Annotated in this window: 49 protein-coding genes, 1 tRNA gene and 2 pseudogenes (1 of these 52 running past the window's edge); 26 read left to right on the top strand and 26 right to left on the bottom strand. The window is 67.2% G+C overall.

All coding sequences use genetic code 11. From position 1 onward, the window contains the following. The 5 genes from ABIE00_RS02865 to ABIE00_RS02845 all read left to right on the top strand — a co-directional run. Window positions 1–1355 carry the 3' portion of a transglycosylase domain-containing protein gene (locus ABIE00_RS02865; RefSeq protein ID WP_354256472.1) on the top strand. 997 nt of this gene lie to the left of the window's left edge, so 1355 of the gene's 2352 nt are visible here — the last part of the coding sequence; its start codon lies off the left edge, out of view; its stop codon occupies window positions 1353–1355. A 2-nt stretch (window positions 1356–1357) separates the two neighbouring features. After that, window positions 1358–2305 carry a metallophosphoesterase gene (locus ABIE00_RS02860; protein ID WP_502914189.1) on the top strand — a complete coding sequence of 316 codons (948 nt, stop codon included), beginning with the start codon at window positions 1358–1360 and terminating at the stop codon, window positions 2303–2305. A gap of 127 nt (window positions 2306–2432) precedes the next feature. Continuing rightward, complete coding sequence (locus tag ABIE00_RS02855) at window positions 2433–4250, top strand: ABC transporter ATP-binding protein (RefSeq protein ID WP_354256469.1); 1818 nt, start codon at window positions 2433–2435, stop codon at window positions 4248–4250. Continuing rightward, the gene (locus tag ABIE00_RS02850) at window positions 4247–6091 is read left to right on the top strand and encodes an ABC transporter ATP-binding protein (protein WP_354256467.1); all 1845 of its coding nucleotides are present in this window, start codon (window positions 4247–4249) and stop codon (window positions 6089–6091) included. Before ABIE00_RS02855 ends, ABIE00_RS02850 begins: the two co-directional genes overlap by 4 nt. A gap of 94 nt (window positions 6092–6185) precedes the next feature. Next, a tRNA-Pro gene (locus ABIE00_RS02845) sits at window positions 6186–6262 on the top strand. Window positions 6263–6366: 104 nt separating this feature from the next. Here ABIE00_RS02845 and ABIE00_RS02840 read toward each other — a convergent pair. Both ABIE00_RS02840 and ABIE00_RS02835 read right to left on the bottom strand, forming a co-directional pair. Then, window positions 6367–6729, bottom strand: coding sequence for a hypothetical protein (locus tag ABIE00_RS02840; protein WP_354256465.1), 363 nt, complete (start codon window positions 6727–6729; stop codon window positions 6367–6369). Window positions 6730–6829: 100 nt separating this feature from the next. After that, entirely contained in the window at window positions 6830–7063 is a 234-nt protein-coding gene (locus ABIE00_RS02835; RefSeq protein ID WP_331572037.1) for a hypothetical protein, read from the bottom strand. Between the two features lie 133 nt (window positions 7064–7196). Between ABIE00_RS02835 and ABIE00_RS02830 the strand changes: the two genes are divergently transcribed. After that, window positions 7197–8459 carry a helix-turn-helix domain-containing protein gene (locus ABIE00_RS02830; protein WP_003797893.1) on the top strand — a complete coding sequence of 421 codons (1263 nt, stop codon included), beginning with the start codon at window positions 7197–7199 and terminating at the stop codon, window positions 8457–8459. 75 nt (window positions 8460–8534) lie between these two features. Here the strand turns inward: ABIE00_RS02830 and ABIE00_RS02825 are convergent, their stop codons facing one another. Both ABIE00_RS02825 and purD read right to left on the bottom strand, forming a co-directional pair. Continuing rightward, window positions 8535–9473: a phosphoribosylaminoimidazolesuccinocarboxamide synthase gene (locus tag ABIE00_RS02825; protein ID WP_354256462.1), complete on the bottom strand. Its 939-nt coding sequence runs from the start codon at window positions 9471–9473 to the stop codon at window positions 8535–8537. A 2-nt stretch (window positions 9474–9475) separates the two neighbouring features. Further along, entirely contained in the window at window positions 9476–10807 is a 1332-nt protein-coding gene (purD, locus tag ABIE00_RS02820; protein ID WP_354263248.1) for a phosphoribosylamine--glycine ligase, read from the bottom strand. 140 nt (window positions 10808–10947) lie between these two features. On the opposite strand from purD, the gene ABIE00_RS02815 reads away from it, so the two are divergent. Genes ABIE00_RS02815 through ABIE00_RS02805 form a run of 3 tightly spaced genes read left to right on the top strand, consistent with a single transcriptional unit; the run spans window position 10948 to window position 13988 of the window. After that, a complete protein-coding gene (locus ABIE00_RS02815; RefSeq protein ID WP_354256459.1) occupies window positions 10948–12525 on the top strand; it encodes a molybdopterin-dependent oxidoreductase in 1578 nt (525 codons plus the stop codon). Between the two features lie 24 nt (window positions 12526–12549). Next, a complete protein-coding gene (locus ABIE00_RS02810) occupies window positions 12550–13566 on the top strand; it encodes an asparaginase (RefSeq protein ID WP_354256456.1) in 1017 nt (338 codons plus the stop codon). Window positions 13567–13595: 29 nt separating this feature from the next. After that, window positions 13596–13988, top strand: coding sequence for a sterol carrier family protein (locus ABIE00_RS02805; RefSeq protein WP_354256454.1), 393 nt, complete (start codon window positions 13596–13598; stop codon window positions 13986–13988). A 140-nt stretch (window positions 13989–14128) separates the two neighbouring features. Here the strand turns inward: ABIE00_RS02805 and dctA are convergent, their stop codons facing one another. The 4 genes and pseudogenes from dctA to ABIE00_RS02785 all read right to left on the bottom strand — a co-directional run. After that, the gene (gene dctA, locus ABIE00_RS02800; RefSeq protein ID WP_354256451.1) at window positions 14129–15607 is read right to left on the bottom strand and encodes a C4-dicarboxylate transporter DctA; all 1479 of its coding nucleotides are present in this window, start codon (window positions 15605–15607) and stop codon (window positions 14129–14131) included. Window positions 15608–15852: 245 nt separating this feature from the next. Further along, window positions 15853–16614, bottom strand: coding sequence for an SDR family oxidoreductase (locus ABIE00_RS02795; RefSeq protein WP_354256448.1), 762 nt, complete (start codon window positions 16612–16614; stop codon window positions 15853–15855). 27 nt (window positions 16615–16641) lie between these two features. After that, a complete protein-coding gene (locus ABIE00_RS02790; RefSeq protein WP_354256445.1) occupies window positions 16642–17385 on the bottom strand; it encodes an aspartate/glutamate racemase family protein in 744 nt (247 codons plus the stop codon). Window positions 17386–17483: 98 nt separating this feature from the next. Further along, window positions 17484–18287, bottom strand: a pseudogene (locus tag ABIE00_RS02785) (cytosine permease); the annotation flags it as partial. A gap of 332 nt (window positions 18288–18619) precedes the next feature. Between ABIE00_RS02785 and aceE the strand changes: the two are divergent. Further along, window positions 18620–21373 (top strand): pyruvate dehydrogenase (acetyl-transferring), homodimeric type, encoded by a 2754-nt coding sequence (gene aceE, locus ABIE00_RS02780; protein WP_354256442.1) that lies wholly within the window; start codon window positions 18620–18622, stop codon window positions 21371–21373. Between the two features lie 92 nt (window positions 21374–21465). Here the strand turns inward: aceE and ABIE00_RS02775 are convergent, their stop codons facing one another. Continuing rightward, window positions 21466–21651, bottom strand: coding sequence for a YegP family protein (locus tag ABIE00_RS02775; protein ID WP_331575326.1), 186 nt, complete (start codon window positions 21649–21651; stop codon window positions 21466–21468). 142 nt (window positions 21652–21793) lie between these two features. On the opposite strand from ABIE00_RS02775, the gene nboR reads away from it, so the two are divergent. After that, on the top strand, window positions 21794–22414 hold the full coding sequence (nboR, locus tag ABIE00_RS02770) for a nicotine blue oxidoreductase (protein WP_354256439.1): 621 nt from the start codon (window positions 21794–21796) through the stop codon (window positions 22412–22414). Window positions 22415–22433: 19 nt separating this feature from the next. Here the strand turns inward: nboR and ABIE00_RS02765 are convergent, their stop codons facing one another. The 7 genes from ABIE00_RS02765 to ABIE00_RS02735 all read right to left on the bottom strand — a co-directional run bounded on the left by ABIE00_RS02765 (window position 22434) and on the right by ABIE00_RS02735 (window position 31584). Beyond that, window positions 22434–23084, bottom strand: coding sequence for a uracil-DNA glycosylase (locus tag ABIE00_RS02765; protein WP_354256436.1), 651 nt, complete (start codon window positions 23082–23084; stop codon window positions 22434–22436). A gap of 3 nt (window positions 23085–23087) precedes the next feature. Next, complete coding sequence (locus ABIE00_RS02760) at window positions 23088–24068, bottom strand: aldo/keto reductase (RefSeq protein ID WP_354256433.1); 981 nt, start codon at window positions 24066–24068, stop codon at window positions 23088–23090. A gap of 57 nt (window positions 24069–24125) precedes the next feature. Then, on the bottom strand, window positions 24126–26981 hold the full coding sequence (locus ABIE00_RS02755; protein WP_354256431.1) for a molybdopterin-dependent oxidoreductase: 2856 nt from the start codon (window positions 26979–26981) through the stop codon (window positions 24126–24128). Between the two features lie 3 nt (window positions 26982–26984). Continuing rightward, window positions 26985–27914, bottom strand: a complete 930-nt coding sequence (locus ABIE00_RS02750; RefSeq protein WP_354256429.1) for an FAD binding domain-containing protein — start codon at window positions 27912–27914, stop codon at window positions 26985–26987. Continuing rightward, entirely contained in the window at window positions 27905–29329 is a 1425-nt protein-coding gene (locus ABIE00_RS02745; RefSeq protein ID WP_354256427.1) for an XdhC family protein, read from the bottom strand. Before ABIE00_RS02745 ends, ABIE00_RS02750 begins: the two co-directional genes overlap by 10 nt. Before the next feature lie 188 nt (window positions 29330–29517). Continuing rightward, window positions 29518–31083 (bottom strand): NCS2 family permease, encoded by a 1566-nt coding sequence (locus ABIE00_RS02740; protein WP_502914188.1) that lies wholly within the window; start codon window positions 31081–31083, stop codon window positions 29518–29520. Between the two features lie 6 nt (window positions 31084–31089). Further along, the gene (locus ABIE00_RS02735) at window positions 31090–31584 is read right to left on the bottom strand and encodes a nucleoside deaminase (RefSeq protein WP_354256424.1); all 495 of its coding nucleotides are present in this window, start codon (window positions 31582–31584) and stop codon (window positions 31090–31092) included. A gap of 440 nt (window positions 31585–32024) precedes the next feature. Between ABIE00_RS02735 and ABIE00_RS02730 the strand changes: the two are divergent. Together ABIE00_RS02730 and ligD are read left to right on the top strand one after the other, a co-directional pair. Then, window positions 32025–33420: pseudogene (locus ABIE00_RS02730) on the top strand (8-oxoguanine deaminase). Between the two features lie 109 nt (window positions 33421–33529). After that, window positions 33530–34753 (top strand): non-homologous end-joining DNA ligase, encoded by a 1224-nt coding sequence (gene ligD / locus ABIE00_RS02725; RefSeq protein ID WP_354256421.1) that lies wholly within the window; start codon window positions 33530–33532, stop codon window positions 34751–34753. 29 nt (window positions 34754–34782) lie between these two features. Here the strand turns inward: ligD and ABIE00_RS02720 are convergent, their stop codons facing one another. Beyond that, window positions 34783–34953, bottom strand: coding sequence for a hypothetical protein (locus ABIE00_RS02720; RefSeq protein ID WP_354256418.1), 171 nt, complete (start codon window positions 34951–34953; stop codon window positions 34783–34785). A 374-nt stretch (window positions 34954–35327) separates the two neighbouring features. Between ABIE00_RS02720 and pucL the strand changes: the two genes are divergently transcribed. Further along, a complete protein-coding gene (gene pucL / locus ABIE00_RS02715) occupies window positions 35328–36236 on the top strand; it encodes a factor-independent urate hydroxylase (protein ID WP_354256415.1) in 909 nt (302 codons plus the stop codon). A gap of 200 nt (window positions 36237–36436) precedes the next feature. Next, complete coding sequence (locus tag ABIE00_RS02710; RefSeq protein WP_354256412.1) at window positions 36437–37918, top strand: nucleobase:cation symporter-2 family protein; 1482 nt, start codon at window positions 36437–36439, stop codon at window positions 37916–37918. Between the two features lie 98 nt (window positions 37919–38016). Here ABIE00_RS02710 and ABIE00_RS02705 read toward each other — a convergent pair whose 3' ends face one another. Then, on the bottom strand, window positions 38017–38772 hold the full coding sequence (locus tag ABIE00_RS02705) for an IclR family transcriptional regulator (RefSeq protein ID WP_306925776.1): 756 nt from the start codon (window positions 38770–38772) through the stop codon (window positions 38017–38019). A gap of 212 nt (window positions 38773–38984) precedes the next feature. Here ABIE00_RS02705 and ABIE00_RS02700 point away from each other — a divergent pair, with 212 nt between their 5' ends. From ABIE00_RS02700 to ABIE00_RS02675, 6 genes are all read left to right on the top strand, one after another. Beyond that, window positions 38985–40445: an NAD-dependent malic enzyme gene (locus ABIE00_RS02700; RefSeq protein WP_331575356.1), complete on the top strand. Its 1461-nt coding sequence runs from the start codon at window positions 38985–38987 to the stop codon at window positions 40443–40445. A 23-nt stretch (window positions 40446–40468) separates the two neighbouring features. Beyond that, complete coding sequence (aceB, locus tag ABIE00_RS02695; RefSeq protein WP_354256408.1) at window positions 40469–42067, top strand: malate synthase A; 1599 nt, start codon at window positions 40469–40471, stop codon at window positions 42065–42067. Window positions 42068–42070: 3 nt separating this feature from the next. Beyond that, complete coding sequence (locus tag ABIE00_RS02690; protein ID WP_354256405.1) at window positions 42071–43345, top strand: DUF6986 family protein; 1275 nt, start codon at window positions 42071–42073, stop codon at window positions 43343–43345. 10 nt (window positions 43346–43355) lie between these two features. Continuing rightward, window positions 43356–44168 (top strand): bifunctional allantoicase/(S)-ureidoglycine aminohydrolase, encoded by an 813-nt coding sequence (locus tag ABIE00_RS02685; RefSeq protein WP_354263246.1) that lies wholly within the window; start codon window positions 43356–43358, stop codon window positions 44166–44168. A 169-nt stretch (window positions 44169–44337) separates the two neighbouring features. Then, complete coding sequence (locus ABIE00_RS02680) at window positions 44338–44694, top strand: VOC family protein (protein ID WP_354256403.1); 357 nt, start codon at window positions 44338–44340, stop codon at window positions 44692–44694. A gap of 19 nt (window positions 44695–44713) precedes the next feature. Then, entirely contained in the window at window positions 44714–45523 is an 810-nt protein-coding gene (locus ABIE00_RS02675) for an SDR family oxidoreductase (RefSeq protein ID WP_354256400.1), read from the top strand. An 88-nt stretch (window positions 45524–45611) separates the two neighbouring features. On the opposite strand, the gene ABIE00_RS02670 is transcribed toward ABIE00_RS02675, so the two are convergent. Further along, window positions 45612–46787: a zinc-dependent alcohol dehydrogenase gene (locus tag ABIE00_RS02670; protein ID WP_354256397.1), complete on the bottom strand. Its 1176-nt coding sequence runs from the start codon at window positions 46785–46787 to the stop codon at window positions 45612–45614. Window positions 46788–46980: 193 nt separating this feature from the next. Here ABIE00_RS02670 and ABIE00_RS02665 point away from each other — a divergent pair, with 193 nt between their 5' ends. Beyond that, window positions 46981–47253 carry a hypothetical protein gene (locus ABIE00_RS02665; protein ID WP_354256394.1) on the top strand — a complete coding sequence of 91 codons (273 nt, stop codon included), beginning with the start codon at window positions 46981–46983 and terminating at the stop codon, window positions 47251–47253. A 3-nt stretch (window positions 47254–47256) separates the two neighbouring features. On the opposite strand, the gene ABIE00_RS02660 is transcribed toward ABIE00_RS02665, so the two are convergent. From ABIE00_RS02660 to ABIE00_RS02650, 3 genes are all read right to left on the bottom strand, one after another. Next, window positions 47257–47976, bottom strand: a complete 720-nt coding sequence (locus ABIE00_RS02660) for an HAD family hydrolase (RefSeq protein WP_354256391.1) — start codon at window positions 47974–47976, stop codon at window positions 47257–47259. A gap of 11 nt (window positions 47977–47987) precedes the next feature. Beyond that, window positions 47988–48305 (bottom strand): YegP family protein, encoded by a 318-nt coding sequence (locus ABIE00_RS02655; protein ID WP_331575372.1) that lies wholly within the window; start codon window positions 48303–48305, stop codon window positions 47988–47990. A gap of 103 nt (window positions 48306–48408) precedes the next feature. Next, entirely contained in the window at window positions 48409–50214 is a 1806-nt protein-coding gene (locus tag ABIE00_RS02650; protein WP_354256388.1) for a glycoside hydrolase family 15 protein, read from the bottom strand. Between the two features lie 146 nt (window positions 50215–50360). Between ABIE00_RS02650 and ABIE00_RS02645 the strand changes: the two genes are divergently transcribed. From ABIE00_RS02645 to ABIE00_RS02635, 3 genes are read left to right on the top strand one after another with little or no spacing between them, the layout of a single operon-like run. Beyond that, entirely contained in the window at window positions 50361–50549 is a 189-nt protein-coding gene (locus ABIE00_RS02645; RefSeq protein WP_354256385.1) for a hypothetical protein, read from the top strand. Next, window positions 50546–51280, top strand: a complete 735-nt coding sequence (locus tag ABIE00_RS02640; RefSeq protein ID WP_354256382.1) for a DUF72 domain-containing protein — start codon at window positions 50546–50548, stop codon at window positions 51278–51280. Before ABIE00_RS02645 ends, ABIE00_RS02640 begins: the two co-directional genes overlap by 4 nt. Window positions 51281–51332: 52 nt before the next feature. After that, window positions 51333–52406 (top strand): App1 family protein phosphatidate phosphatase, encoded by a 1074-nt coding sequence (locus tag ABIE00_RS02635; protein WP_354256379.1) that lies wholly within the window; start codon window positions 51333–51335, stop codon window positions 52404–52406. A 25-nt stretch (window positions 52407–52431) separates the two neighbouring features. Here the strand turns inward: ABIE00_RS02635 and ABIE00_RS02630 are convergent, their stop codons facing one another. Both ABIE00_RS02630 and ABIE00_RS02625 read right to left on the bottom strand, forming a co-directional pair. Further along, window positions 52432–54000, bottom strand: a complete 1569-nt coding sequence (locus ABIE00_RS02630) for a glycoside hydrolase family 1 protein (protein ID WP_354256377.1) — start codon at window positions 53998–54000, stop codon at window positions 52432–52434. 65 nt (window positions 54001–54065) lie between these two features. Continuing rightward, window positions 54066–54473 (bottom strand): VOC family protein, encoded by a 408-nt coding sequence (locus tag ABIE00_RS02625; protein WP_354256374.1) that lies wholly within the window; start codon window positions 54471–54473, stop codon window positions 54066–54068. 151 nt (window positions 54474–54624) lie between these two features. On the opposite strand from ABIE00_RS02625, the gene ABIE00_RS02620 reads away from it, so the two are divergent. Further along, the gene (locus ABIE00_RS02620) at window positions 54625–56124 is read left to right on the top strand and encodes an AAA family ATPase (RefSeq protein WP_354256371.1); all 1500 of its coding nucleotides are present in this window, start codon (window positions 54625–54627) and stop codon (window positions 56122–56124) included. On the opposite strand, the gene ABIE00_RS02615 is transcribed toward ABIE00_RS02620, so the two are convergent. Next, window positions 56121–56510, bottom strand: coding sequence for a hypothetical protein (locus tag ABIE00_RS02615; RefSeq protein WP_354256368.1), 390 nt, complete (start codon window positions 56508–56510; stop codon window positions 56121–56123). The genes ABIE00_RS02620 and ABIE00_RS02615 overlap by 4 nt on opposite strands. 237 nt (window positions 56511–56747) lie before the next feature. Beyond that, window positions 56748–57170 carry an Hsp20/alpha crystallin family protein gene (locus ABIE00_RS02610; RefSeq protein ID WP_354263245.1) on the bottom strand — a complete coding sequence of 141 codons (423 nt, stop codon included), beginning with the start codon at window positions 57168–57170 and terminating at the stop codon, window positions 56748–56750. Window positions 57171–57289 lie beyond the last annotated feature (119 nt).

Genomic DNA, 57289 nt, shown 5'->3' with positions numbered 1-57289 from the left:
TGACCATCAAGACCACCCTGGACCCGAAGGCGCAGAAGGCCGCGCAGGACCAGGTGAACGCCGCTGCCGGCACGAACCCGGACAAGTGGGGCGCCGCCCTGGTGTCCGTTGAACCGGGCACCGGCAAGATCACCAACATGGCCCAGAACACCTCGTGGTTTGCGGGCAAGGGCAAGTTCGATTCGCAGATCAACTTCAGCGTTGACCAGTACGACGACCAGGGCAATGACCTGAACGGCCTGGGCGGCGCGCAGCCGGGCTCCACCATGAAGCCGTTCACGTTTGCCGAGTGGCTGAACGAGGGCAAGTCGATGAACACCATCGTCAACGCCGCGCAGCGCCGGTACCCTCAGGACTTCCCGTGGCAGAACACCTGCCCCACCCCCACCGTGGGCTGGTATGACAGCACGAACGGCACCGACGACCTCCAGAACGCCGAGGAGGGCTACTACCGCCCCATGACGGTGCTGGACGGCCTGAAGAATTCCATCAACACGGCCACGTTCGCGTCGGCCTCACAGGTTGACCTGTGCGGCATCCAGAAGGTGGTGGACGCCGTCGGACTGCACGGCGGCCTGCCGACCCGCGACAAGGACACCAACGCGATAGTCGATGCGAATCCGAGCATCACCATGACCACCCTTGGCAACCTGCTCGGCTCCACCCAGACCTCACCCCTGACCATGGCAAGCGCCTTTGCCACGTTCGCCAACGACGGCAAGTATTGCGCCCCAATTGCCATCACCTCGGTGACCGACCAGACCGGCGCACAGCTGCCGGCACAGTCCCCGGCCTGCCGGGATGCCCTCAAACCTGAGGTGGCACGCGGCGTGAACTATGCGTTGCAGAAGGTTTTGAACGAGGGGTCGGGATCCCTGATTGAGCCCCGGATCTCCACGCTGACCAACTTCCCCATCGCGGCCAAGACCGGTACGTCCAACAACAACGGCTCCACCTGGGTCGTCGGACACACCATGGGCCTGGCCACCGCGGCCTGGTTCGGTGACGCGCTCGGTTCGCAGGGCCGGGCCGGGCAGAACGTGACAGTCAACGGGAAGTTCTACACCGGCATCGACGGTTACATGATCGCCGGGCCGATGTTCTCGAACTTCATGTCGCAGATTGCCCCGGGCTACGGCACGGAACCCTTCCCGGAACCGCCGTCGAACCTGCTGTACGGCACTCCGCAGTTCGAGCCCACGGTTCCGAACAACCCCTCCACCGGCGGAGACACGGGTGCGGACAACGGTGGCAATACGGGCGGCAACACCGGTGGAAGCACCGGAGGTACCGGCAACAAGGACAACAGCAGCAACGGAAATGGCAACGGCAACAGCACCAAGGGGAACGGCTGACCGTGACTGACCTAACACGCGTGGCAAGCCGCGTCCGCAGCATCGGGCGCGGCTTTGCCGTCACCGCAGGCGCGGGTACCGCGGCAGCCCTCGCCGCCACAGCCTACGGGCTGTGGGAGAAGAACCAGTTCGTCCTCCGCGAGGAGAACGTCCCGGTCCTGCCGGCGGGCCGGGCACCGTTCCGGATTCTGCACTTGAGCGACATCCACTTCGTTCCCGGCCAGAAGGCCAAGGCCGAGTGGCTGCAGTCGCTGGCGGCGCTCAAGCCGGACCTGGTGGTGAACACGGGCGACAACCTTAGCCACCCCAAGGCCGTGGACCCGCTGCTCAATGCGCTGGCACCGCTCATGGAATTCCCCGGCGTGTTTGTTCCGGGCTCCAACGACTACTACGCACCCAAACTGAAGAACCCCGCCGCCTATCTGATGGGGCCCTCCAAGGCCGCGCCGGACCGGGAGGAACTCGACTGGCCACGCCTCCGGTCCGGTTTCGGCATGGCCGGCTGGATCGACCTGACCAACCGTCACCAGTCCCTGGTGCTCAATGGCATGCGGTTCGATTTCTCCGGCGTGGATGATCCGCACCTCAACCGCGAACGGTATGCCGGCTGGCCGCGCGGCACAAGGGGCCAGAACGCCAAGGACCACCTGCGCATCGCCGTCATCCATGCCCCGTACCAGCGGGTCCTGGACCACTTCACCGAGGACGGCGCGGACCTGCTCCTGGCCGGCCACACGCATGGCGGCCAGCTGTGCATCCCCGGGTACGGCGCCGTCGTCGCCAACTGCGACATCCCCACCTGGCGGGCCAAGGGCCTCCACGAATGGAGCAGCAACGGAAGTACGACGCCGGTCAACGTCTCGGGCGGGATCGGCACCTCGCGCTTTGCGCCGGTCCGCATCGCCTGCAAGCCCGAGGCCGTCCTGCTGACGCTCACCCCGCGCGCCTGACCGACCGCTGACGCTCTCCATCGTCCGGGCGAGCTGTTGGTCGTCCGGAGACTGATCACCTGTGAAGGGTGCCCGCCATGGCATAGGGTAGTTGCTACGGGAAACTACATCAGTTCGAGAAGCGGGCATGGCCAAGCAGAGTTCATTTTTTCGATCCGTCAGCCGTCTCTACCCGCATGTGAAGCCGGTCCTGCCGCGGCTGATCATGGGCTTGCTGTCCGCACTCCTTGCCAGCGTGGTTGCCCTCGCCATTCCGCAGGTGCTGCGCGGACTCATCAACGATTCCCTGCGCCCCGGGGCTACGGCCGGAGCCGTCTGGAGTTCGGCCGGCCTCATCCTTGCCCTGGGCGTCGCCGAAGCCGTACTGGTTGCGCTGCGCCGCACTTTCGTTATCAACCCGGCCACCACCGTGGAGACCCGGATGCGGGTCTCGCTCTACGGCCACCTGCAGGACCTCCCCGTCGCCTTCCACGACCGCTGGGGCTCGGGCCAGCTGCTCTCCCGCGCCATGACGGACCTCAACTTCATCCGGCGTTGGATGGCGTTCGGGGCCATCATGCTGGTGGTGACTACCCTGACCGTGGTGATCGGCGTCGTCGTCATGTTCACCATGAGCTGGCAGCTGGCCCTGATCTTCCTCGCCGCCGCTGGACCCGTGATGGTCTACGGCTTCCGGTTCCGGACCCGCTTCAGCAAGGTTGCCCGGCGCAGCCAGGACCAGGCCGGCGACCTCGCCACCACCGTTGAGGAGTCTGTCCACGGCATCCGCGTCCTGAAGGCCTTCGGCCGCAGCCGCGAAGCGCTGGAAACCTTCAACGGCCAGGCCGAGGAACTGAGGCAGACAGAGATCGCCAAGGCACGGCACCAGGCGGTCTTCAGCATGGTGGTGACGCTCCTGCCCGAGCTGGCACTGGGCGCAGGCCTGGTTACGGGCATTCTGCTCGCCGCCGGCGGCCAGCTCAGCATCGGATCCCTCGTGGCGTTCTTCGCCACCGCCGCGGTCATGGCGGCCCCCGTGGAGTTCTCGGGCATGCTGCTGGCCATGGCGCTGACGGCCAAGACGGCACTGGACCGGCACTTCGAGGTCATGGATTCGCCGAACACCATCACCAGCGCGGCGGACCCCCGCCGCCCCGCCGACGTCAAGGGCTCCCTGAGCTTCAACAGCGTGACGTTCGCCTTCGACGATGCCCCGGACAAACCGGTCCTGAAGGACATCAGGCTGGATATCTGTCCGGGCGAAACCATGGCGCTGGTGGGCATCACCGGCAGCGGCAAGAGCGCACTGCTGCAGCTCGTGCCGCGGCTCTACGACGTCACGTCCGGTTCCATCGAACTCGACGGCGTGGACCTGCGGGCCTACAGCGTTGAGGAGCTCCGTACCCTCGTGGCCGTGGCCTTCGAGGACACCACCCTCTTTTCCAGCTCGGTGCGCGATAACGTGCTGCTCGGCGTCCAGTCCGGGGACACCGACACCCGGGAAAAGATCCTCGCGGAGGCCCTGGACACGGCGCAGGCGCACTTCGCGTACTCACTGCCGGAAGGGCTGGACACCCTTATCGGCGAGGAGGGCCTCAGCCTGTCCGGCGGGCAGCGCCAGCGCCTCGCCCTGGCCCGGGCCATCGCCGCCCGGCCCTCCGTGCTGGTCCTCGACGATCCGCTGTCTGCCCTGGACGTGAACACCGAGGAGCTCGTGGAAAACCGGCTGCGCGAGGTGCTGGCCGGCACCACCACGCTGATCGTCGCCCACCGGCCGTCCACCGTGGCGCTGGCCGACAGGGTGGCGCTGCTGGAGGATGGCCGCATCGCCGCCGTCGGCACCCACACCGAACTGCTGGCCGGGAACAGCCACTACCGTTACGTGATCGCGAGCCTGGAAACGGAGCCGCGCGACCTGGACTCCGAGCTCTCCGCCCTCGACGACGCAGAGGAGGTCAGCCGATGAGTGCCACAGCCTTCGGCACTGCCAACGAGGACAACGCCCACCTGAGCAAGAGCGACAGCAAGGCAGTACGACGCCGGTCACTCGCCTTGCTGGGGTCGCTGATCCGTCCCGTGCGGCTCAGGTTCTGGCTCACCATCGCCACGGTGGTCCTGTCGCAGGCGGCCCGGGTGGCCGGCCCGGCGCTGATCGCGTTCGGCATCGACCACGCGCTGCCTTCGCTCCGGGCCGGCAACAGCCTCCCGCTGGTGCTGACCGGCTTCGCCTACCTCGCCACAGCACTGGCGGCGGCGGGGCTCACGGCGCTGTACGTGACATCGACGGCGAAACTCAGCCAGGCCATGCTGCTGGACCTGCGGCTGTGGGTGTTCCGCCACACCCAGCGGCTCAGCCTCGAATTCCACGAAAAGTACACGTCGGGACGGATCATCGCCCGGCAGACCTCGGACCTCGAAGCGCTGCGCGAACTTCTGGACTCGGGAGTCAGCTCGCTTACCTCGGGCGCCCTTTTCATGGTGTTCACCGCCGCCACCATCTTCGCCCTCGACTGGCGCAGCGGGCTGGTGGTGCTGGCCGCGGCCGTACCCATGTTCTTCCTGGCCCGCTGGTACCAGAAGCATTCACAGATCGCGTTCCGCCAGTCCCGGGTGGTCTCGGCCCGGCTGATCGTGCACTTCATCGAGACCATGACGGGCATCCGCGCGGTCAAGGCCTTCCGCAAGGAGCGCGAAAACGCCGCACGCTATGGCGAACTCGCCGAGGACTACCGGCAGGCAACGGTCCGTTCCATCAACCTGAACGGCATCTTCCAGCCGGGCCTCGTGCTGATCGGCAACGTCTGCGTGGCGGCCGTGCTGCTGTTCGGCGGCTTCCGGGTGCTGACCGGCGACCTCGCCGTGGGCGTGCTGCTGGCCCTCATGCTCTCCACCAAGCGCTTCTTCCAGCCCGTAGACCAGATGGCCATGTTCTACAACTCCTTCCAAAGCGCGCAGGCCGCGCTGGAGAAGGTCTCGGGCCTGCTTGAAGAAGTGCCCACGGTGCGCCCGCCGCGGAACGCGGTGGAACTGCGCGATGCCCGCGGGGCCGTCGAATTCCGGGACGTCGAATTCCGCTACGGCAGCGGCCCGCTCATCATCCCTGCCCTGAACCTCACCATTCCCGCGGGCCAGACCGTGGCGCTCGTGGGCCAGACCGGGGCCGGCAAGTCCACGCTGGCCAAGCTGATAGCGCGTTTCTATGACGTGTCCGCCGGTTCGGTGATGCTCGACGGCGTGGATGTGCGCCAGCTGGCCACCGCGGACCTGCGGCGGAACATCGTGATGGTCACCCAGGAGGCCTTCCTGTTCAGCGGCTCTGTGGCGGACAACATCGCCCTGGGCAGGCCGGACGCGCCGCGCGAGGAGATCGAGGCGGCCGCGAAGGCCGTGGGCGCGCACGAGTTCATCATGGAGCTCCCCGAGGGCTACGACACCGACGTCAACAAGCGCGGCGGCCGCGTCTCCGCGGGCCAGCGCCAGCTCATCAGCTTCGCGCGCGCGTTCCTCGCCCGGCCTGCGGTGCTGATCCTGGACGAGGCGACGTCCTCGCTGGACATCCCGTCCGAGCGGCTCGTGCAGAGCGGGCTCGCCGGGCTGCTGCGCGGCACGGACGGCAAGGGAACTTCCAGGGAAAGCGCCCGGACGGCGCTGATCATCGCCCACCGGCTGTCCACGGTGGAAACCGCGGACCGGGTCCTCGTGATCCATGACGGACAGGTGGTGGAGGACGGAATCCCGGACGAACTGATCGGCGGCAACGGCCGCTTCGCCCGGCTCCACACCGCTTGGAAGGACTCGCTGGTCTGAGCCTGGCGGTCCGTCTCGGGTCCCTTCCGACCCCGATTTCGCATGTGGCCCCGGTATCGGATATCCTTGTTTAGTTGCTTTCGCAGCAACGGATCGGGATGTAGCGCAGCTTGGTAGCGCGCTTCGTTCGGGACGAAGAGGTCGCAGGTTCAAATCCTGTCATCCCGACCACAAGGAAAGAGGGCCTCCCCCAGGGGAGGCCCTCTTTCTGTTTCTGCTTTCTTTCTGTCGCTTCAGTTACCGCCCGCGGCCAACCCAGTTGAGGCCGTCCGGGCTCAACTGCCGCCAAGGCTCTGGTGGTTGATGTTCGGGGTGGCTTGCCCGTCACCCAGCAATGTGATCCTTGGCCTGCGGGATCCGTCATCCGGCAGGTAACCGCCGCGGCTGTCGTAGCTTTGGACCTGATTCAGGTAGCGATGGCGCAAACGGAGACCGACGGCGAAAAGCACCACCGATTCCAGCAGCGCCGCAATGCCGATCATCCCCCAGACGAAAGTCCCGGCGTCGGCCGTTCCCCGGAACACCTCAACTATGGCGGCACCGGCAGCCGCGGCCACGATCAGCGAGGTGCCGGCGATGGTCCAGAGAAAAAAGGTCCGCTGCAGGCCGTCGGCCGCTCTTCGTGCTGTCCGTGTCATGGTCCCCACTCCTCGGTTACGGCTGCTGTTTCCGGGAAGAAAAACGGCCCCGGAACATGATGTGCGCATGTTCCGGGACCGTTCTCCTCATGGAAGCTGTTTACATGGGATCAGGCCAGTTGCCAATGGTGGTCTCTGACACCATGGGATCAGGCCAATTGCCGATAGTGGTCTTGTTCACGTCCTTGACGCGCATCGGATCCGGCCAGTTGCCAATGGCAACCGAGGTGCCCGCGTTGTCTGCGATCGAGCCTGCAGACAGAACGGCGGGAGCCGCAGCAGAAAATGCGAGGGCCCCCGCCAAAACGGCGGCGGCTGCTATCTTCTTCAACATGTGAGAGTTCCTCAATACGAGTCGGATTCGTTACCAAGTCAGCACAGTCCTTGTTGACATACATTGTAAAATGTTGTCCACAGAGGGTGTCAAGCATTCTGTACAAAGGCTGTCCGGAATAGGAGGAACCCCAGTGGGTAACGGATTCGGGGAGAAGCTCCGCGCTGAGCGGCTGGAGCGCGGACTGACCCAGGCCGAACTGGGCAAGGATCTTTACTCCCCCAGCTACATTTCCTTACTGGAAACCGGCCGGCGGGAACCCACAGCCGACGTCATCGAAGAGCTCGCCCGCAGGCTGGAGCTCGCGCCCAAGGCACTCGAGGCGTGGAGCCAGCCCATCTCGGTCAGCGATGCCGAATACGTGCTGGCCGGACTGTACGCCCGGCAGGCCTGGGACCTGCGCGACTACGCGCTCGCCGCCGAACATGCCGCCAACGCGGCCCGGATCGCCCTCGACGGCAAGAACACCAGCGCCTGGTGGAACATGACCTACATGCAGGCCGAATGCCTCATGAAGCAGGGCCAGCTCAAGGAATGCCAGAAGATCATGGAGCATCTGTCCGAGCATCCGATGGCCACCGAATCCGCCGGCCTCGGGGTCCGGGCGCGCCAGATGCTCGCCGCTTTGTGCCACGGACAGGGCCAGCTGAGCACCGCCGTCGAACACGCCGAGAAGGCGGTGGAGCTGTGCGCGCAGCTGCCCAAGGGCTCCACGCTGATCATCGGCGCGCTCCGGGCCCTGATCGGCGCGCTGGCTGAGAGCGGCCGGCTGGACGAGGCCTGGAAGTACTGCCAGGACATGAACGAGCAGATGGACGAGCACTCGATGTCGCAGCTCGCCGGCGAAGTGGCCTGGGTAATCGGCAACGTCGCGTTCATGCGGCACGACTATCCGGAGGGCATCAAGCACCACGAGCGCGCCGCCAAGCTGCTCTCCCCCGCCAACGACATCGAGCTCTGGGCCCGCTTCAACAAGGCGTCGGCCGCCGTCCGACTGTCCTCCGGCATCGTGGAGCCGGAAACCCTGTCCGCGATTGAACGCGCCGAACTCGCACTGTCCATCGTCGGCGGGAACAAGACGGACCAGTTGGAGGTGGCCTTCATCCGCGCCCGCTGGCTCTACCTCACCGGCGACATTGTGGCCGCCGTGCAGAAGCTCCGCGATATCCACGCCGAACGCGCGGATCTCGCCAGGCACACGGCCGGCGAGGTTTCGCTGCTCCTGGGCAAGTCGCTGAAGGCCGCGGGCGAAGCGGATGAGGCACTGGTGCACCTGGAGGAGGCGCAGAAGGAGTTCAGCGCGGCCGGTGCGCAGGACCGCGTCCAGCAGGCCCTCGATGCCGTGCTGGAGATCCGGCTCGCCCAGCGCCGCGCCGCCGCGGCCGAAGCCAGCTGACAGCAGAGGCCAGCAGAAGCCAAGGCAAAAGGCGCCCTCCGAAGCGGGCGCCTTTTGCCTTGGATTTCGCCGAATCTAGCTGAACGTGCGGCCGGTCAGCTTCTCGTACGCCTCGACGTAACGGGCGCGGGTGCGCTCCACGATGTCGGCGGGCAGGGCCGGCGGCGGCGTGTCGGAGGCTTTGTCCCAGCCCGATTCGGCGGAGGTCAGCCAGTCCCGGACAAACTGCTTGTCGTAGGAGGGCTGCGCCTTGCCGGGCTCGTACGTGGCGGCGTCCCAGAAGCGGGAGGAGTCCGGGGTGAGGACCTCGTCACCAAGCGTGATGGTGCCGTTGACGACGTCGTAGCCGAACTCCACCTTGGTGTCGGCCAGGATGATGCCGCGTTCGCGGGCGATCTCCTCTGCCTTGGTGTAGATGCCCAGGGTCAGCTCGCTCAGTCGGGCGGCGATGTCGTCACCCACCATGGACACGACGGCGTCGTAGGTGATGTTTTCGTCGTGCTCGCCCACCTCGGCCTTGGCGGACGGGGTGAAGATGGCGTGCTCCAGGCGGGAGCCGTCCACCAGTCCTTCCGGCAGCGGGATCTCACAGACGGTGCCGGACTGCCGGTACTCCACGAGGCCGGAGCCGGTGAGGTAGCCGCGGGCGATGCATTCCACCGGGAACATGTCCAGCTTCCTGCAGATCATGGCCCGGCCCTCGACCTCGGCCGGGACGCCGTCCGCCACGGTGGATGCCAGCACGTGGTGTTCCACGTCCAGCTGGTCGAACCACCAGAGGCTCAGCTGGGTCAGGATGCGTCCCTTGTCCGGGATTTCGCTGCTGAGCACGTGGTCGTAGGCACTGATGCGGTCGCTCGCCACCACCAGCACGCATTCCTGCCCGAACTGCTCGTTGATCGAGTCGCTGGCCGGGACGTACAGGTCGCGGACCTTTCCGGAGTAGACGTGCTTCCAGCCGGGCAGCTCGGTGTGCGGTGTGTCCAGGCCGCGGGGGCCTTCCTGTTCAGCCACTGTCACGCCTTCTCGTCCGAAGCGGCGCCGGCCTGGGCAGCCGACGGGGCCCCGACGGGGGCCGACACCTTGATCTCACCGCGTGCGGCCTTGCCCGCGATGTCCGTGCGGAACTGGGCGCCTTCGAGCTGAACCAGCTCCACGCCGTCGTACGCCCGTTCCCGTGCTTCCACGAGGTCGGATCCCAGTGCCACCACAGCCAGCACGCGGCCGCCTGCGGAGACCACCTTGCCCTCGTCGTCGAGCTTGGTTCCGGCGTGGATCACGTGCACGCCGTCCAGTTCATCCACCTTCTTGAGCCCGCGGATGCGGTCACCCGTGCGCGGGGTGTCCGGGTAGTTTTCGGAAGCAACGACGACGGCGACTGCCGTGTCCTTGGACCAGCGAAGCTCTTCTGCCTGGTCCAGTTCGCCCTTGGCGGCTGCCAGGAGCAGGGAACCGAGCGGCGTCTTGAGCCGGGCGAGGACCGCCTGGGTTTCGGGGTCGCCGAAGCGGACGTTGAATTCGATGACGCGGGTGCCCCGCTTGGTCAGCGCGAGGCCGACGAACAGCACGCCGACGAACGGCGTGCCGCGGCGGGCCATCTCGTCCACGGTGGGCTGTGCGATGCGTTCGATGACCTCCTGGACCAGGCCGTCCGGGGCCCAGTCGAGCGGGGTGTACGCGCCCATGCCGCCGGTGTTGGGGCCTTCGTCGTTGTCATAGATGCGCTTGAAGTCCTGCGCCGGGGACAGGGCCACGGTGTTGCGGCCGTCGCACAGGACGAACACGGAGACCTCTGGGCCGTCCAGGAACTCCTCGATGACGACGGTTCCGCCGGCGTCGAAGCAGCTCTGGGCGTGGGCCAGGGCATGGTTACGGTCGTTGGTGACCACCACGCCCTTGCCGGCGGCCAGGCCGTCGTCCTTGACGACGTAGGGGGCGCCGAAGGTGTCCAGCGCCGCGGCTGCCTCGTCCGCGTTGGCGGCCACGAGTGCCATGGCGGTGGGAACGCCTGCCTCGGCCATGATCTGCTTGGCGAAGGCCTTGGAGGCCTCGAGCTGGGCGGCAGCCTTGCTGGGGCCGAACACCGGGATGCCGGCGTCGCGCACGGCGTCGGAAACCCCGGCGGCGAGGGGGGCTTCGGGGCCAACGACCACCAGGTCGACGTCGAGCCGGGTGGCGAGCGCCGCCACTGCGTCCGGATCGTTCCCGTTGATGGCGTGCGTGGGGACGAGCTTGCTGATGCCGGCGTTGCCCGGAGCCGCGTGGACTTCCGAAACGTTGGGGTCGGCAAGGAGGGAGCGGACAATGGCGTGTTCGCGGCCACCGGGGCCAATGACGAGTACCTTCACAGTCTCCAAGGGTACTTTGTGCAGCGTGCTGGCTCCTAAGCTGAGGCCCGGCATTCAGTTGTGATAGGCACTCGGGTGTGATGCGGCCCCAGTTGTGGCCGGCGGACCATCCGGGTGGCCTGCTGCTACGAACCCATGTCATGAAGAAGCTGATGATCTGGCTTAGGGGACCGGCCGCACTGGCGGCCCTCGCCGGGGTGGCCGCTGCCGCCGTTGTCCTTTCCGTTGCGGAACTGGTGGGGGCGTTCTTCACGGCCCGTGCCACTCCCCTGATAGCCCTGGGCTCGACGTTCATTGACTTCACTCCGCCGTGGCTGAAGGACTTCGCGGTTGAGACGTTCGGCACCAACGACAAGGCCGCGCTCTTCGTGGGGATGGGCCTGACGATCTTGGTACTCGCGTGCGTGCTGGGCGTGGTGGCGTACCGTCGTTGGTCGCTTGGGGCAGCGGGGGTGCTGTTCATGGGCGCGGTGATCGTGGCCGGCGTGGTGACCCGCGCGGGCGTCAGGCCGCTGGATGCTGTGCCCACGCTGGTGGGAACCGCGGCCGGGCTGGTTGTCCTCCGGCTGCTGGTCCCGCGGCTGTGGCGGCTCCGGGCTTTTCCTGATTCTCCTGCCGATGTGGCGGCCAAGGAGCCTGAGCGCCCGGCCACGTCCCGGCGCGCCTTCTTCGCGGCGACCGGCCTCACGGCCGCCGCGGCGGGCATCGCCGCCACCGGGGGCCGGCTGCTCAGCGCCGCCCGCAGCAATGTGGCCCAGGCGCGGGAGTCCCTCCGGCTGCCGGCGCCGGCCCGGCCCGCGGCCGCCGTGCCCGCCGGGGTGCAGTCCGCCACACCCGGCGTGACGCCGTGGCTGACGCCCGGGAAGGACTTCTACCGGATCGACACCGCCCTCAGCGTTCCGGAGATCAGGGCCGAGGAATGGGAACTGCGGGTGCACGGGCTCGTGGAGCAGGAAGTCCGGCTCACCTTCCAGGACCTGCTCGGCGCCGACCTGATCGAGTCCCACGTGACCCTCACCTGCGTCTCGAATCCGGTGGGCGGCAACCTTGCCGGCAATGCCAAGTGGCTGGGACTTCCCATCCGCGAGGTGCTCAAGCGGGCCAGGCCCACCGCCGGCGCCGACATGGTCCTCTCCACCTCCATCGACGGCTTCAGCGCCTCCACGCCGCTGGAAGTCCTGCAGGATGACCGCGACGCCATGCTCGCCATCGGCATGAACGGCGAACCGCTGCCTCTGGAACACGGCTACCCGGTGCGCATGGTGGTGCCGGGACTGTACGGCTTCGTGTCCGCCACCAAGTGGGTGGTGGACCTGGAAGTGACCCGCTTCGCCGACAGCAAGGCCTACTGGACCCAGCGCGGCTGGTCGGAGCGCGGCCCCATCAAGACCATGGCCCGGGTGGAGGTGCCCAAATCCTTCGCCACGGTCCCGGCCGGGAAGGTGCCCATAGGCGGCACCGCGTGGGCGCAGACCCGGGGCATCACCAAGGTTGACGTGCAGATCGACGAAGGCGGCTGGACTGCCGCTGTACTCTCGGACGAGGCTTCCGTGGACACCTGGCGGCAGTGGTCCTTCACCTGGGACGCCAAGCCCGGCCCGCACTACATCAAGGTGCGCGCCACGGACGGGAGCGGAGAGGTGCAGACGGAGAAGCGCGCCGATCCCGTGCCCGACGGCGCGTCCGGCTGGCAGTCGGTCATGGTCACGGTTGAGTAGGGGCCCGCACCATAGACTTGGGCCATGGCCCTAAATTCGCACGCCACGTTCACTGTGGATTCCGCCGTCGAACTCGCCGTGGTTGAACGGAGCGGATTCGTGGAGTCCCGCCACATCGGGGCGGCAGTGGTCCTCGCCGCGGACGGCCACGTGGTGACCCAGCTTGGCGACATCTCCACCCCCATCCTGGCCCGGTCCACCCTCAAGCCGCTGCAGGCGCTGGCGGCGATGCAGTCGGGCGTTCCGCTGCGCGGCGCCCAGGTGGCCCTCGCCTGTGCGAGCCATACCGGGTCACTCGACCACATGGACGTCGTCGAAGGCATGCTGAAGGCCGCGGGCGTCAAGGAAGACCAGCTGCAGTGCCCCGCCGCGTGGCCGCAGGATGAGACGGCACGGACGTGGCTGACCCGTTCCGAGCGCGGCAGGTCCCGGCTGGCGTTCAACTGCTCGGGCAAGCACGCGGCGTTCCTGTGGGCCTGCACCGAAAACGGCTGGGACACGCACAGCTACCTGGAACCCAACCACCCGCTGCAGCAGCGCATCCGCACCGTGATCGAGGAGTACTCCGGCGAGAAGATCGCGCACCTGGGCATCGACGGCTGCGGCGCACCGGTTGCGGCCATCTCGCTGACCGGCCTGGCCCGCGCCTACTCCCTGCTTGCGAAGGCCCCTTCCGACAAATCCGCCAACGCCCGCGCCGCCACCATCGCCACCTCGATGCTGGACTACCCCTGGGCTGTCCAGGGCAGGGGCGAGGCCAACACAGTCGTGATGGAGGAGCTGGACGTCATTGCCAAGATCGGGGCCGAGGGCATCCTGGTCATGGCCACGTCCCAGGGTGTCTCCGTGGCCCTCAAGATGCTCGACGGCAACCTGCGGGCCACCTCGCTGGTCGGCCTGACCCTGCTGGCGGCCTGCGGGGCCGTCGACATCCCTGGTGTGTCCAGCGTGCTCGAGAAGGTGGTGGAGCCGGTCCTCGGCGGCGGCCGTCCCGTCGGCAAGATCCGGCTTGGCCATGCCGTCTCGGCCCTGTTGGACTAACGTACCTATCTCTTTTCAAGGAGGAACCGGTGGCTGTTGCGCGCCGCAGAATTGACCCGGCCGAGGGCCGGGCGGCCCTGAACCAGTGGGCGGCAGGTGCCGTCCCGCCGTCGGACGCTGCTCCGTCAACTCCGGCCATCCCCCGTTCGGTGATCGCGACGGCGGTCCGGTACTCCCTGGAGGAGGTCACCGCCCGCGCGCCGGGGAATTCGGTGGAGGTGCGGGTGCCGCCGTTCGGCGTGACCCAGTGTGTGGAAGGCCCGCGGCACACCCGAGGCACACCCCCAAACGTCATCGAGTGCGACGCCGCGACCTGGCTGGCGATGGTCACTGGCCGGCTGAACTGGGCGGACGCAGTGGGTGCCGGACGCGTGGCGGCGTCGGGCCTGCGGGCAGACCTGTCAGCGCTGCTTCCCCTCTGAACACAAAGAGGCAGGACCCCGCCCAAGGCTGAACTGCTCAGCCGAGGACGGGGTCCTGCCGCCTATCCTTTGGAGTTTTGTCCGGATATCGCGACTTCAAGGGCCTTTAGCGGCCAGTATCTGGACAAAATCTCCGTGTGTTATTCGTGGTTGATGGCTGCCGACGGCCTGCTCATCTCGAAGTCGGGCATCTCACCAGGGGTCGGGCCGCCGCGGAACTTGGGCGAAGCCTGCCCGCCCCCGCTGATCCGTTCCAGCTCCTGCTCCTGGAAGTCTTCCTCCACACCGAGCATGACGGCGGAATCGTGGTTGGTGATCTCGCCGCGGAACGCCCGGACCATGACGCTGCGGTCGAACTGGCCCTCCCACTTGGAGACCACGAAGGTTGCCACGCAGTTGCCCAGCAGGTTGACCACCACTCGCATGGAGTCCATGAGCCGGTCGGCCCCAAGGAGCAGGGCAACGCCTGCCACCGGGAAGATTCCGAGCGCGGCCGCCGTGGCGGACAGTGCCAGGAAGGACGAGCCGGGGACGCCGGCCATGCCCTTGGAGGTCAGCAGCAGGACGCCGAGCGCGGCAAGCTGCTGGCCGAGGTCCAGGTGGTGGCCGAAGGCCTGGGCGAGGAACAGCAGGGAGATGGAGAGGTAGATGGCCGCGCCGTCCAGGTTGAACGAGTAGCCGGTGGGAACCACCAGGCCGGTGGTGGCCCGGGAGCATCCAGCATTGGTCAGCTTGGTCATGATGCGCGGCATCACGGCTTCCGTGGACGCGGTGCCCAGGGCCAGCAGGAATTCCTCGCGGGTGTACTTGAGGAACTGCCATAGGGGAACCCGGGCGAAGCTCCAGGCCACGACGAACAGGAGTCCGATGAACACCACGGCGGCGCCATAGCAGGCGGAGATCAGCATGGCGTAGGTGCCCAGGGTGTCCAGCCCGTACTGGCCGATGATGAAGGCCATGGCACCGAAGGCGCCGATCGGTGCCACCTTCATGATCCAGGACATGATCTTGAAAATCAGTTCGAGGACCGTCTCCATAAGGCTGACCACCGGCTGGCAACGCTCGCGGCCGATGACGACGATGGCCGCGCCGAAGAACACGGAGAAGAAGAGGACCTGCAGCAGGCTGTTGTTGGCAAATGCGCCGATGACGCTGGTGGGGATGACATCCAGGATGAAGGCTGCTGCGTCCTTCGGGACGGCGTGGCCGGTCTTGGCGTCGACGGCCTCCTGGGACAGGGTGCTCGGATCGATGTTCAGGCCGGCTCCGGGCTGAACGATGTTGCCGACAATCAGGCCGAAGACCAGTGCGAAAAGTGTGGCCGCTGTGAAGTAGAGAAGAGCCTTGACTCCTACCCTTCCGACCGCCTTGACGTCGCCAACGGCTGAGATTCCCGTGACGATCACGAGGAAGATCAGCGGCGCGATGATCATTTTGATGAGCTGGATGAAGCCGTCACCGAGCGGCCTCAGTTGAGCGCCTAGGTCCGGCCAGAAATGCCCGATGAGGACACCTGCCACGACGGCGATCAGAATTTGGAAGAAGAGCGACCTGTACAGGGGCTTCTTCTTCGACGGCGCCGAACTCGCCTTCAGCGCCGAGGAATCTGGGATCTTCATTGATCTGTACCTATCAATTGGGAACAGCCCCGGATCGGGGTCTGCTTCCAACGTAACCCCGGTCACACTATTCCGCAAGAGGAAATCTAATTTTCACAATGCGGAACTAATACGGCGGTCATAATCGGGTTTTAGGCCACTTGTCCGGACTTTGGCGGCCTCCAGCCAGGACAGCTTCGGGCACGACGAAAGGCCGGCTACTGATTTCCCCGGAGGGAGGGCAGTCGGGGTACGGAGAGCGTGCCTTAGCCGCGGCCTATGAAGGGCATTCCCGCGGCCGTGATGACCACCGAGCCCACGCTGGCCGACGGCGGCATCCCGGCCATCATCAGTACAGCACGGGCCGCGTCCTCCACCGGGAACATGGGTTCCACCTTGCGGCTTCCGTCGGCCTGGAGCGCGCCCGAGCCGACTCCGATGGTGTCCATGATTTCCGTGGCGGTGTTGCCGATGTCGATCTGCCCGCAGGTGATGCCGAACTCCCGGCCGTCCAGCTCGATGCTCTTGGTCAGGCCCGTCATGGCGTGTTTGGTGACGGCGTAGGCCACGGTCCGCGGCCGGGGTGAGTGCGCGGAGATGGAGCCGTTGTTGATGATCCGTCCGCCCCGCGGCGACTGCGCCTTCATCGCACGGACCGCCGCCCCGGCGCACAGCATCGAACCGGTCAGGTTCACCGCGACGGTGGCCTCCCAGTCCGCCAGGCTGATTTCGTCCACCGACGCCGCCGGGCCAAACACGCCGGCGTTGTTGAACAGGACGTCCACCCGGCCCCAGCGCCGGAGGACGGCAGCGAAAAGGCGCTCAACGTCGTCGGGCACGGTGACGTCGCACGGCACCGCAAGCGCCTCCGGGTGCCCGTCCGCCGATTCCAGGAGCTGCTGCTCGCGGCGTCCCGCCAGGGCCACCCGGTACCCGTCCGCGAGCATTTGCCGGGCAACCGCCCGCCCGATGCCCGAGCCGGCGCCGGTCACGACGGCGACGCGGCCGGGAGTGGGTGGAACGGCCATGCTGTTTCTCCTGAAATTGATGGAAACCTAGGCGGTGGCCGGAAGGCTGTTCGCCGCCAGCGGCCAGCCTATGACGGTCTTGGGCCGCGGCGTGGCGTACGTCCGCACCTTGGACGTGGAGAGCTGCATCCGGACCAGGGACTCCGCGATGGTCACGGCGGACGCAACGCCGTCAACGACGGGGACTCCGGCGCGCTGCCGGATCTGTTCGTCCAAGCCCGCCATGCCGCCGCAGCCGAGCACGATCACCTCGGCCTTGTCCTCCCGGACAGCGAGCAGCGCCTGGCTGATGATGGCCTCGACCGCCAGTTCCGGCTCCTCCTCCAGTTCCAGCACGGCCATCCCGCTGGCCCGCACGGACGCGCAGCGGGCGTCGAGGCCGGCCAGCTTCAGCCGGTCCTCGATCAGCGGCACGGTCCGGTCCAGCGTGGTGACCACGGAATACTTGTGGCCCAGGAACATGGCCGTGCTGGCCGCCGCCTCGGTGATGTCGACGACGGGCACGTCCAGCAGCTCCTGCAGCCCCTCCCGTCCGTGCTCGCCGTAGCCGGCCTGGATGACGGCGTCGAACGGCTCGGGATAGTTGACCACCCGGTCCATCACGGCGATCGCGGCCAGGTAGCTCTCGAAGTTGCCTTCGCAGGAGTCGGCGCCGAAGCGCGGCGTGATCCCGACGATCTCGGTGCCGGGCGCGGCGATGCTGCGCGCCTGGGCGGCGATGGAGTCGGTCATGGACTGGGTGGTGTTGACGTTCGCAACGAGTATGCGCATGGTGTCCTCCTGGACTGGGTGGCCCAACTGACTCGCAGTTGTTGTCGTTTTGGAGGCTCAAAACGACGTTAAGTGCGAGTCAGTTGGGTGGGGGGCTCTTAGTGGGTGCTGGCGACGGCGATCGCTTCGCCGTCGGCGTCCTCAAAGCGCTGCCTGCGGTCGGCGATCACGTAGTAGCTCAGCGCACCGACGCCGGCGCCGAAGAACCAGGCAAAAGGAGCGGCCGGCTCGAAGACCGGAAGGAAGGCGACCAGGATGGCCAGGACGGCCGCAGGAACCAGTGCGATGATGGCCCGTGGGTTGACGCCCCGCTTGTAGAAGTAGGCGCCGGCCGGGTCCTCGCTGTACAGCTCGGGGACATTGACCTTTCCGCGGCGGAGCAGCCAGTAGTCGGCCATGACCACGCCAAACAGGGGACCGAGCAGTGCGCCGAGGCCGCCCAGGAAGTAGACGATGACGAGGGGGTTGTTGTAGAGGTTCCACGGCAGGATGACCAGGCCGATGGTGCCGCTCACCCAGGCTGCCCGGCGGAAGTTCAGCCGTTTGGGGAACAGGTTGGTGAGGGCATACACGGGGGCCACGAAGTTGGCCATGAGGTTGACGGCGATGGTCAGGATGAGGATCGCGAGGCAGGCCAGCACCAGGAACAGTGTGTTGGGGATGCTCTGGACGATGTCCGACGGCGTTTCGATAATGGTGCCGTTGATCTTGTACTGCCCGCCTGCCAGGACCACCACGATGGCGCCGAACAGGAGCATGTTGATCGGAATGCCCCAGAAGTTGCCGCGCACGATCGATTTCTTGGAGACGGCGGACCGGGTGAAGTCGCAGAAATTCAGGACGAACGTTCCGTAGATGGACACCCAGAGGGCACCGCCGGCGAAAATAGTCCGCCACATCTGCATCTGGTTCTCCGGTTTCTGGGATTTTCGCGGTGGTGAGCCTTCGATCGGACGATCATCGTCGCCGGATTATCGCTGTTATTCCACATCGCGAAATAAACTTGTTGAATAGTGAAAACTATCGTATGACCTGCATCACCTTCAGGTCAAGGTGCGGCGCCGGTGCGCAATGGTCATAAACCGCACCTTTGGCCAACGGCCCGCCGTCACTGCCAGGAATGAGCAGCAGCGTTTGACCGGGATCCCGTGCTGCCGATAATCTCGAATAGCAAGAATGTTTTCTCACAATACGAAAACATGAGCCCAACATTCAAAGATGAAACGAGGCTGCCGTGGCTGCAGGAGAAGATACCTCCCATATCCTCAGCGGGTTGACTAACCAGCTGCCTGATCGTGATCCGGAAGAGACCGCCGAGTGGGTTGAGTCCCTGGATGCGTTGATCAGGGAACAGGGCACGGAGCGTGCCCAATACATCATGCGCAGTCTCCTGCAGCGTGCCGGCGCGCAGAGCGTCGGGGTTCCGATGGTGACCACCACGGATTATGTGAACACGATCCCGGTGGACCAGGAAGCCCAGTTCCCGGGGAACGAGGAGTTCGAGCGCCGGTACCGGGCGTACATGCGCTGGAACGCCGCGGTGATGGTGCACCGGGCGCAGCGGCCCGAGATCGGGGTGGGCGGGCACATCTCCACCTACGCCGGCGCCGCGACCCTGTACGAGGTCGGCTTCAACCACTTCTTCCGCGGCAAGGACCACCCCGGCGGCGGGGACCAGGTGTTCTTCCAGGGCCACGCGTCCCCGGGCATGTACGCCCGGGCGTTCATGGAAGGACGGCTCAGCGAGGAGGACCTGGACGGGTTCCGGCAGGAAAAGTCCAAGGAAGGCCACGCCCTGTCCTCCTACCCGCACCCGCGGCTGATGCCGAACTTCTGGGAATTCCCGACCGTGTCCATGGGCATCGGCCCGATGAACGCGATCTACCAGGCCCAGTCCAACCGCTACCTGCACAACCGGGGCCTGAAAGACACCTCGGACCAGCAGGTCTGGGCGTTCCTGGGCGACGGCGAAATGGACGAGCCCGAATCCCGCGGCCTGCTCCAGCTCGCCGCGAACGAGAACCTGGACAACCTGAACTTCGTGATCAACTGCAACCTCCAGCGCCTGGACGGGCCGGTGCGCGGCAACGGCAAGATCATGCAGGAACTCGAGGCGTTCTTCCGCGGCGCGGGCTGGAACGTGATCAAGGTCGTCTGGGGCCGGGAATGGGATGACCTGCTCACCCGCGACACCGACGGGTCGCTGGTAAAGATCATGAACGAAACCCCCGACGGGGACTACCAGACCTACAAGGCCGAATCCGGCGGGTTCGTCCGCGAACACTTCTTCGGCAAAACCCCGCAGACCAAGGACCTCGTCGCGGACCTGACCGATGACGAGATCTGGAACCTCAAGCGCGGCGGGCACGACTACCGCAAGGTCTACGCCGCCTACAAGGCCGCGACCGAATTCAAGGGCAAACCCACCGTGATCCTGGCCAAAACGGTCAAGGGCTACGGCCTGGGCCCGCACTTCGAAGGCCGCAACGCCACCCACCAGATGAAAAAACTCACCCTGGATGACCTCAAGGAATTCAGGGATTACCTCCGAATTCCCATCTCAGACGCCCAGCTCGAAGAGGATCCCTACCGGCCGCCGTACTTCCACCCCGGTCACGACGCACCCGAGATCGCCTACCTCCTGGAACGGCGCCGGCAATTGGGCGGGTCCGTCCCCGAACGCCGTTCCGGCCACGGTGCGGTGGAACTGCCGGACGCCAAAACGTTCGAGGTCGCCAAGCGCGGTTCGGGCAAGCAGCAGGCCGCCACCACCATGGCCTTCGTCCGCCTGCTCAAAGACCTCCTCCGCGACAAGAAGTTCGGGCACAGGATTGTCCCCATCGTGCCGGACGAATCGCGGACCTTCGGCATGGACGCGTTCTTCCCGACCGCCAAGATTTATAACCCGGGCGGCCAGAACTACCTGTCGGTGGACCGGGACCTGGTCCTGGCCTACAAGGAATCCGCGCAGGGCCAGCTGATCCACCCCGGCATCAACGAAGCCGGCGCCGTGGCAGCCTTCACCGCCGCCGGCACCGCCTACGCCACCCACGGCGTGCCCCTGGTCCCGGTCTACGTCTTCTACTCCATGTTCGGCTTCCAGCGCACCGGCGACGCCTTCTGGGCCGCCGCCGACCAGATGACCCGCGGCTTCATCATCGGCGCCACCGCAGGACGGACCACCCTCACCGGCGAAGGCCTCCAGCACGCCGACGGACACTCCCCCCTGCTGGCCTCCACCAACCCCGCCGTGGTCACCTACGACCCCGCCTACGGCTACGAAATGGGCCACATCGTCCGCGACGGCCTCGAACGCATGTACGGGCCAGCCTCCGACGGAGATAATGCAGACCGTAACCTGATGTACTACCTCACGGTCTACAACGAGCCCATCGTCCAGCCCGCCGAACCGGAGAACCTCGACGTCGAAGGCGTCATCAAAGGCATCTACAAGCTCGCCGACTCCAGCACCGAAGGCCCCAAGAGCCAGATCCTCGCCTCCGGCGTCTCCGTCCCCTGGGCCCTCGAAGCCCAGCGGATCCTCGCCGAAGACTGGGGCGTCTCCGCCGACGTCTGGTCCGTCACCTCCTGGAACGAACTGCGCCGCGACGGCCTCGCCGCCGAAGAGGAAGCCTTCCTCAACCCCAGCAAGGACGCCCGCCAGCCCTTCGTCACCAAACAGCTCGAAGGCGCCCAGGGCCCCGTCGTCGCCGTCTCGGACTACATGAAAGCCGTCCCGGACCAGATCCGGCAATTCATCCCGAACGAATTCGCCACCCTCGGCGCCGACGGCTTCGGCTTCTCCGACACCCGCGCCGCCGCCCGCCGCTTCTTCAAAAACGACATTCACTCCATCGTCGTCAAAACCCTCCAGCTGCTGGCGGCGAGGGGCGAAGTGCAGGAGGGCGCGCCGTCGTACGCCATGGACCGCTACAAGCTCCTGGACGTGACGGCAGGAACAACAGGAGGGGCCGGCGGCGACTCCTGAGCCCGTCCACCCGGCAGAGATGCTGGAGCACAAAAAACGACGGCGGCCCGCACCTCTCGGTGGGGGCCGCCGTCGTGCTTCTTTGGGCTACGTCAGGGATGCCTGCGGTCGACGACGAAGCCTGTTGCTGCGCTCTCCCGGACTGCCGTGATTCCTGCGGTGACGGCTTTGATGTTTGAGAAGCTGGGCGATACTGCGACCACGGTTCCGTCGTCAGCCGTCAGCCTGAACCGGTACTGCCCTGCGCCTGCCGTCTCAATTACGAATGTGCCTGCCATAGATGCTCCTTCCGCCAGCTGCACCCTTGCAGCTGCCATTACGACCCCCAATTGCCAACACGACATATCCGACGTTAGCCGCCATTCATTGGACGAACCACCCCTACTACCGGGTAGTCTTTGCACCCCTAAGCTGGTGAACATGGCTTCCTCCCTTCCTTCCACCACGGGTGTGCTGCTGGCGGCGGGGGCCGGGACCCGCCTGGGCCGGGGACCGAAGGCCCTGCTTCCGTTCCGGGGACGCACCCTCGTGGAGGTCCTGGCGGACATACTGCTCGACGGCGGCTGCCGCGAGGTTGTGGTGGTGCTGGGCGCCGGTGCCGCGGATGTCCGCGCCCGGGCTGACCTGGCCCGGCACACCGTGGTGGAGAACCCGGGGTGGGCCGGCGGAATGGGCAGTTCCTTCCAGTCAGGGCTGGACCGCGCGCGCCGGGAAGACCACGTGCTGGTGGCGCTCGTGGACCAGCCCGGGCTGAGCGCCGAAACCGTCGCCCGGCTGCTGCGTGCACACCGGCCGGGCCGGGTGACTGCCGCCGCGTACGCCGATGCTTCGGGGAAGCTCCGGCGTGGCCACCCGCTGCTGTTCGACGCCACGCTGCGCGCGGAAGCTGCGGCGTCGGCGGGCGGCGACGCCGGTGCCCGGCGTTTCCTCCAGGCCCACCCGGACCTGATCGACCTGGTGGACTGCACTCTGCCGCCCGGTTCAGGCCAGTCCGGCGGCGAAGACCTCGACACCCCGGACCAGCTGCACCTGCTGGGCTAGTTCGGCGCGCGGCCGGCAGTTACTGGACCATCCCCGCCGCGAGCAGCTCCTGCAGTCCCTGCTTGAAGCGGGCCCTCCCGCCGTGGGCCGGATGCCTGATTTTCGGCACGTCCAGGCCGCTGCGGCGAAGGCTCTGGTGCGCCACGTTCCCCACGGCGAGCACGGTTTCGATGGGAAAAATGCCGATCAGGACCTGCCAGAACGGCGTACCCAGGGTTGCTTCCGCCGGGGTTGGAGTGCGGTTGGACAGCGGCTGACCCGGCACGTGCGTATGCCACGGGCAGGCGCTCCAGAGCAAAGGCAGGAAGTCGAGCTCTGCCAGCACCTCCCACATCACCGTGGCCGTGGGTTCGGCGGCGACGCCGGCAGCCTCCGGCGGCAGCACGTACCCATTGCCGGAACCGAACAGCCCGAAGTGGTTGGCCGGACCCTCGAACATGGTCCGGTTGGTGAAGGGAACGCCGGTGATCCGCATGCCGCGGAAGCCGGGCGCCTCCCCCACCAGCAGCACCTTCGGGGCCCGGTCCAGCATGTCGCTTAGGTAGGCCGCCAGGTTCTGCCGGCGCAGGGCGTTGGCGGGAACCGAGTGGTCGAAGAAGTTGTTGCAGCCGGGACCGGTTTTGGCGGCGGCAAGCCGGGCAATGAAGTCCTCGATCGACGATGAGGTCATGCTCTACCAGCGGGGGTGGATCGCCTCGCGGAAGTAGTGGTCGTAGATCCAGCGGACGCCCTCGTGGAACTCCGGACTTAGCACTGTGGCGGCAGCGGCGGCGTTGGCCCTTGCCTGCTCCACGGAGCGGGCACCGGGGATGACCGAGGTGACGCCGTCCTGCGCGGCGACCCACGCGATGGCAGCCTGCGCGGTGCCCGAACCCTCCGGCACCAGCTGCTCGAACTCGGCCACCGCCTTGAGCCCCAGCTCGAAGTCCACCCCGGAGAAAGTTTCGCCGACGTCGAAGGCGTCGCCGCCGCGGTTGTAATTGCGGTGGTCGTCCGCCGCGAAGACGGTTTCCTTCGTGTACTTGCCGGACAGCAGCCCGGAGGCGAGCGGCACCCGGGCGATGATGCCCACCCCGGCGGCCTTCGCGGCGGGCAGCACCTCGTCCAGCGGCTTGAGCCGGAAGGCGTTCAGGATGATCTGCACAGAGGCCGTCCCCTCGTGGCGCATCGCCTCGAGGGCTTCATCGGTCCGCTCAACGCTGACGCCGTAGTTCCTGATGGCACCCTCGGCGACGAGGGTATCCAGCGCGTCGTACACCTCCGCCCGGCTGTACACGGCGGTGGGCGGGCAGTGCAGCTGGACCAGGTCCAGGGCGTTGGTCCGAAGGTTCCGGCGGGACCGGTCCACCCATTCGCGGAAGTTGGCGAGGTTGTAGTTTTCCGGGCGCTGTTCCAGCCTGCGGCCCATCTTCGTGGCCACCGTGATACCCGTGCCGGGGTTGTCGGCGAGGAATGCTCCGATGGCCTGCTCGCTGCGGCCGTCCCCGTATACGTCCGCGGTGTCGAAGAAGGTCACGCCGGCCTCCGCCGAGGCCGCGAGGATGGCCTGCGCCTGGGCCGGGTCAACGTTGCCCCAGTCCGCGCCGAGCTGCCAGGTTCCCAGCCCAACGGCTGAAACGTTCCGTCCGGTCTTGCCTAAGATGCGCTGTTCCATCCCCCGACTATATGTTGCCAACCCCACGCGGGGTCACTTCGCGCCCTCCGAGGCGCTTTATTGGGCGCAAAGTGACTCCGCGTTGCCTGGACCTGCGGGAACACTGCCCGGAACGAGCCCCGCCTGCTTCAGCCCCAGGTAGATCTTGTCCCGGGCGATCGGCAGCTCCGCGAACCGCACCCCGGTGGCATTCCGGATGGCGTTGGCCAGTGCGGGGGCCACGGGGTTGAAGGGGCTCTCGCTCATCGACTTGGCCCCGAGCGGACCCAGGGAATCGTTGGTGTCGGCGAAGTACACCTCGCTGCGCGGCACGTCCGCGAAGGAGGGGATGTGGTACTGCCGGAGGATGTCTGTGGTGACCCGGCCGGCGTCGTCCACCCGGACCTCCTCGTAGAGGGCGGCACCCAGGGCCTGGGCAATCCCGCCCTCGATCTGCCCCCGGCACTGGCGCGGATTAACCACGACGCCGGCGTCGGCCGCCTGCACGCTCTGCAGGATCCGCAGCTCCCCGGTTCCGGTGTTGACGGCCACGCGGAAACCGTGGACGTTGAAGGCCACCGAGCGGGGCGTTCCGCCCCAGCGCCCCTCGGCCTCGAGTTCGACGCCGGCCTGCCGGGCGGCGTCGAACAGTTCAGTAAGCGGCACCCTGGTTCCCTCACAGACGACGGCATCGCCGTCGAGCACGCATCCGGATGACTGGATCTGCCGGACGCCGGCGGCGAACGCCCGGATCCGGACGGCCAGTTCCTCGGCGGCGGCCAGCGTCGCCTTGCCGGCCACCACAGTGCCGGCCGAGCCGAAGGCGCCGGTGTCGTGTTCGATCAGGTCCGTATCCGACTGCCGGACGGCGACCCGCGTGGCCACGGTGGACAACGCCGTCGCCGCCAGCTGCGCGTGCACCGTGGTGGTGCCGTTGCCGAATTCTGCGGTTCCGACGTCGGCGGCGTACGTTCCGTCGGCCAGGAGCCGGAGCCTGGAATGGGCGAAGTGGCCCCGCGGCGGCACGGTGTCGATCATGGACAGCGCCGTGCCCTCCCCTGTGACCCAGTCCGGCCCCACGTCGTCGAGGCCGGCGGACCGGTAGCGTTCGCGGCCACGGTCCAGTGCGTCCTGCACCAGGCGCGTGCACTGGTCCAGCCCGTAGCTGCCGTAGTGGACGTCCTCCTCCGGATCGGGGTGGGTGGAGAGCATGTCGTCGCCCTCGCGGACCATGTTGCGGCGGCGGAATTCCAGGGGGTCCATGCCGACGCCGGCCGCCAGTTCGTCGATGGCAGATTCGATGGCGAAGATCATCTGGCTGAGGCCGTAGCCGCGGAAGGCGCCGGACGGCACGGTGTTGGTGTAGGCGGCGAGCGCGTCCACCTTCTTGTTGGCGCACTTGTAAACGGCAAGGGATTCGCCGCAGCCGTGGAACATGACGCCCGGGGCGTGGTTGCCATAGGCGCCCGTATTGGTGAGGACGTCGAGCTGCAGGGCCGTGAGCCGGCCGTCCTTGCTGGCGCCGGCCTTGAGCTTGATGGTGAACGGGTGCCGCGTGGTGCTGGCGGTGAACTGCTCGGTCCGGGTGAATTCCAGCTGGACGGGCCGCCGCAGTTTCATCGCCGCGAGCGCAGCAATGTCCTCCGTCAGGACCTCTTGCTTTCCGCCGAAGCCGCCGCCCACCCGGCCGGCCACCACGTGCACCTGGTCCTCCGGCAGCCCGAACACACGGCAGAGCGTGCGGCGCACCAGGAACGGCACCTGGCTGGACGTGCGAACCTGCAGCCGGCCGTCGTCGTCCACCGAGGCGATGGAGGCGTGGGTTTCCAGGGCCACGTGCTGGACCCGCTGGGTGCGGTAGGTCTGCTCGTGGACGAAGTCGGCGGCCGCGAAGCCGTCGCTGACGCTGCCGAGTTCGGAGTGCAGCTCGGCCACGATGTTCCGCTCAGGCCGGGCGATCCGCGCCGTGCCTGCCTCCTTTTCCCCGTGCAGGGCGGGCGCGCCGGGCATGATGGCGTCCTGCGGGGTGAACACCGCGGGCAGTTCCTGGTACTCAACCCGCACCGCGCGGACGCCCGCTTCCGCAGCCCCCACCGATTCGGCGACGACGGCGGCCACCCGCTGCCCGCGGAACCTCACCACAGTGTCCAGGAGCCGGGTGTCGTCGGGGTCATCGGTGTAGAGCTCGTGCTGGGCGCTGGAGTACAGCTGGTCCGGGGCGTCCCCGGCGGTGAGGACGGCCACCACTCCCGGCACCTCCATCGCCGCCGTGATGTCGATGGACAGGACCCGGGCGTGGGCATGCGGCGAGCGCACGAGCTTCATGTGCAGCAGGCCGGGCAGGGCTTCAGGGGGGACGTCCAGCGTGTAGCGGGCCTGCCCCGTGACCACCGCGCGGCTGGCGGGCGCGGGAACGTCGTCACCCAGCCGGCCGGGCTCCGGGGCGGGCTGGTTCTCGCCGGCGACCCCCGAGCCGGGGCCTTCCGGGGCCGGGTGGCGCCCGTGGGCGCAGACGGCGTCCGCGATGGCCCGGTATCCGGTGCAGCGGCACAGGTTGCCCTTGAGGTTGCGCGGCAGGTTTTCCTTCTGCGCGTCGTCGAACGTGGCCGCCGTCATCACCATGCCGGCGGTGCAGAAGCCGCACTGGAAGCCCTGGCGGTCCAGGAACTGCTGCTGCACCGGGTGCAGGTCCGTCCCCTCGCTCGTTGCGGCGAGTCCCTCGATCGTGGTGACCGCACGGCCCTCCGCCCGGACGGCCGGATAGATGCAGCTGTGCACCGGGGTGCCGTCCACGTGCACGGTGCAGGCACCGCAGTCGCCGCCGTCGCAGCCCTTCTTCACACCGAAGTTGCCCTGCTCGCGGAGGAACGTGCGCAGGCACTGGCCGGGCCGCGGCTGCGCCTGTACCGGCGCGCCGTTGATTTCCATGGCCATTGCTCAGGCCCCTCTCGTTGTCTGTTGCGGCGGCCAGAAGTCACCGGACACTGCTGCCGGCGCTCCGGCCGGCGAGCCCAGTTCTGCCCGGATTTCCTCGGCCAGGCGGTGCGTCATGTCGCGGCGCCACTCGGGCAGCCCGTGGATGTCGTCGTGGTACAGGGCCGCCGGGATGGCGGCCTCAAGTTCGCCCGCCAGCTCCGGCGCGTCCGGCAGGGACTCGAACCGGAGCTGCACGGGCCGCTTGGTGGCGGCAGTGACGGTGAGCGCGAACCGGCCGCCGCCGTCGAGCCTTCCGATCAGCAGCGCTCCCGACCTGCCGAGGTTGCTCAGCGAGAGGCGGCGGAACGCCACCCGGTCGGACAGGGCCGACGCCGGCAGGCTGACGCTGCGGAGCAGCTCGCCCGGTGCCAGCGCGTTTTGCCCGTCCCCGGTGATGAGGTCGGCCACCGGCAGTTCGCGGCGGGCGCCTCCGGGGCTGAGGATGGTGGCCGTGCCATCCAGTCCTGCGCACAGCGAGATCATGGGCCCCGCCGGCAGTGACGTGCAGAGGTTGCCGCCCACGGTGGACATGTTCCAGACCTTGAACGAAGCCACGAAGGAGTCGCAGCAGGGCCGGACCAGGTCCAGGCCGGACCAGCCTTGAGCCTTCACTGCCCAGTCCGCCGGACCGCTTTCGTCTGCCAGTTTCCCCGGGAGCGCATACAGTTCGGCGACCGTGCAGGTGGCCGCGAGCTCGATGCCGTCCGCCGTCACGGTGACGGGCTGCCAGCCGGCGGAACCGAGATCGAGCAGGCGCCGCAGCGGCTCGGGGCCGAAGGCCGTGCTGCCGTAGGAAAAGAGGACGGTGCCGCCCGCGAGCCAGGCGTCGCCGTCGCGCCAGTCGGCGGGGTCGGTGGTGCGGACCACCGCCTCGATGGTGTTCATGTCCATGCGATCTCCTGGGATGCCTGTTCTGCAGTGAGTGCCGGTTGGTGGCTTGACGCGGGCTCTGTGCCCCCGGACGCGGGCTCCGTGCCTCCGGCGGGAAGGGAATGGATGGGCCCGGTGCCGTCCCGCAGCGGAGTGCAGGCGGCGCCAGCGGTGCGGGCTGCGATCAGCTCCGCGGTGATGGAGACGGCGACTTCGGCCGGTGTGACGGCGCCGAGATCCAGGCCGATGGGCGAATGCAGCAGGGCCAGTCGCTCCGGTGCGACTCCTGCCTCGAGCAGCCCGTCGATGCGCTGCCGGTGGCTGCGGCGCGAGCCCAGGGCGCCGACGAAGGCAACGTCCAGCTCCAGCGCTTCCTGCAGCAGCGGAATGTCGAACTTGGGGTCGTGGGTGAGGACGCAGATGACCGTGCGGGCATCGATCCTGCCTGCGGCGGCCTCCGCGGCGAGATACCGGTGGGGCCAGCCGGTGGCCACCTCGTCCGCGGCGGCAAAACGCTCCTGCGCCGCGAACGCCGGCCGGGCATCGCACAAGGTGACGCGGTAGCCGAGCAGCTTCGCGGCCGGCACCAGCGCCGCGCCGAAGTCGTTGGCGCCGAACACCAGCAGCCGGGCCCGCGGCAGGCGGCTCTCAACCAGCAGGGTCAACGGTTCATGCGAGGTCTCCGCGCCGCCGCCACCGGCCGGAACGCCGCCGCAGCCGTGTGGCGGCGCCAGCCGGACCAGCCCCGTCCGGCCGCCGCGCAGCAGCGGCTCGAGTTGGGCCGCGGCCGCCAGGAGTGTTTCCCGCCTGGCCCCGGCGTCCAGGTTCGGGGCGTCCAGGTTCAGGGCGTCCAGCTTCAGGGTGTCCAGCCCCAGCATTGCCGCGAGCTCCGCCGATCCCGCAACCTCAAACGTGCCGGGATCGGGAACCACGACGACGGTCGGCGGTTCGGCGGACGCCGTCACCTGAGTTCCGGCCCCCTGGGATCCGGCAGCCCCCAATGCGCTGCCGGGCACGGTCTTGGCGGCCCCGGCGCCGTTGATGCGCCGGATCAGGGCCAGCGGCCGTTCGGGGTCCCCGGCGGCGAACTTCCGGAGCGCGCCGAACCCGGCGGCGCTGCCGTCCAGCGGCTGGATGTGGACCTCCAGCTCACCGCCGCAGGTGAGCCCGACGGCGAACGCATCCTCGCTGCTGAAGCCGAACGCCTCAAGGCGGGTGCCGCCGTCGGCCATCACTTCCAGCGCCGACGCAACCACGGCGCCTTCAACACAGCCGCCGGAGAGGCTGCCGAGTATCTCGCCGGATTCGGACACCAGCATGGAGGTCCCGGGCGGCCGCGGCACGGAGCCGCTGGCGGTGATGATGGTGGCAACGGCGCAGCGTTCCCCGGAGGCCGCCGGGCGCCAGCCGGCCAGAGAAGGCATCAGATCCAGCATGGCAGCACTCCCTCTTCCCGTGCGATGGTGCCCATATTCTCGTTCCTATTCCTGGTAGTTGAAAGCATTCGACGCCGGTCCGGCCCGGCGACGCGCAAACGGTCCGGGGATGCGGGGATTCCCGTGTCCTCCGGCCGCTTGCGCGTCGCCGGGCATTTACCGCGTCGTGGCCGGGCCGTGCCGCTGGCCTACGCCCCGAGCAGCGAGCCGATCGGACCGCGCGCGAAGTAGACAATGAAGCCCACGGTGACCACCCACATCAGCGGGTGGATCTTCTTCGCCTTGCCGGAGGCCGCGCCGATCACTGCCCAGGTCACAAAGCCCACGCCGATGCCGTTGGCGATCGAGTAGCTCAGCGGCATGGTGACGATCGTCAGGAAGGCCGGCAGCGCCACCGCGAACTTGGTGAACTTGATTTCGCGGATCTGCGCCATCATCATCGCGCCCACCACCACCAGGGCGGCGGCTGCCACCTCGAGCGGCACCACGCTGGTGAGCGGGGTGAGGAACATCGAGCCCAGGAACAGCGCGCCGGTGACCACCGAGGCCAGCCCCGTGCGGGCGCCCTCGCCGATGCCCGCGGCGGAGTCGATGTACACAGTGTTGGAGGAACCCGATGTAGCACCGCCCACCACCGCGCCCACACCTTCGACGATGAAGGCGGACTTGAGCCGGGGGAACGTGCCGTCCTTGTGCGCCACGCCGGCGCTCTTCGCGAGGCCGGTCATGGTACCCATGGCGTCGAAGAAGTTGGTGAACACGAGCGTGAACACCAGCATCGTCGCGGCCAGGCCGCCGATCCGGCCGAAGGCACCGAACAGGTCGAACTGACCCACCAGGCCGAGGTCCGGCGCGGAGACCAGGTGGCCGGACAGCACCGGCGTGTTCAGGTGCCAGCCGCCCGGGTTGGTGTCGCTGGCCGGGCCGATGTGCATGAGTGCCTCGACGACGGCGGCGAGTGCCGTGGTGGCCACGATGCCGATGAGCAGCCCGCCCTGGACCTTCCGTGCCACGAGGATGCCCATGACCAGCAGGCCAACGATGAACACCATGGTGGGGATGGACGTGATGGAGCCGTTGTCGCCGAGCTGGACCGGGGGCCCGCCGGCGGTGGCCTTGACGAAGCCCGAGTCCACGAAGCCGATGAAGGCGATGAACAGGCCGATGCCCACCGTGATGGCGGCTTTGAGCTCCTTGGGCACGGCGCGGAAGATCGCGGTCCGCGCGCCGGTGACACCGAAAAGGACAATCAGGATGCCGTTGATGACCACCAGGCCCATGGCCTCGGCCCAGGTGACCTCGTGGATGACTGCCACCGCGAGGAAGGAGTTGATACCCAGTCCCGCGGCCAGGCCGAACGGCAGGTTGGCGATGAGGCCGAACGCGATGGTCATGACGCCGGCTGTCAGCCCGGTGACTGCGCCCACCTGCGCCGCGGAAAGCCAGCCGCCGGCGACGTCCGTGGGGGCGTTGTCCGCACTGAAGCCGCCAAGGATCAGCGGATTCAGGATGACGATGTAGGCCATCGTGAAGAAGGTGACCAGTCCGCCGCGCACCTCGCGGGCAACGGTGGAACCGCGCCGGGTGATGTGGAAGAAGCGGTCCAGGAACGAGTTCGACACCGGGGGCTTGGGGCCGGTGCCCCGCTGTGCTTTCCCGGTTGTCTGGTGCATTTCGAGTGCCGCTGTCTGCCCCGCGCCCTGAAGCGCAGCCTGCTTTTCAGCTGTGTTGTCCAGGATTGTCATGTCAGCCACCGGGCCCTAGTAGTCAATCCTGGAGTCGAGCGTGTTCCAGGTGTTGAACGGTTCCAGGATGGCCGGGGCTTCGGGGTGGCCAAGTTCGAGCTTGGAGACCGGCATCAGGGCGTGCCGGTCCTCGTTGTCGAAGTACTCGTAGAAGACGGCGTCGTCGAAGCCCACGGAGGCGGCGTCGTGCCGGTCGGCGGCGAAGACGACCCGGTCGATGCGGGCCCAGAGCGCCGAGGCCAGGCACATGGGGCATGGCTCGCAGCTGCTGTAGAGGGTGGCTCCGCGGAGGTCGAAGGTGCCAAGACCGCTGCATGCGCGGCGGATGGCCGTGACCTCGGCGTGGGCGGTGGGATCGTTGTCGGCGGTGACCCGGTTGACGCCGTCGAACGTCTGACCGTCGGCGGTGACGATCACGGCGCCGAACGGGCCGCCGCTGTTCAGGACGTTGGCAGTTGCCAACTGGATGGACCTGGCCAGGTATGCCTCGGCCGTGACGGTGGTACTCATGATGCGACTCCCCTTTGCTGTGGAAGCCGGTACCCCGCGACGGAACGGAAAAGACCAAGTGCGACGGTTACCAGGCTTCAGCATGTGCTTTTGAAGGTTAAGTTGCGCCTGGTAGATAGCTTCCCGGAGTCCCGGGTGCCCGCCTTTGGCAACATCGAGATTAGCACCGGAATGTGGCCCGCGCCATAGTTTTCTGGAAATTTAATTTCGCAATGTGAAATGTGTGTTTCGAGTGCCTCACGGCGGCCCCTTCCCGGACTGCAGGGCGGACCTGCCACCCGGTCCGGTCACAAAGCGCGGCCATTGACCGCCGTCCCGCGCCCGCCCTACGCTGGTGCCGACCCGCCGCCCGGACGCACCGCCGTCGGGCAGCAAGTCCCCTGGATCAGCAGACAGGACCACTGAGCTGGAAGTATCAGCACGCTCAGACAAGGACCCTCATGACCCAGTTCTCCCACCTTTCATCGACGCTCCCCCAGCCGGCGCCCGCGTCCCGGCTCTGGATCCGGAACCCGCTGGCGGCCTTCACCGCCAACGGCCTCGACGCCTCGGGCGGCCTGGTGATCAGCGGCGGCAAAATCGTGGAGGTGCTCGGCGCCGGCCAGACGCCTTCCGCAACCTGTGGACAGACCTTCGAGGCCGGCAACCACGTGGTGTTGCCCGGCCTGATCAACACGCATCACCACTTCTACCAAACACTCACCCGCGCCTGGGGTCCGGTGGCCAACGCACCGCTGTTCCCCTGGCTGCAGAACCTCTACCCGGTCTGGGCCAGGCTGACCCCGCGGGATCTTGACCTCGCGGCCACCGTGGCCCTCGCCGAATTGCTTCTCTCCGGCTGCACCACCGCCGCCGACCACCACTACCTCTTCCCTGCCGGGATGGAGGACGCGGTCGACGTCGAAATCGGCGCCGTCCGGCGCCTTGGCATGCGGGCCACGCTGACCCGCGGCTCCATGACGCTCGGAGAGGACGACGGCGGGCTGCCGCCACAGTCGACGGTGCAGGCACCGGGAGGTGGTGCTCGCCGACAGCGAACGGCTCATCCGCGGGTACCACGAGCGCGGCGACGGCGCCGTGATCCAGATTGCACTGGCGCCCTGCTCACCGTTTTCCGTCACCAAGGAGATCATGGCCGAGAGTGCCGCGATGGCGGACCGGCACGACGTCCGGCTGCACACGCATCTTGCGGAGACCCTCGACGAGGAGCAGTTCTGCCTGGAGACGTTCGGGCTGCGCACCGTGGACTACCTGGACAGCGTGGGCTGGCTGACGGACCGGACGTGGCTTGGCCACGGCATCCATTTCAGCGACGCGGAAATTGCCCGGCTGGGAGCGGCAGGGACCGCCGTCGCCCACTGCCCGACGTCGAACATGCGGCTCGCGTCCGGCACCGCCCGGGTGCTCGAACTGGAGGACGCGGGAGTGCCCGTGGGGCTGGGAGTGGACGGATCGGCGTCGAACGATGCCTCCAACATGATCCTGGAGGCGCGGCAGGCGCTGTACCTGCAGCGGCTGCGCTACGGCGCGCAGGTTCCGGTGGAGCGGGCGCTCGGCTGGGCCACGCGCGGCTCGGCGGCCGTGCTGGGGCGGCCGGACCTGGGCCAGCTGGCGCCAGGCATGCAGGCTGACCTGGCCCTGTTCCGGCTGGACGACCTGCGGTTCTCCGGCAGCCACGATCCCCTCGCTGCCCTGCTGCTGTGCGCCGCCGACCGCGCGGACCGCGTGATGGTGGGCGGGCAGTGGCGGGTGGTCGACGGGCAGATTCCGGGTCTGGACGTGGCCGGCCTGATCGCGGAGCATTCGGCGGCGGCGCGGCGGCTGGTGAACGGCTGACGCCGCGCCACCCCGCCATTTCGACGGTTCCCCGCGCAAACGACGATGGGCAACGTCGAGTATGCAGGGAACCATCGAAACGGGCCCGGTCAACTGCTAGCGTGGCGGCATGACTCCGTCGAAGACGCCGGCCGAGATCCTGGACATCGCCGGCACCGAGGTCCGCATCTCGAGCCCGGACAAGGTGGTGTTCCCGGAGCCCGGGCTGACGAAGCTCGACCTGGTGCGCTATTACCTGGCGGTCGCGGATGGCGCGCTCCGTGGTGCCGGCGGCAGGCCGATGGTGCTCAAGCGCTTCCCGAAAGGCATCGATGCGGAGCCGTTCTTCCAGAAGCGCGTGCCCGATAACCATCCCGACTTCATCGACACGGTGACGCTGCACTATGCGTCGGGGACGTCGGCGGAGGAAGCCGTCATCCGGGATGCCGCGGGCCTGGCGTGGGTGGTGAACCTCGGCTGCCTCGACCTCAACCCGCATCCGGTACGCGCCGAGGACCTCGAGCACCCGGACGAGCTGCGGGTGGACCTGGATCCGATGCCAGGGGTCGACTGGTCGCAGATCGTGGACGTCGCGTATGTCGCGCAGGAGGTGCTCGACGACATGGGGCTCACGGGATGGCCGAAGACAAGCGGGTCGCGGGGACTCCACATTCTGGCTCGCATTACCCCGCGGTGGTCGTACCGCGACGTGCGGCTCGCGGCTGAGACCTTGGCCCGGGAGGTCGAGAACCGCGCTCCCGGGCTCGCCACCGCGAGGTGGTGGAAGGAGGAGCGCGGCGAGAGTGTGTTCGTGGACTTTAACCAGAACGCGAAGGACCGCACCGTGGCGTCGGCGTACTCGGTGCGGCCCTTGCCCGACGCGCGGGTCTCGACGCCGCTCAGCTGGGACGAGGTCCGCTCCGCCCGGCCGGAACAGTTCACAGTACCCACGGTGACGGAGCGCTTCGCCGGCGTGGGCGACCCTCACGCCGGCATCGACGACGCGGCCGGCTCCCTCGACGGGCTTCTCGCCCTGGCCGCCGAGCTCGGCCCCGCTGAGAAGGCGCCGCGCGCCGGCAACGGCTCCGGCCGCCGGCAGTCGGTGATGCCACTCATTGAGGTGGCCCGCACCAAAACCAAGCCGGAGGCACTGGCTGCCCTCGAGGAGTGGAAGACCCGGCATGCGGACGTTGTGCCGTCGCTGCATCCGGCGGACGTGATGGTAGACGGAATGCGCGGCTCGAGTTCGCTCTGGTACCGGGTGCGCGTGAACCTGCAGCACGTCCCCGAGGCGGTGCGTCCTTCGCAGGAGGAGCTAGTTGCCGACTATGACCCGTGGGCGGGCAAGGAGTAGCCGGGGCGCGCGGGGTCCTGAGGGGGCAGTTACCGCCGGCCGAAGACCGGAAGTGCCCGCAGCCACCGTGACAGGCCGCCGGAGCGGCGGTCGCAGTCGGCCGGGATGTAAAAGTCGGGATCCGTGGCGCCAAACGGCAGGTACAGCTCCTGGCCGGGTGCGGGGAATTCCGCGACGTTGTTCGTATCCTGCGAGTCCATCTGTTCCTCCTCGTTTCTTGCGCTGATCCGCTCAGGAATTTCGCTAAGCGGAAATTAGTTTTTGATGCGTGAAATCTTACGGATCCCCGGCGGGTGGCGTCAAGACCCTTCCACCCGGCCGCCCGCCGTCGTCGGTCACAAAGGGTTTTTTGAATTTGTGATGTACACCACCGGAATGCTGCGCTAGGCTTGAAGGCAATTCGTGGCGCACGTCACGTAACCTGGGAGCAGCAGGCAGGGTCGTAATGAGCTGGCATCACAACTGATGTCGGCTCATTTTTTGTTTGGGTCGACGCCACAGAAACGCGTGGGAAACACGCACTTAATTTCTATGTGGGACCTTCGTTCCACATACCGGAAGTTGGGAACAGACCATGAGCAACAAGATCGTCCTCGGCCACAACCAGTACGGCAAAGCCGAAGTCCGCGTCGTCAAGATCACCCGCGACACCGACCGGCACGAGATCGAGGACCTGAACGTCACCTCGCAGCTCCGCGGCGACTTCGAAGCCGCCCACCTCGAAGGCGACAACGCCCACGTGGTGGCCACCGACACCCAGAAGAACACCATCTACGCCTTCGCCCGGGAAGGGGTCGGCTCCCCGGAGGCTTTCCTGCTCCGCCTCGGTGAGCACTTCACCTCCAGCTTTGACTGGGTTACCGGCGGCCGCTGGGAAGCGGAGTCCTACGCCTGGGAGCGCATCCAGGCGCACGGCAGCGCCCATGACCACTCCTTCGTCCGCAAGGGCCAGGAAGTCCGCACCGCCGTCCTGGTCCGCGACGGCGCCGCCACCCACCTGATCTCCGGACTCAAGGACCTGACCGTCCTGAAGTCCACGCAGTCCGGCTTCGTCGGCTACCCGAAGGACAAGTACACCACCTTGCCGGAGACCACCGACCGCATCCTGGCCACCGACGTCTCGGCCCGCTGGCGCTTCAAGGCCGGCACGGACTTCAACTCGCTGGACTTCAACAAGAGCTACGAGGACGTCAAGAGCCTCCTGCTTGAAGGCTTCACCGAGAAGTACTCCCACGCCCTGCAGCAGACCCTGTTCGACATGGGCGCCAAGGTCCTGGAAGCGCACAGCGAGATCGAGGAAATCAAGTTCTCGATGCCCAACAAGCACCACTTCCTCGTGGACCTCTCGCCGTTCGGACTCGACAACCCGAACGAGGTCTTCTACGCCGCTGACCGCCCGTACGGACTCATCGAGGCCACCGTCCTGCGCGACGACGCCGAAGCAGCCGACGCCGCCTGGTCGGGCATCGCCGGCTTCTGCTAAACCCCAGCCGGCAGGCCCGCGGACAAGCAAGGCCCCCGCGGGCCCGCCGGCCCCCGCAACCACACCGGTTCCGGACAAAAACTCTTAGTCCCCCCTGCCGCTACCCACGGTCCCGGCACGAGGCCACTACACGATTCAAATTGTTAGCCAGACATTGTTAGCCAGACGAAGGCGTCTGCCATGAACCAAGAAAGTCTGCCATGAACATCACCAAGAAAAGCCGCCCAGCGGCAACCCGCCCGGAAGACCAGCGCCTCTCGATCGGCAGCACTTTCGCCTACGGGTTCCAGCACGTCCTCACCATGTACGGCGGCATCATCGCCCCGCCCCTGATCATCGGCGCCGCGGCCGGCATGTCATCCCAGGACATCGGCCTGCTGATCGCAGCCTGCCTCTTCGTCGGCGGCCTCGCCACCATCCTCCAGACCGTCGGATTCCGCTTCTTCGGCTCCCAGCTCCCGCTCGTCCAGGGCGTCTCCTTCGCCGGCGTCTCAACGATGGTGGCGATCGTCCACGGGGGCGGCGGCATCCAGGCGGTCTTCGGCTCCGTGATAGCGGCCTCGCTGATCGGCCTGCTCATCACCCCGCTGTTCTCCAAGATCATCAAGTTCTTCCCGCCGGTCGTCACGGGCACGGTGATCACCACCATCGGCCTGACGCTGATGCCCGTGACCGCCAACTGGGCCATGGGCGGCAACAAGGCAGCCCCCAACTACGGCAGCATGGCCAACATCGGCCTGGCCGCCGCCACGATGGCGATCGTCCTGCTGCTGAGCAAGGTGGGCAACGCCGCCATCTCCCGGCTGTCCATCCTGCTCGCGATGGTCCTCGGCACGCTGATCGCCCTCGCGTTCGGCATGGCTGACTTCTCCAAGGTGGGCACCGGCGAGATCGTCGCGTTCCCCACCCCGTTCGCCTTCGGTCCGCCGACGTTCGAGATCGCGGCCATCATCTCCATGCTGATCGTCATCCTGGTGACGCTCACGGAGACCTCCGCGGACATCATCGCTGTGGGTGAGATCGTGGGCACCAAGGTCGACTCCAAGCGGATCGGCGACGGCCTCCGGGCTGACATGCTCTCCAGCGCCATCTCCCCGCTGTTCAACTCCTTCACCCAGAGCGCCTTCGCCCAGAACGTTGGCCTCGTGGCCATCACCGGCGTCAAGAGCCGGTTCGTCGTCAGCGCCGGCGGCCTCATCCTGGTCATCCTTGGCCTGCTTCCGGTTCTTGGCCGGGTGGTGGCAGCGGTGCCCACGCCCGTCCTGGGCGGGGCCGGCGTCGTACTCTTTGGAACTGTCGCCGCCAGCGGCATCCGCACACTCTCCAAGGTGGAGTACCGCAACAACATGAACCTGATCATCGTTGCCGCATCCATCGGCTTCGGAATGATCCCGATCGCCGCGCCGGCGTTCTACGACCAGTTCCCGTCCTGGTTCAGCACCATCTTCCACTCCGGCATCAGCTCGGCAGCGGTCATGGCCATCCTGCTGAACCTGCTCTTCAACCACCTCAAAGCGGGCAACTCGGACAACCAGTCAGTGTTCGTGGCGGGCACCGGACGGGTGGTCAAGGAGGAGGAGCTGAAATGCCTGGCCGACGGCGACCGCTTCGAAGGCGGGAAGCTGATCGACTGCGACGGCAAGGAAGTCCCCATCGAGGCGTCGACCAACTCGGAGCATTAGGCCCGCTGGTTAAGCGCGAACAAGCAGGTAATGCCCTCAAATCCGGGATTTGAGGGCATTACCTGCACGTTCGGGCTTCGTGCGTACGCGGGGAGGTGTCAGTTCTGGTTGAGCTCGTCCGATATGGCCTGGGCTGCTTCGCGGAGGAGCGGCACGGCACGGTCGGCGAAGGCCTGGTCCACGCGGGAGACGGGCCCGGAGACGGAGATGGCGGTGGGCGTGGGAGCGTTGGGCACGGCCATGGCGAAGCAGCGCACACCGAGCTCCTGCTCCTCCTCGTCGATCGAGTAGCCGCGTTCGCGGATCCGGTTCAGGTCGGCAATGAGGGAATCGAAGTCGCCGATGCTCTTGGCCGTGGGCGTGGGCATGCCGGTGCGGGTCACGATGCCGCGCACTACCTCGTCGTCCAGCTGCGCCAGGATCGCCTTGCCCACTCCGGTGTCGTGCGTGTGGGCGCGGCGGCCCACCTCGGTGAACATGCGCATCGAGTGCAGCGAGGGCACCTGGGCCACGTAAATCACCATGTCCGAATCCAGCACGGCCATGTTGGACGTCTCCCCCAGCCGGTCCACGAGGGACTTCAGCTGCGGCCGGGCCAGGGCACCGAGCTGTTTGTTCGCGCCCTCACCGAGCCGGATCAGCCGCGGGCCGAGGGCGTAGCGGCGGTTGGGCAGCTGGCGGATGTAACCCAGCGCCACGAGCGTGCGCAGCAGCCGGTGGATCGTCGGCAGGGGCAGGTCCGTGGAGGAGGAGAGCTCACTGAGCGTCACGTCGCCGCCGGCGTCCGTGATCAGTTCCAAAAGTTCAAAGACGCGCTCAACGGACTGCACGCCTCCGGTGGCCTTCTCAGCCATGTAGCACTCTCCTGTTGCCTCGAATACGACAACTCTTATCCGCATCGTGAAAAAAGTTGCTTAGACAGCCAAAGATACAGCACGGTGGCGGGCCGCGTCGATGGAAGCAACAAGGGCTTGTGTTTCCATAAAGTAGATAATAATATCCATAATACGAAAACATTCAGCTGAAGAGTCCACCCGCACGGTGGGCCTGACCAGGAGGACATTCAATGGCGAACCCGAGCCCCGGAAACTCAATCACCCTGCGCGTAGAGGCGCCCTCGAGCTTCACGGCCACCAGCGAGCTCGCGGCAGCCGTCGGCGCGGCCGGCGCGGCGATCACCGCACTGGACGTCACCGAGTCCCACCACGAGACCCTGGTTGTTGACGTCACCTGCAACACCACGGACCAGGACCACGCGGACCGCGTGAAGGATGCGCTGAACGCGCTCAACGGCGTCACCGTCCGCAACGTCTCGGACCGCACCTTCCTGATGCACCTGGGCGGCAAGCTTGAGGTGGTCCCGAAGGTGGCGCTGCGCAACCGCGACGATCTCTCCCGCGCCTACACCCCGGGTGTCGCCCGCGTCTGCCTTGCCATCGCCGAAAACCCCGACGCCGCCCGGAACCTGACCGTCAAGCGGAACACCATCGCTGTGGTCACCGACGGTTCTGCCGTCCTGGGCCTCGGCAACATCGGGCCCGCGGCCGCGCTTCCGGTCATGGAGGGCAAGGCCGCGCTGTTCAAGCAGTTCGCCAACGTCGATGCCTGGCCGGTCTGCCTGGACACCCAGGACACCGAGGAAATCATCAAGATCGTCAAGGCCCTCGCTCCCGTCTACGGCGGCGTGAACCTCGAGGACATCGCCGCGCCGCGCTGCTTCGAAATCGAAAACCGGCTCCGCGAGGAACTGGACATCCCGGTCTTCCACGACGACCAGCACGGCACCGCCATCGTCACGCTCGCCGCCCTGGTCAACGCCCTCCGCGTGGTGGGCAAGAAGCTCGCGGACGTCCGGATCGTGGTCTCCGGTGTCGGCGCCGCGGGCTCCGCTATTATCCAGCTCCTCAAGGCCCAGGGCGCGCAGCACATCATCGCCGCCGGCCGCTCCGGCGCCATCCACTCCGGTGAGAAGTACGACGACGAGCACCGCACCTGGATTGCCGCGAACACCAACGCGGAAGGGTTCGACGGAACCCTGCACGAGGCCCTCAAGGGCGCCGACGTGTTCATCGGCGTGAGCGCCCCGCACGTCATCGGCGAGGAACAGGTTGCCTCGATGGCCAAGGACGCCATCGTCTTCGCCATGGCCAACCCGACGCCGGAAATCGACCCGACCGTGGCCTCCAAGCACGCCGCCGTCGTGGCCACCGGGCGCAGCGACTTCCCGAACCAGATCAACAACGTCCTGGCCTTCCCGGGCTTCTTCCGCGGGCTGCTGGACGCCGGGGCATCGGACATCACCCCGGAGATGCTGGTGGCCGCCGCCGAGGCGATTGCCAACCGGGTTGCTGATGACGAGCTCAACGCCAGCTACATCATCCCCAGCGTCTTCGATCCCCACGTGGCCGCCGACGTCGCGGCAGCAGTCGCGGCCGCGGCGCACGCCGCAGCGGGTACTGGCGTCGCGGCCGCATCAGCGGAAGACTCAACAGAAGAAGCTGCGGACGCAGCCCTCGCCAACGCCTGAATCAGCCCTGGAAAGGACCCACAATGGCTATTACAGTCACAGACCCCCGGCCGATCGAGCGTGCGGAGGAAATTCTCACTCCCAAGGCACTCGCGTTCGTGGAGGAGCTCCACAAGCGCTTCGCCGGCCGGCGCGCCGAGCTGCTCACGGCGCGGAAAGCCAAGCGCGAGGAGGTGGCCCGGACCGGCAGCCTGGATTTCCTGCCGGAAACCAAGAACGTGCGCGACGGCGACTGGAAGGTTGCGCCGGCACCGGCGGCCCTGCAGGACCGCCGGGTTGAGATGACCGGCCCGGCGTCACCGGCCAAGATGGCTATCAACGCGCTGAACTCCGGCGCCAAGGTGTGGCTGGCCGACCTTGAGGACGCGAGCACCCCGACGTGGGGCAACGTCATCGACGCCATCCTTAACCTCCGCGACGCCGCCACCGGAACCCTGAGCTACACCTCCCCCGAGGGCAAGGAATACAGGCTCCGCACCGACGCCCCGCTGGCCGTCGTCGTGGCCCGCCCCCGCGGCTGGCACATGGAGGAGCGCCACCTGCTGCTCGACGGCGAACCCGCCGTCGGCGCGTTGGTGGACTTCGGCCTGCACTTCTTCCACATCGCCAAGCAGCTGGTGCTCAACGGCCACGGCCCGTACTACTACCTGCCGAAGATGGAGAGCCACCTCGAGGCCCGGCTGTGGAACGACGTGTTCGTCTTCGCCCAGGACTTCCTCGGCCTCGGCCAGGGCACCATCCGCGCCACGGTGCTGATCGAAACCATCCCGGCAGCGTTCGAGATGGACGAGATCCTGTACGAGCTGCGGGACCACGCCTCGGGCCTGAACGCCGGCCGCTGGGACTACCTGTTCAGCATCATCAAGTACTTCCGCGACGCCGGTGCCAGCTTCGTGCTGCCGGACCGCGCCACCGTGGCCATGACCGCGCCGTTCATGCGGGCCTACACGGAACTGCTGGTCAAGACCTGCCACCACCGCGGCGCCTTCGCGATGGGCGGCATGGCCGCGGTCATCCCCAACCGGCGCGAACCCGAGGTCACCGCGCAGGCCTTCGAGAAGGTCCGTGCGGACAAGACCCGCGAGGCGAACGACGGCTTCGACGGCTCGTGGGTTGCCCACCCGGACCTGGTGCCTGTCTGCCAGGAGGTCTTCGACGCGGTCCTCGGCGACAAGCCGAACCAGCTGGACAAGCAGCGCCCGGAAGTTTCGGTCACGGCCGGCCAGCTGCTGGACATCGCCTCCGCCGAAGGCCAGGTCACGGAGGCCGGCCTGCGCCTGAACCTCTACGTCGCCGTGGCGTACACCGCCGTGTGGATCTCCGGCAACGGCGCCGTAGCCATCCACAACCTCATGGAGGACGCCGCGACGGCGGAAATCTCCCGCTCGCAGGTGTGGCAGCAGATCCGTAACGAGGTGGTCCTCGCGGACACCGGCAACAAGGTCACCCGGGAACTTGTTACCCGCATCCTCGCCGAGGAAACTGAGAAGCTGCGCGGCGAGGTGGGCGAGGAAGCGTTCGCCCGCTACTACCAGCCCGCCAGCAGCCTGATCGGCGACATCTGCCTGTCGGAGGACTACACGGACTTCCTCACCACCCCCGCCTACGAACTGGTGGGCTGAGGCATGGCGGTACCCGAAACATCGCTCACGGCGGCCGACCTGGCCAGGATCGACGGGCAGCTGGCGGACACCGACCGGCTGCTTGAGCAGAACTACCCGGGCGACGACGGCTCCCGCCAGCCAGTCCACACCGTTTACGTCCCCGCTGACCGTTTCACGCCGTCGCTCGCCGCCGACTGGGGAACCCAGGCGCTGGCGACGGCGGCGGCGCACGGCGGGCTGGCCCGGATCGGTTCGCTGCTGGGCCAGGACGCCGAGCTCGCCGAGGCAGTCGCCTCGCGGGTGGAGACGAAGTTGGGCAGCGAGCCGGTCGAGGACCTTCGGCTCGACTTTGAGGACGGGTTCGGGGACCGGGGCGACGACGCCGAGGACGCCGCCGCTGTTGCCGCGGCGTCCGCCGTGGCCGCCGCAGTCTCCGCCGGCTCCGCGCCGCCGTTCATAGGGATCCGGTTCAAGTGCTTCGAGGCCCCCACGCGGGCCCGCGGGCTGCGCACCCTGGACCTGTTCGTCTCCGGCCTGGCCGCCGCGGGGGAACTGCCCGAGGGCCTGGTCCTGACACTGCCCAAGGTCACCACCGTGGCGCAGGTCCAGGCGATGGACTACGCTGTCTCCCGCCTCGAGGAGATCCACTCACTTCCCTCGGGCCGGCTCCGGTTCGAGGTGCAGGTGGAGACGCCGCAGCTCATTCTCGGTCCCGAAGGAATGTCGCCGGTGGCACAGCTGCCGCACGCCGTTCCCGGGCGGATCAGCGGCCTGCACTACGGCACGTACGACTATTCGGCTTCCCTGCAGATCTCGGCGGAGTACCAGTCGATGGAGCACCCGGTGGCCGACTTCGCCAAGGAGGTCATGCAGCTGGCGGTGGCGGGCACCGGCATCCGTCTGTCCGACGGTTCCACCAACATCATTCCCGTGGGCGACAACGTGGAAAACGCCTGGCAGCTGCACGGCCGCCTGGTGCGCCGTTCCCTGGAGCGCGGTTTCTATCAGGGCTGGGACCTGCACCCGGCCCAGCTGCCCAGCCGTTTCGCGGCAACGTATGCCTTCTACCGCCAGGGCCTGCCGGCTGCGGCCGCCCGTCTGCGGAACTATGTGGAGCAGACGGAAGGCGGCGTGATGGACGAGCCGGCCACGGCCCGCGCGCTTGCCGCGTTTGTGCTGCGCGGCGTCCAGTGCGGCGCGGCAGGTGCCGACGAGGTGCTGGCGCTTGCCGGCGTCGGACTCCCGCAACTCACCGGCCTGGCCCACCCGCGGCTGGCCCAATCCACTTCGAAGTAAGGAGCCAATGATGGGCAACTACTACTATCCCCAGGGCGGCCTGCCGCCGCAGACCCACCTCACCACGGAACGGGCCATCGTCAAGGAGGCCTACACGGTCATCCCCAAGGGCGTCCTGACCGACATCGTCACGTCCAACCTGCCGGGCTTCTCGAACACCCGCTCCTGGATCATCGCCCGCCCCATTTCCGGGTTCGCCACCACATTCTCCCAGCTGATCGTCGAGATCGCCCCGGGCGGCGGCGCACCGAAGGCGGAGTTCGAGGCAGGTGTTGAAGGCGTTGTCTTCGTCACCAAGGGCAAGCTTAACCTGACGCTCGACGGCGAACTGCACCTCCTCGAGGAGGGCGGCTACGCCTACCTCGCCGCCGGCTCGGAGTGGGGCGTGGAGAACGTCTCGGACGACATCGTCTCCTTCCACTGGATCCGCAAGGCCTACGAGCGGCTGGAGGGTTACGAAGCCAAGTCCTTCGTAACCAATGAGAAAGACGTCGAGCCCACCGCGATGCCCGACACCGACGGCGTCTGGAAGACCACCCGCTTCACGGACTCCAGCGACCTGGCCCACGACATGCAGGTCAACATCGTCACCTTCCAGCCCGGCGGTGTGATCCCGTTCCCGGAAACCCATGTCATGGAGCACGGCCTGTACGTGCTCGAGGGCAAGGCCATGTACCTCCTGAACAACGACTGGGTGGAGGTGGAGGCCGGCGACTTCATGTGGCTGCGTGCCTTCTGCCCGCAGGCCTGCTACGCGGGCGGGCCGGGCGAGTTCCGCTACCTGCTGTACAAGGACATGAACCGGCAGGTCCGCCTGACGTAGTCCTGCTTTTCGGGCCGGGACCACCGAAACCGCCGGAAGCCTGCCAGCACGCTGGACATAGGGCGCTTCCGGCGGTTTCGCGCGTTTCCGGCGAACTCGAGTCCTCCCCGTGAACTTCAACCCGGCCCAACCCCTTGCATCGCAACTGGACGCAGGGAAGCATGGGGGCATGCTGACGATCGGAACGACAGTCCTTGGCGTCGACGACGTCGCCCGCGCCACCGCTTTCTGGTGCGACGCCCTCGGCTACATCCCCCGGGAAGACGGCGATGAAACGTGGGTGGTGCTGGTCCCGCAAAAGGGTGACGGCGCCCGGCTCGCCCTCATGCTCAGCGAGACCCCCGTGCAGTCCCATCCGCGCCTTCACCTCGATCTCTACGCCGACGACCAGGCTTCGGAGGTGGAACGCCTCGTCGGGCTCGGGGCATCCCGCGTGAACTGGGACTCCTATCCGGATGACCCGGACTTCATTGTGCTCGAAGACCCGGACGGAAACCGCTTCTGCGTTGTGGATGCGGCGGCCTGAGGACCTGAAAGGACGCATCATGAACTTCTCACCCGAGTTCTCGCCCCGCACCGCAATCGTTACCGGCAGCGATTCCGGGATCGGGCGCGCCACCGCTGTGGCGCTGGCCCAGGCCGGGCTGGATGTCGGCGTCACCTGGCATTCGGACAGGGAAGGCGCCGAGCGGACTGCCAGGGAGGTCCGGGCGGCGGGCCGGAACGCAGTGGTGCGGCAGCTTGACACCACCGACCTGCTGACCTGCGCCGGTGTCGTTGACGGCCTCGCGGAGGAGTTGGGCGGCGTGGACGTGTTCGTCAACAACTCAGGCACGGGCGACGGCACCAAGTTCCTCGAGCTGAATTATGAAACGTGGGCGAAAACCCTGGACACCAACCTCAACGGCGCCTTCCTCTGCATCCAGGCGGCGGCCCGCCGCATGGTCGACGCCGGGCGGGGCGGCCGGATCATCGCCGTCACCAGCGTCCACGAGACACAGCCGCGTGTCGGCTCGTCGGCCTACGACGCCTCCAAGCATGGGCTGGGCGGACTCATCAAAACTATCGCGCTGGAGCTGGCCAGCCACGGCATCACGGCCAACTCCGTCGCCCCCGGCGAAATCGCGACGCCGATGACCGGCCAGACCGACGAGGACCCGCACACCAAGGACCGGCCCGGTGTCCCCCTCGGCCGGCCCGGCGATGCCCGTGAGGTGGCAGCGGTCATCGCGTTCCTTGCCTCCCCGGCCTCGAGCTACGTCACCGGGGCGTCGTGGGCGGTCGACGGCGGGATGCTCCAGATGGGGCCGCAGGCCGGCTCCCACATCACCGGCCACGAATGGCGCGAGCAATAGCCCCTTAACGGAAAGCGGCCGACGGGTGAGTCACCCGCCAGCCGCCGTCCCGGACCTCGCTGCTAAAGCCCGGCGTCTCTGGAACCCGTCAGGGCTTGAGGACCACCTTGATACAGCCGTCCTCTTTTTTCTGGAATTTCTCATAGAGCTCAGGGGCCTCAGCCAGCCCCGCAGTATGGGTGACCAGGTCCATCACACCCAGCGGATCGGCGTCGTCCTCCACCAGCGGAAGCAGCTCATCCGTCCACCGGCGGACGTTGCACTGGCCCATGCGCAGCTGGATCTGCTTGTCGAACATGGTGAGCAGCGGCATGGGGCTGGCCGTGCCGCCGTAGACACCGCTCAGGGAAACTGTGCCCCCGCGGCGGACCGAGTCGATGGCCGCGTGGACCACTGCGAGCCTGTCCACGCCGGCGGTTTCCATGGCCTTCTGCGCCACCTTGTCGGGGAGGAGGCCCAGTGCCTGGTGGGCGAATCCTGCCACCGGCGAGCCGTGCGCTTCCATCCCGACGGCGTCAACCACCGCATCGGGGCCCCTGCCACCAGTCATTTCCCGCAGTTCGTCCGATATGCCTTTGGCATAGTCCAGCACCTCGACGCCGTGGCGCGCGGCCATCTCTCGGCGCTCCGGCACCGGATCGATACCGATGACCCGCTGGCCGAGGTAGGCGCCCACCCTGGATGCGAACTGCCCCACCGGGCCTAGCCCGAAAACCGCCAGCGTGCCGCCGGCTGGAGAGTCAGCGTATTTCACAGCCTGCCAGGCGGTGGGAAGAATGTCCGAGAGGAACAGGTAGCGCTCATCGGGCAGCTCCTGCCCCACCTTCACGGGGCCATAGTCAGCGAAGGGGACGCGCAGGTACTCCGCCTGGCCGCCCGGAATGGAACCGTAGAGCTCCGAGTAGCCGTAGAGCGCGGCGCCGGTGTGCTTTTCCCGGACCTGGCTGGTTTCGCACTGCGACTGGAGGCCTTGCGCGCACATGTAACAGTGGCCGCAGGAAATGTTGAAGGGAATGACCACACGGTCGCCTTTGGCCAGATTGGTGACGGCGCTTCCCACCTCTTCCACGATGCCCATGGGTTCGTGGCCCAGGACATCATCCTTGTGCATGTACGGGCCAAGTACCTCGTACAGGTGGAGGTCCGAGCCGCAGATCGCGGAGGACGTGATCCGCACGATCGCATCCGTGGGCTCCTGGATGACGGGATCCGGTACTTCCTTCACGGTCACCGAGCGCTTGCCTTGCCAAGTAAGTGCCTTCATGGACTGCCTTCCTGTAGCTGCACGTCGCGTCCTTTCGACGGTAGCCCGATCCGGCGCCATTGTGAAGGTCAGTATGCTTAGCAATTTTTCGGGATTCAAAAACGGAAAGTAAGCATCCTTGCTTTTCTCTTGTTTCGGCCGGAGAACGCTCCTAGCGTAGGAACTGATCCTGCCCCCAAGGAAAGGCGCCATCATGTCGCTGTACCAGCCCGAACCGGTGGAAATCTCCACGCGCATGCGTCCCGGCGAATGGACGGAGGCCAGCCTCGAGGAGCTGGTCACCACCTACCGCGCGAAGATCCTCGCCATGGGGGCGGCGGTTTCGGAAGTGGTCACCGAGGTAGTGAGGAACGACGACGGCTCCGTCGCCGTAGCGGTGTCGTGGAACAAGGGCGCCTACGCCGACGAGCCCGAGGGCGGCGGGTTCACGAACACCGAATCCAGGGTGGACACGGCCGAAGCCTGACCACTACCCCGCGAGCAGCTTTCCGATCGCACTGCGGCCCAGGTTGTCCAGCAGATCCCGCGGTCCCGCGTAGACCTCGACGGCCCCCGCCTCGCGCAACTCCGCCTCGCTGGTGCCGCCGCAGGTGAAGGCGATGGTAGGCATGCCAAGCGTGCTGGCCGCCATGACATCCCACACCGCGTCCCCCACATAGACCGCATCGGAGGCCTGCACGTCCACGGCCTTTAGGGCCGCAATCAGGATGTCCGGCTCCGGCTTGCTGTTTTCCGCATCATTGGAGCTCGTGGCGGCGTCGATGAAGTCATCCGCCGACAGGGCCGAGCGGAGCGCCTTGAGATCCTGCTCCCGCGCGGACGAGGCCAGCGCCACCGCCAGCCCGCCCTGGCTGCACCTGGCCAGCAGGTCGCGGGCACCGTCGAGGGCGCGGAGCGACGGCCAGTAGGTGCCAAAAACCCCGGAATGGGCGGACAGAATATCCCCGTCCACTTCCTTGTCCCGGGAGTCCGGCAGCAGGCTGTCCACCAGGCGCGCCCCGCCCATCCCCACGCACCGGTGGATCCGGGCCATGGGCACGTCGAAACCCGACTGGCGGAACGCCTGCCACCAGGCGAGGGTATGGATATAGGCGGAGTCGATCAGCGTCCCGTCCACATCGAACAGGACACCCTTCTCCCGGCGCTGTCGTTGTGACAACCGGCCCTCATGCTCCGTGCCCTCCGGCATTCGCACCTCCCTCAGCGCTCGGCCAGCAACGATGCCGGCACCCGCTGCGGCGAGGTCCTTGGCGACCCGTAACCCACGGCAACGGTCGATTTCAGCGCCTGCCTTGCCGGTTTTCCATGACGCTTGGGCGCTGGGCGCTTCACTGCGTCCTTGCAAAGGTCACGGATCAGGCCGGTACCAGCGATCTCCCTGGCCTGGGCCACTCCCGCAACAGCTGCACGCTTCGTCGGGAACGTGACGGACACCGCCATCAGGGCCCCCGTTCCGTCCAGCAGCCGGATTCTGTATCCGCCGTCGGGAGCGTCCACCAACTCGAAATATCCAGACATTTGGCTCTCCTCCTTCTTCACCCTGCGGTGAGGTGTTAGTAAGTATACTTACCTACCAGCCTAGGTGAGAGACGTAACCCAATTTTGAGCCTAACCGCGTACGCTACCCCGCAGCGGCCTTTGACGGGAGCGGCTTGTCGCTCCGGCGGGGCCGGTGCTGGTTCAGTTGGAGGGCGCTGGTCACCAAGGCGAAATGACTGAACGCCTGCGGGGTGTTCCCCAGGTGCCGCCCGCTCTGGACGCCCCATTCCTCACTCAGCAGGCCGACGTCGTTACGCAGCGACAGCAGCCGTTCGAAAAGTTCCGTGGCTTCCCTGTGCCGGCCTGCCCCGAGCAGCGCCTCCACAAGCCAGAAGGAGCAGGCGAGGAAAACCCCCTCGCCTCCCGGCAGTCCGTCGTCGCTCGCCTCGGGCCGGTAACGGAGCACGAACCCGTCCTCCGTCAGTTCGCGCTGGATGGCGTCGATAGTGCCAATCACCCTGGGGTCGTCGGGCGGGAGGAAGCCCACTCTGGGAATGAGGAGCAGGCTGGCGTCGAGTTCGGGCTGGCCATAGCTCTGCGTGAAGGTGTTCCGGTCGGCGTCAAAGCCCTTAGCCATGACCTCGGCGTGGATGGTGTCGCGGAGCGCCTCCCAGCGGTCGGCGGGTCCGGGAAGCCTTGCATCCCGGACGCCTTTGACCATCCGGTCCGCCGCCACCCATGCCATCACCTTGGAATGGGTGAAATGCCGACGCGGCCCACGCATCTCCCACAGCCCGTTGTCCGGCTGGTCCCAGGCGCCTTCGAGGTATTCCATCAGAGCGACTTGGACGTCCCAGGCCTCGTCCGTGTGCTTCAGCAGCGAGTTGCGGGTCAGGGCCAGGCAGTCCAGCACCTCACCCCACACATCCAGCTGCAGCTGTCCCGCGGCCGCGTTGCCCACCCGGACGGGCGCCGAGTTCTCATAGCCGGACAGCCAGGGCAGTTCCATCTCCGGCAGCCTGCGTTCGCCGTGGATCCCGTACATGATCTGCAGGTCGGCGGGGTCCCCTGCCACAGCCCGCAGCAGCCAGTCGCGCCAGGCGGCCGCCTCGGAGGTGTAGCCGGCGGCGAGCAGTGCTTGCAGCGTCAGGGTGGCGTCGCGGAGCCAGCAGTAGCGGTAGTCCCAGTTCCGCGGGCCGCCCAGCTGCTCCGGCAGCGATGTGGTCACGGCCGCAACGATCCCTCCGGTGGGCGCGTAGGTGAGCGCCTTGAGGGTGATCAGCGAGCGTTGCACGGGGTCCTTGTACGGCCCTGTCACCTTGCATTTGTCCGTCCATTCCCGCCAGAACCGTTCGGTGGAGTCGAGGACTTCTTCGGCGTCCACGGACCGGGGCCTGCGGACATGGCTGGGCGCCCACGTCAGCACGAACGGCACCCGTTCGCCGGCCTTGACGGTGAAGTCGCTGACGGTGTGCATGCGTTCGCCGCGCAGCGGGGCGGTGGTTACCAGGTAGGCAGAATCCGGCCCGGCGATGGCGTGCAGGCCGTGGCTGTCCCGGCGCACCCAGGGCATGATGTGGCCGTAGTCGAATCGCAGGGCCAGTTCGCTTCTCATCCGGACATGTCCGTGCAGCCCCACCACGATCCTCACGATGTCCGCCACCTCGTCGCGGGGCGGCATGAAGTCGATGACGCGGACGGCGCCGTCGTCCGTTTCCCACTCCGTTTCCAGGATGAGCGTGTGCCGGCGGTAGCGGCGGCGTGTGCAGCCGCCACCGGATGCCGGGGCGAGGAGCCAGCGGCCCGCTTCGGGGGTGTCCAGGAGCGCATTGAAGCAGGCCGGCGAATCGAACCGCGGCAGGCACAGCCAGTCAATCGACCCTTCAGTGCTGACCAGGGCAGCGGTATGCAGGTCACCGACCACCGCGTAATCCTCAATGCGTACCATGCCCTTACACTGCCATAGCCGGGCCCGCCGCACGAGGGGAGCCGGGGTGTAGCCTGAAGTCAGGCGGAGCAGCCGGAGCCTGCCAATCAGTCCTTGCCCGTCCAGCGGATTGCGGGGCGGAAGCGGAGCCTGGAGTGGGGAGTCGCGTGAACGAAACCGACGTGGTGGGCCGCGTCCAGGACATGCTGCTGGATACCCGGGATGTCCAGGATTTCCTCGACGAGCTGGCTTGGTTCTCGGCCGCTAGCATGTCCGGCCCGCGCCGCCGGATCTACCGCGGCCTCACCCGGGGGCGGCACCGTGACAACCCACTTCGACTGAGAACCCGCTCGTGAACATCCACATCGGCACGTCCGGCTGGAGCTACGACCACTGGGAAAACGTCCTGTACCCGCCCGGGCTGCCCACCAGGGACCGGCTGGAGCACTACGTGGCAAGGTTCAGCACGGTGGAGCTGAACGCCAGCTTCTACCGCTGGCCGCGGGACACCACGTTCGCCGGCTGGCGGACCAGGCTGCCGGCGGGCTTTGCCCTGTCCGTCAAAGCCCCGCGCGGACTCACCCACGCCAAGAAGCTGTACGGCCCGGAAGTCTGGATCGAACGGATCTCGCGGTGCTGGCACGAGCTCGGCGACAAACGCGCGGTACTGCTGGTCCAGTTGCCTCCCGGCATGGAGAGGGATGACGCCCGCCTGGACTATTTCCTCGGCGCCATGCCCGAATGGATCCGGGTGGCCGTGGAGTTCCGGCATCAGAGCTGGGAGCAGCCGGAGGTTTACGGGCTGCTCGAACGGCACGGGGCCGCGTACACCGTCATGAGCGGTGCCAATCTGCCCTGCAACCTGCAGGCGACCGCCCCGTTCGTCTATGTCAGGCTGCACGGGCCCGACCACCAGTACCTGTACGGCGGCTCCTACTCGGACGAGGAACTGGGCTGGTGGGCGGACAGGATTCGGGAGTGGCGCAGCTCCGGCCGGGAAGTCTTCGCGTACTTCAACAACGACGGCGGCGGCAACGCCGTGCGCAATGCCGCCGCCCTGCGCGGAATGTTGGGAGACGGCGAGTAACAGAGCGCAGGCGGGCGGCCCATGGGCTGCTGCCCTGTGGCAGAGTGAAGGCATGGACATGGCGTCACAGGAATCACCGTTGTCAGAGGCGAGTTTGTCAGGGACGCGGGTCTTCCGTCTGGCCCACAGACTCTCGGATGCGATCAACACGGCGCGCCTGAAGGTCGCCCGGCGCTGGAAGTTCGAACCCAAGACCATCGCCTACCAGGGCTACGGGTCCACCGAGTGGGTCCGGGTACTGGGCCGCGTGGTGCTGGCCAGCAAGCCCGTGCCCGGCAGCCGCGCCGACCACGCCGCCCGGAATGGCACCGAGAATGTGCGCGGCTGGCGGGCCTTCACCAGCGTGCCCATTCCCCGCTCGGACGTGGAAATCGAGATCGGCGGAACGGTCACGAAGGTCCAGGCCGACCGCGGCGGGCTGGTGGACATCGACATTCCGGTGTCCCTGTCCCCCGGCTGGCACACCGCCATCCTCCGCTCCGAGGGCACCGAGCCGGTGGAAGCCAGCATCTTCGTCATCGCCCCCGACACAAAGTTCGGCATCGTCTCCGACATCGACGACACCGTTATGGTAACGGCGTTGCCCAGGCCGTTCCTCGCGCTTTGGAACACGTTTGTGCTGAGCGAGCGGGCCAGGATGGCCACCCCCGGCATGGCGGTCCTGCTGGACCGGCTCACCGTGGAGCATCCCGATGCGCCGGTCATCTATCTTTCGACGGGCCCGTGGAACGCGGCGCCCACGCTCGCACGGTTCCTGACCCGGAACATGTACCCGGCGGGCCCGCTGCTGCTGACGGACTGGGGGCTGACCCAGGACCGCTGGTTCCGCAGCGGCCAGGAGCACAAGCGCCGCAACCTTGAGCGGCTGGCGGCGGAATTCCCGCACATGCGCTGGCTGCTGATCGGCGACAACGGCCAGCACGACGAGCAGATCTACTCGCAGTTCACGCAGCACAACGCGGACAAGGTGGCGGCCATCGCCATCCGGCAACTGTCCGTCAGTGAGGCCGTCTTCGCCGGCGGCCACTCGGAGGACGGGGACCACAGCGCCTCGACGGTGCCGTGGATCTACTCCCCCGACGGAGCGGGCATAGCCCGCCAGCTCCGGCAGCTCGAACTGCTCTAGCTGCTCGAACGGGTGACCGGACTTCTCAGGTGACCGGCCCGGCGTCGGCGGTGCCGCCGTCGGACATCCCAGCGTCTGTCAGCATTCCGCCCGTCACAGCGCTGTCCGGCCCTGCTGCCGCAGCGGCGACAGCGGCATCCGCCGAGGCTGCCAGCTTCCGTTCCTCCAAGAGTTCCTGGAGCCAGTAGAACGAGGCCTTCGGCGTGCGCTCCAGCGTCTCGTAATTCACGTGCACCAGGCCGAACGGCTGCTTGTAGCCGCCGGACCATTCGAAGTTGTCCATCAGCGACCACACGTAGTAGCCGCGCAGGTCGATCCGTTCGGCTGCGCCGCCCGGGGCTGTGGCGCGGAGGGCGGTACCCAAGTGGTCGGAGAGGTAGCGGAGCCGCCGCTCGTCGGGGATGAAGGTCCGGTTGGTGGACTTGTCGCGGACCATAATGTCCTCGAAGCTGGCCCCGCCCTCCGTGATGATCACCGGCGGAAGGTTCGGGTAACGCTCAGCCATTTCCTTGAGCGCCACGGCCATGTATTCGGGTTTAACGGGCCACCCGTAGGCAGTCGTTTCGGTGTCAGGCCACGGCTCAATGTGAAGTGGGGCACCGGGTGTGGCGTCCTTGAGGTCATCCCCCATCGCCTCCGCCATGGCCGCCGGCACGGGGCTGTCACCGCCGCCGGCCGCCACCCTGGTGGGCATGTAGTAGTTCATGCCATAGAAATCCAGGGGCTGGGAAATGATGGCCATGTCCTCGTCGGGGTGATCAAAGGACGAGAAGAACTTCGCCGCACGGATCAGGTCGGGGTACTTTCCCGTGAGCACCGGGTCCGCGTAGAGCCGGTTCTGTGCCACGTCCATAGCTCCGGCGCTGATCCAGTCGAGGGGGTTGCCGGAGTTGGGGACAACGGGTGAGTACACATTGGTCATCCCGATTTCGCCGGGCACCTTCGCGGCCCGCAGCGCCTGCAGCGCCAGCCCGTGGCCCAGCAACTGGTGGTGCACGGTAGGCAGGCCGTTGGCGAAGTCCGCCTTCCCCGGGGAGTGCAGGCCCAGGGCGTAGCCGTTGGTGGTCACGGTGGCGGGTTCGTTGATGGTCACCCAGCGCGCCACCCGGTCCCCGTACGCGGCCGCGGCGATGGCGGCGAAATCCCCCAGCCGGTAGGCGGTGTCCCGGTTGAGCCATCCGCCGTCCTCATCGAGGGCCAGCGGCGTGTCCCAGTGGTAGAGCGTGACCATCGGGGAAATTCCGTTGGCCAGCAGCTCATCCAGCAGCCGGTCGTAGAAATCCAGGCCGGCCCGGTTCACCGCTCCGCGGCCGTCCGGCTGAATCCGCGGCCACGCCAGGGAGAACCGGTAGGAATCGATGCCCAGTTCCTTCATCAGGGCCACGTCCTGGGGCATGCGGTGGTAATGGTCGCATGCGACGGCGGGACTGTGGCCGTCAACTATCGCCCCGGGTTTGGCGGCAAAGACGTCCCAGCCGGCCGGTCCCCGGCCGTCCTCGTCGAGCGCCCCTTCAATCTGGAAAGCTGCCGTGGCGACTCCCAGGGTGAATCCCGTCGGGAGCATGGCGGCGAGTTCTTTGGCGGAAGTATGCATCGCTGGACCTCTGTGACGTTGTGAAAGGCGGTGGGCCGAAACTTCAGATTGCCGGATTCTACCGCTCAGGGCGCGCCAGTGTCCGGATTGGCGCTCCCCGGATTAATCACGGAAATCACGTTGCCTGCCGGGTCCTTGAACCAGGCGATGTCCGGGCCCATTCCCCGGGCAATTCCTTTTTCGTCCGTGGGCAGGTTGGGATCGTCGTAGATCTTGGTCTGCACGCCTGCCGCGTTGAGCTCATCAACGGCTGCCTCGACGTCGTCCACCACCAGGTTCAGGACAGTGAAGGTGGCCGGCTCGTGGTTGTCCTTGGGGTAGACAAAAATCGTGTGGCCCTCGGGCATGGACAGCTCCAGCGTGCCCATCGCGCCGTCGGACACGGACAGGCCCAGCGTCTGCCCGTAGAACTCCCTGGCGCGGGCCACGTCGTCAACGCTGAAGCTGGAAAACGAACCCTTGGGCGCAAACATGGCCTTCTCCTTCGACGGCTGCGGTCCTTCGGCAGCCCTGGGGACTGCGGCCGTCCAGGCTGCGGTGCCTCCGGACGGCGTACCTCCCAGAATGGCACAGGCCGGGGCCGCTGACGAGGGGACCTTGACCGCCGCTGGTAGGGTCTGCGGCATGGATGAAAAATTGGGGAAGTTCATCGACGATTTCGCGCGGCTCGTGGAAATCGCGCAGTCCGGCCAGCACCGCGTTAAGGCCGGCACACAGCTGCTGACAACCATCACCGAGCATTTGGCGGTGCCGGCCGAGTCACTCGCGGTGGTGGTGGAAGAGGTCCCGGCGCACCGGTTCGTGGACGCAGACATCCTGATGGCCGAACTCGCCGGCGAGGATCCGGAGTTCCGGCTGGTGGGCATCGGCGGCGGTGACCAACGCCACCACCAGTCACTGAGCGACATGCTGCAGCAGTCGCAGTTTTTCCCGCAGTTCCCGTTGTCCCAGCCCGATTACATCAACCTCGCGGTGGGGCCGGACGAACAGCGGCAGGCCGTGGCCCTGGGCCTGTGGCTGTTCCGGCACGCGGGCAGCCCCGTTGCCGTCCTGCAGCGTGACGCGGCGCCGCGCTACGGCCGGCAAACGGCCTGCCTGGAGGTCCTGGCTGCGGATGCGAAAAATGCGGCGGACTTCCTGGCCGAGTTCGGCAGGCGGATGCAGCGCGGCAGCATCCTGAAAGGCCAGGTCATTTCACTGGTCATGGGCGAGTACGGGCCCAGCAGCGGCGGCGTGACGTTCCACCCGCGGCCGGAACTCACCGCCACTGATGTCATCCTGCCGCAGGGGCTGCTCCAGAAGGTGGCCGATCATGCCCTGGGCATCGCCGAGCACCGGGAGTCGCTGAAGGAGTACGGCCAGCACCTCAAGCGGGGCATCCTGCTGTACGGCCAGCCCGGCACGGGCAAGACCCACACCGTGCGCTACCTGCTGAGCCAGAGCGCCGGCATCACGGCGGTCCTGCTGTCCGGCGGGTCCCTGGCCAGGATTTCCGAGGCGGCCGCCATGGCCCGGGCGCTGCAGCCGTCCATCGTCGTGCTTGAGGACTGCGACCTGATCGCCGAGGACCGGAGCTTCGGGCACGGGCCACAGCCGCTGCTGTTCGAGGTGCTCGACGCCATGGACGGCCTGGACCACGACGCCGACGTCGCGTTCGTTCTCACCACCAACCGCGTGGACATGCTGGAGCGGGCCCTCGCCCAGCGCCCCGGCCGCGTTGACCTGGCCGTGGATATTCCACTGCCTGCCCTGGAAGAACGCATCGGACTGGTGACGCTGTACGCCCGCGGCATTCCGTTCGGCCCGGACGCCGTCCGGGACGCGGCGGCCCGCACCGAAGGGACCACGGCCTCATTCGCGCGTGAACTGGTCCGCCGTGCAGTCGTGCGTGCCGCCCTGGGCGGCTGGCCGGTAGCGGACAGCCACCTGCTCGAGGCTGTGGAGGAGCTGATGGCCGACGGCGAGACCCTCACCAGAAGTTTGCTGGGCAGCGGCCCCGCCATCGGCGGGGAGGGCCAGGGCGGTTCCGGCGGCCACGGCGGCGTCGGTGGCCACGGCTTCCCCGGGCCAGGCTTCTTCCCCGGGCCCGACTTTGGCAGCGTCGGCTTCGCCGGTCCGGGTTAGTCCACCAGCGGCGGCGGGCCGAAGAGGAATTCGTTGGCGTGGGTTACGGCTTTGCGGAAGGCGTCGTTGCGCAAAGCCACAAGGTTGGCGGACCCGTTCTCGCCGGGCTCGAGGAAACCGGTCACGCCCGGGCGAAGCACCCAGATGTCCCCGGCGGGAGGCAGGTAAAAGACTCCAAAGGTGCGGTGCTGGCGGTCGTCGTCCGACCAGATGGGAACGACGGCCAGGGCAGCACCGGTTGTGGGATTGATCCACTGCGCGCGGGGCAGCGGCTCCTCGTGGGCCTCGGGATCCAGGAACGGCGCTGCGCCTTTGCCCCAGCGTTGCTCGAAGCGCTCGTGGAACGCCGGGATCAGGTGGGAGTCGCAGCGGCGCCAATCACTCATGGCGGTGGTTCTCCTCTGAGATTCGGATCGGTTTCAGGCCCAAGGTCCGGTCTCCCGCCGGACAGGGGTGACGCGCAGGGAAGAACCTCGCGGAACCTGCCGCACCGCATAGTAGTTGGGTGAGGGGCTGGTCATCGCTGAAGCCTGTTGCAGTTGCGTTCCTGATTGCCGCGGCGGGGACGGCCTGGGGAAATTTGGCTGGGACCCGCAGACCGTCCCTGTCAGCGCGGCGGCCGGCTACGTCTCGATCTGATGCAGCTGGCCCTTGCTTTCGATCTCGATCTTGCGCGGCTTCGCCTGCTCGGCAACGGGGATCCGCAGTGTCAGTACACCAAGGTCGTAGTTGGCCTTGATCTTGTCCGCGTCCAGGGTGTCGCCGAGAATGAGCTGGCGGCTGAAGACGCCGCGGGGCCGCTCGGAAGCCACCAGCTCGACGTTGGGCTGGGTGGCGTCCCGGCGCTCCGCCCGGACAGTGAGGACGTTCCTCTCAACGTTCAGATCCACGTCGTCGGGCGAGATCCCGGGCAGGTCGAAGGCCACCACAAACTCCCCGTCTTCCTGCCACGCATCCATCGGCATGGCCGCCGGACGGGCTGCTGTTCCGAAGACCTGCTGGGTGAGCCGGTCCAGCTCACGGAACGGGTCAGTACGGATTAGCATCACTTCCCACTCCCTTCAGCATGTAGGTTTTATGGCTACCCACCACCTGATATCTATGGTGTTGGATATAGATTTTTTATAGCAGCAGTGAATAACCTGGGCAAGAGGAAAATCGAGGA

It is taken from the genome of Arthrobacter sp. OAP107, from assembly GCF_040546765.1.
GTDB lineage: Bacteria > Actinomycetota > Actinomycetes > Actinomycetales > Micrococcaceae > Arthrobacter.
This window is presented reverse-complemented; position numbering and strand designations above follow the sequence as displayed.

Bases quoted from the DNA above. Each gene is read 5' to 3' on its own strand.
- ABIE00_RS02855 (WP_354256469.1), top strand. From the start codon at position 2,433: ATGGCCAAGCAGAGTTCATTTTTTCGATCCGTCAGCCGTCTCTACCCG.
- ABIE00_RS02850 (WP_354256467.1), top strand. From the start codon at position 4,247: ATGAGTGCCACAGCCTTCGGCACTGCCAACGAGGACAACGCCCACCTG.
- ABIE00_RS02840 (WP_354256465.1), bottom strand. From the start codon at position 6,729: ATGACACGGACAGCACGAAGAGCGGCCGACGGCCTGCAGCGGACCTTT.
- ABIE00_RS02835 (WP_331572037.1), bottom strand. From the start codon at position 7,063: ATGTTGAAGAAGATAGCAGCCGCCGCCGTTTTGGCGGGGGCCCTCGCA.
- ABIE00_RS02815 (WP_354256459.1), top strand. From the start codon at position 10,948: ATGAAGAAGCTGATGATCTGGCTTAGGGGACCGGCCGCACTGGCGGCC.
- ABIE00_RS02810 (WP_354256456.1), top strand. From the start codon at position 12,550: ATGGCCCTAAATTCGCACGCCACGTTCACTGTGGATTCCGCCGTCGAA.
- dctA (WP_354256451.1), bottom strand. From the start codon at position 15,607: ATGAAGATCCCAGATTCCTCGGCGCTGAAGGCGAGTTCGGCGCCGTCG.
- ABIE00_RS02795 (WP_354256448.1), bottom strand. From the start codon at position 16,614: ATGGCCGTTCCACCCACTCCCGGCCGCGTCGCCGTCGTGACCGGCGCC.
- ABIE00_RS02790 (WP_354256445.1), bottom strand. From the start codon at position 17,385: ATGCGCATACTCGTTGCGAACGTCAACACCACCCAGTCCATGACCGAC.
- ABIE00_RS02775 (WP_331575326.1), bottom strand. From the start codon at position 21,651: ATGGCAGGCACATTCGTAATTGAGACGGCAGGCGCAGGGCAGTACCGG.
- nboR (WP_354256439.1), top strand. From the start codon at position 21,794: ATGGCTTCCTCCCTTCCTTCCACCACGGGTGTGCTGCTGGCGGCGGGG.
- ABIE00_RS02765 (WP_354256436.1), bottom strand. From the start codon at position 23,084: ATGACCTCATCGTCGATCGAGGACTTCATTGCCCGGCTTGCCGCCGCC.
- ABIE00_RS02760 (WP_354256433.1), bottom strand. From the start codon at position 24,068: ATGGAACAGCGCATCTTAGGCAAGACCGGACGGAACGTTTCAGCCGTT.
- ABIE00_RS02755 (WP_354256431.1), bottom strand. From the start codon at position 26,981: ATGGCCATGGAAATCAACGGCGCGCCGGTACAGGCGCAGCCGCGGCCC.
- ABIE00_RS02750 (WP_354256429.1), bottom strand. From the start codon at position 27,914: ATGGACATGAACACCATCGAGGCGGTGGTCCGCACCACCGACCCCGCC.
- ABIE00_RS02745 (WP_354256427.1), bottom strand. From the start codon at position 29,329: ATGCTGGATCTGATGCCTTCTCTGGCCGGCTGGCGCCCGGCGGCCTCC.
- ABIE00_RS02735 (WP_354256424.1), bottom strand. From the start codon at position 31,584: ATGAGTACCACCGTCACGGCCGAGGCATACCTGGCCAGGTCCATCCAG.
- ligD (WP_354256421.1), top strand. From the start codon at position 33,530: ATGACTCCGTCGAAGACGCCGGCCGAGATCCTGGACATCGCCGGCACC.
- ABIE00_RS02720 (WP_354256418.1), bottom strand. From the start codon at position 34,953: ATGGACTCGCAGGATACGAACAACGTCGCGGAATTCCCCGCACCCGGC.
- pucL (WP_354256415.1), top strand. From the start codon at position 35,328: ATGAGCAACAAGATCGTCCTCGGCCACAACCAGTACGGCAAAGCCGAA.
- ABIE00_RS02710 (WP_354256412.1), top strand. From the start codon at position 36,437: ATGAACATCACCAAGAAAAGCCGCCCAGCGGCAACCCGCCCGGAAGAC.
- ABIE00_RS02705 (WP_306925776.1), bottom strand. From the start codon at position 38,772: ATGGCTGAGAAGGCCACCGGAGGCGTGCAGTCCGTTGAGCGCGTCTTT.
- ABIE00_RS02700 (WP_331575356.1), top strand. From the start codon at position 38,985: ATGGCGAACCCGAGCCCCGGAAACTCAATCACCCTGCGCGTAGAGGCG.
- aceB (WP_354256408.1), top strand. From the start codon at position 40,469: ATGGCTATTACAGTCACAGACCCCCGGCCGATCGAGCGTGCGGAGGAA.
- ABIE00_RS02690 (WP_354256405.1), top strand. From the start codon at position 42,071: ATGGCGGTACCCGAAACATCGCTCACGGCGGCCGACCTGGCCAGGATC.
- ABIE00_RS02685 (WP_354263246.1), top strand. From the start codon at position 43,356: ATGGGCAACTACTACTATCCCCAGGGCGGCCTGCCGCCGCAGACCCAC.
- ABIE00_RS02680 (WP_354256403.1), top strand. From the start codon at position 44,338: ATGCTGACGATCGGAACGACAGTCCTTGGCGTCGACGACGTCGCCCGC.
- ABIE00_RS02675 (WP_354256400.1), top strand. From the start codon at position 44,714: ATGAACTTCTCACCCGAGTTCTCGCCCCGCACCGCAATCGTTACCGGC.
- ABIE00_RS02670 (WP_354256397.1), bottom strand. From the start codon at position 46,787: ATGAAGGCACTTACTTGGCAAGGCAAGCGCTCGGTGACCGTGAAGGAA.
- ABIE00_RS02665 (WP_354256394.1), top strand. From the start codon at position 46,981: ATGTCGCTGTACCAGCCCGAACCGGTGGAAATCTCCACGCGCATGCGT.
- ABIE00_RS02660 (WP_354256391.1), bottom strand. From the start codon at position 47,976: ATGCCGGAGGGCACGGAGCATGAGGGCCGGTTGTCACAACGACAGCGC.
- ABIE00_RS02655 (WP_331575372.1), bottom strand. From the start codon at position 48,305: ATGTCTGGATATTTCGAGTTGGTGGACGCTCCCGACGGCGGATACAGA.
- ABIE00_RS02650 (WP_354256388.1), bottom strand. From the start codon at position 50,214: ATGGTACGCATTGAGGATTACGCGGTGGTCGGTGACCTGCATACCGCT.
- ABIE00_RS02635 (WP_354256379.1), top strand. From the start codon at position 51,333: ATGGACATGGCGTCACAGGAATCACCGTTGTCAGAGGCGAGTTTGTCA.
- ABIE00_RS02630 (WP_354256377.1), bottom strand. From the start codon at position 54,000: ATGCATACTTCCGCCAAAGAACTCGCCGCCATGCTCCCGACGGGATTC.
- ABIE00_RS02625 (WP_354256374.1), bottom strand. From the start codon at position 54,473: ATGTTTGCGCCCAAGGGTTCGTTTTCCAGCTTCAGCGTTGACGACGTG.
- ABIE00_RS02620 (WP_354256371.1), top strand. From the start codon at position 54,625: ATGGATGAAAAATTGGGGAAGTTCATCGACGATTTCGCGCGGCTCGTG.
- ABIE00_RS02615 (WP_354256368.1), bottom strand. From the start codon at position 56,510: ATGAGTGATTGGCGCCGCTGCGACTCCCACCTGATCCCGGCGTTCCAC.
- ABIE00_RS02610 (WP_354263245.1), bottom strand. From the start codon at position 57,170: ATGCTAATCCGTACTGACCCGTTCCGTGAGCTGGACCGGCTCACCCAG.